Annotated in this window: 61 protein-coding genes and 2 tRNA genes; 26 read left to right on the forward strand and 37 right to left on the reverse strand. The window is 41.0% G+C overall.

Annotated elements, in window-relative coordinates; translation table 11 throughout:
* Positions 1-65 precede the first annotated feature (65 nt).
* The 4 genes from PL11201_RS17165 to PL11201_RS17180 are packed head-to-tail and all read right to left on the reverse strand — an operon-like array spanning position 66 to position 2,485.
* Positions 66-803, reverse strand: a complete 738-nt coding sequence (locus PL11201_RS17165; protein ID WP_079680125.1) for a response regulator transcription factor — start codon at positions 801-803, stop codon at positions 66-68.
* Positions 804-812: 9 nt separating this feature from the next.
* Positions 813-1,469, reverse strand: a complete 657-nt coding sequence (locus PL11201_RS17170) for a MarR family winged helix-turn-helix transcriptional regulator (protein WP_200816804.1) — start codon at positions 1,467-1,469, stop codon at positions 813-815.
* On the reverse strand, positions 1,460-1,987 hold the full coding sequence (locus PL11201_RS17175) for an HPP family protein (RefSeq protein WP_079680127.1): 528 nt from the start codon (positions 1,985-1,987) through the stop codon (positions 1,460-1,462). The genes PL11201_RS17170 and PL11201_RS17175 overlap by 10 nt, the downstream gene beginning before the upstream one ends.
* Before the next feature lie 54 nt (positions 1,988-2,041).
* Positions 2,042-2,485 carry a globin family protein gene (locus PL11201_RS17180; RefSeq protein WP_079680128.1) on the reverse strand — a complete coding sequence of 148 codons (444 nt, stop codon included), beginning with the start codon at positions 2,483-2,485 and terminating at the stop codon, positions 2,042-2,044.
* Positions 2,486-2,675: 190 nt separating this feature from the next.
* On the opposite strand from PL11201_RS17180, the gene PL11201_RS17185 reads away from it, so the two are divergent.
* Complete coding sequence (locus tag PL11201_RS17185) at positions 2,676-2,879, forward strand: DUF751 family protein (RefSeq protein ID WP_079680129.1); 204 nt, start codon at positions 2,676-2,678, stop codon at positions 2,877-2,879.
* A 54-nt stretch (positions 2,880-2,933) separates the two neighbouring features.
* Here the strand turns inward: PL11201_RS17185 and PL11201_RS17190 are convergent, their stop codons facing one another.
* Positions 2,934-3,479 carry a peroxiredoxin gene (locus PL11201_RS17190; protein ID WP_144017803.1) on the reverse strand — a complete coding sequence of 182 codons (546 nt, stop codon included), beginning with the start codon at positions 3,477-3,479 and terminating at the stop codon, positions 2,934-2,936.
* A gap of 179 nt (positions 3,480-3,658) precedes the next feature.
* Between PL11201_RS17190 and PL11201_RS17195 the strand changes: the two genes are divergently transcribed.
* The gene (locus PL11201_RS17195; protein WP_079680131.1) at positions 3,659-5,002 is read left to right on the forward strand and encodes a peptidylprolyl isomerase; all 1,344 of its coding nucleotides are present in this window, start codon (positions 3,659-3,661) and stop codon (positions 5,000-5,002) included.
* A gap of 93 nt (positions 5,003-5,095) precedes the next feature.
* Here PL11201_RS17195 and PL11201_RS26525 read toward each other — a convergent pair whose 3' ends face one another.
* From PL11201_RS26525 to PL11201_RS17220, 6 genes are all read right to left on the reverse strand, one after another.
* A complete protein-coding gene (locus tag PL11201_RS26525; protein WP_159451552.1) occupies positions 5,096-5,266 on the reverse strand; it encodes a hypothetical protein in 171 nt (56 codons plus the stop codon).
* Positions 5,267-5,336: 70 nt separating this feature from the next.
* A complete protein-coding gene (locus tag PL11201_RS17200) occupies positions 5,337-6,692 on the reverse strand; it encodes a DUF3370 domain-containing protein (protein ID WP_079680324.1) in 1,356 nt (451 codons plus the stop codon).
* Positions 6,693-6,828: 136 nt separating this feature from the next.
* Positions 6,829-6,900, reverse strand: a tRNA-Asn gene (locus tag PL11201_RS17205).
* 125 nt (positions 6,901-7,025) lie between these two features.
* On the reverse strand, positions 7,026-7,571 hold the full coding sequence (locus PL11201_RS17210; protein ID WP_079680132.1) for an NYN domain-containing protein: 546 nt from the start codon (positions 7,569-7,571) through the stop codon (positions 7,026-7,028).
* Between the two features lie 160 nt (positions 7,572-7,731).
* Entirely contained in the window at positions 7,732-9,267 is a 1,536-nt protein-coding gene (locus PL11201_RS17215; protein ID WP_079680133.1) for a carbohydrate porin, read from the reverse strand.
* A 144-nt stretch (positions 9,268-9,411) separates the two neighbouring features.
* Positions 9,412-11,124 (reverse strand): FAD-dependent oxidoreductase, encoded by a 1,713-nt coding sequence (locus PL11201_RS17220; RefSeq protein WP_079680134.1) that lies wholly within the window; start codon positions 11,122-11,124, stop codon positions 9,412-9,414.
* Between PL11201_RS17220 and PL11201_RS17225 the strand changes: the two genes are divergently transcribed.
* Positions 11,111-11,581: a zinc ribbon domain-containing protein gene (locus PL11201_RS17225; protein WP_200816805.1), complete on the forward strand. Its 471-nt coding sequence runs from the start codon at positions 11,111-11,113 to the stop codon at positions 11,579-11,581. The two genes, PL11201_RS17220 and PL11201_RS17225, sit on opposite strands and share 14 nt — an antisense overlap.
* A gap of 68 nt (positions 11,582-11,649) precedes the next feature.
* Here PL11201_RS17225 and PL11201_RS26530 read toward each other — a convergent pair whose 3' ends face one another.
* The 5 genes from PL11201_RS26530 to bchD all read right to left on the reverse strand — a co-directional run bounded on the left by PL11201_RS26530 (position 11,650) and on the right by bchD (position 15,466).
* Entirely contained in the window at positions 11,650-11,796 is a 147-nt protein-coding gene (locus PL11201_RS26530; RefSeq protein ID WP_159451553.1) for a hypothetical protein, read from the reverse strand.
* A 15-nt stretch (positions 11,797-11,811) separates the two neighbouring features.
* A complete protein-coding gene (locus PL11201_RS17230; RefSeq protein ID WP_079680135.1) occupies positions 11,812-12,021 on the reverse strand; it encodes a deaminase domain-containing protein in 210 nt (69 codons plus the stop codon).
* Positions 12,022-12,080: 59 nt separating this feature from the next.
* Positions 12,081-12,410, reverse strand: a complete 330-nt coding sequence (locus tag PL11201_RS17235) for a helix-turn-helix domain-containing protein (RefSeq protein WP_079680136.1) — start codon at positions 12,408-12,410, stop codon at positions 12,081-12,083.
* 429 nt (positions 12,411-12,839) lie between these two features.
* Positions 12,840-13,211 carry a type II toxin-antitoxin system RelE/ParE family toxin gene (locus tag PL11201_RS17240; protein WP_079680137.1) on the reverse strand — a complete coding sequence of 124 codons (372 nt, stop codon included), beginning with the start codon at positions 13,209-13,211 and terminating at the stop codon, positions 12,840-12,842.
* 281 nt (positions 13,212-13,492) lie between these two features.
* Positions 13,493-15,466, reverse strand: coding sequence for a magnesium chelatase ATPase subunit D (gene bchD, locus PL11201_RS17245; RefSeq protein WP_079680138.1), 1,974 nt, complete (start codon positions 15,464-15,466; stop codon positions 13,493-13,495).
* 76 nt (positions 15,467-15,542) lie between these two features.
* On the opposite strand from bchD, the gene PL11201_RS17250 reads away from it, so the two are divergent.
* Positions 15,543-16,091: a pentapeptide repeat-containing protein gene (locus PL11201_RS17250; protein ID WP_234996751.1), complete on the forward strand. Its 549-nt coding sequence runs from the start codon at positions 15,543-15,545 to the stop codon at positions 16,089-16,091.
* On the opposite strand, the gene PL11201_RS17255 is transcribed toward PL11201_RS17250, so the two are convergent.
* Positions 16,092-16,310, reverse strand: coding sequence for a hypothetical protein (locus tag PL11201_RS17255; RefSeq protein ID WP_079680139.1), 219 nt, complete (start codon positions 16,308-16,310; stop codon positions 16,092-16,094).
* Between the two features lie 231 nt (positions 16,311-16,541).
* Between PL11201_RS17255 and PL11201_RS17260 the strand changes: the two genes are divergently transcribed.
* Both PL11201_RS17260 and PL11201_RS17265 read left to right on the forward strand, forming a co-directional pair.
* The gene (locus tag PL11201_RS17260) at positions 16,542-16,727 is read left to right on the forward strand and encodes a DinB family protein (protein WP_200816806.1); all 186 of its coding nucleotides are present in this window, start codon (positions 16,542-16,544) and stop codon (positions 16,725-16,727) included.
* A 229-nt stretch (positions 16,728-16,956) separates the two neighbouring features.
* Positions 16,957-17,562: an SRPBCC family protein gene (locus tag PL11201_RS17265; RefSeq protein WP_079680140.1), complete on the forward strand. Its 606-nt coding sequence runs from the start codon at positions 16,957-16,959 to the stop codon at positions 17,560-17,562.
* A 29-nt stretch (positions 17,563-17,591) separates the two neighbouring features.
* Here PL11201_RS17265 and PL11201_RS17270 read toward each other — a convergent pair whose 3' ends face one another.
* Positions 17,592-18,761, reverse strand: a complete 1,170-nt coding sequence (locus PL11201_RS17270) for a type IV pilus twitching motility protein PilT (RefSeq protein WP_234996761.1) — start codon at positions 18,759-18,761, stop codon at positions 17,592-17,594.
* Positions 18,762-18,925: 164 nt separating this feature from the next.
* Between PL11201_RS17270 and PL11201_RS17275 the strand changes: the two genes are divergently transcribed.
* The 4 genes from PL11201_RS17275 to PL11201_RS17290 all read left to right on the forward strand — a co-directional run bounded on the left by PL11201_RS17275 (position 18,926) and on the right by PL11201_RS17290 (position 22,226).
* On the forward strand, positions 18,926-20,107 hold the full coding sequence (locus PL11201_RS17275; RefSeq protein ID WP_079680142.1) for a DUF58 domain-containing protein: 1,182 nt from the start codon (positions 18,926-18,928) through the stop codon (positions 20,105-20,107).
* Positions 20,108-20,235: 128 nt separating this feature from the next.
* Positions 20,236-20,598, forward strand: coding sequence for a ferredoxin-thioredoxin reductase catalytic domain-containing protein (locus tag PL11201_RS17280; RefSeq protein WP_079680143.1), 363 nt, complete (start codon positions 20,236-20,238; stop codon positions 20,596-20,598).
* Positions 20,599-20,701: 103 nt separating this feature from the next.
* Positions 20,702-21,127 carry a DUF309 domain-containing protein gene (locus PL11201_RS17285; RefSeq protein WP_079680144.1) on the forward strand — a complete coding sequence of 142 codons (426 nt, stop codon included), beginning with the start codon at positions 20,702-20,704 and terminating at the stop codon, positions 21,125-21,127.
* Between the two features lie 25 nt (positions 21,128-21,152).
* Complete coding sequence (locus PL11201_RS17290; RefSeq protein WP_079680326.1) at positions 21,153-22,226, forward strand: D-alanine--D-alanine ligase family protein; 1,074 nt, start codon at positions 21,153-21,155, stop codon at positions 22,224-22,226.
* Positions 22,227-22,350: 124 nt separating this feature from the next.
* Here PL11201_RS17290 and hpsU read toward each other — a convergent pair whose 3' ends face one another.
* The 5 genes from hpsU to PL11201_RS17315 all read right to left on the reverse strand — a co-directional run bounded on the left by hpsU (position 22,351) and on the right by PL11201_RS17315 (position 26,791).
* The gene (hpsU, locus tag PL11201_RS17295) at positions 22,351-22,917 is read right to left on the reverse strand and encodes a hormogonium polysaccharide biosynthesis acetyltransferase HpsU (RefSeq protein WP_079680145.1); all 567 of its coding nucleotides are present in this window, start codon (positions 22,915-22,917) and stop codon (positions 22,351-22,353) included.
* Positions 22,918-22,920: 3 nt separating this feature from the next.
* Entirely contained in the window at positions 22,921-23,847 is a 927-nt protein-coding gene (locus PL11201_RS17300; protein WP_079680146.1) for a glycosyltransferase family 2 protein, read from the reverse strand.
* A gap of 44 nt (positions 23,848-23,891) precedes the next feature.
* A complete protein-coding gene (locus tag PL11201_RS17305; protein ID WP_079680147.1) occupies positions 23,892-24,836 on the reverse strand; it encodes a glycosyltransferase family 2 protein in 945 nt (314 codons plus the stop codon).
* 61 nt (positions 24,837-24,897) lie between these two features.
* The gene (locus PL11201_RS17310) at positions 24,898-25,509 is read right to left on the reverse strand and encodes a DUF3611 family protein (protein WP_079680148.1); all 612 of its coding nucleotides are present in this window, start codon (positions 25,507-25,509) and stop codon (positions 24,898-24,900) included.
* Positions 25,510-25,753: 244 nt separating this feature from the next.
* The gene (locus PL11201_RS17315; protein ID WP_079680149.1) at positions 25,754-26,791 is read right to left on the reverse strand and encodes an AI-2E family transporter; all 1,038 of its coding nucleotides are present in this window, start codon (positions 26,789-26,791) and stop codon (positions 25,754-25,756) included.
* 18 nt (positions 26,792-26,809) lie between these two features.
* On the opposite strand from PL11201_RS17315, the gene PL11201_RS17320 reads away from it, so the two are divergent.
* Positions 26,810-27,745 (forward strand): WD40 repeat domain-containing protein, encoded by a 936-nt coding sequence (locus PL11201_RS17320; RefSeq protein ID WP_079680150.1) that lies wholly within the window; start codon positions 26,810-26,812, stop codon positions 27,743-27,745.
* A 255-nt stretch (positions 27,746-28,000) separates the two neighbouring features.
* Here PL11201_RS17320 and PL11201_RS17330 read toward each other — a convergent pair whose 3' ends face one another.
* The 5 genes from PL11201_RS17330 to PL11201_RS17350 all read right to left on the reverse strand — a co-directional run bounded on the left by PL11201_RS17330 (position 28,001) and on the right by PL11201_RS17350 (position 32,848).
* The gene (locus PL11201_RS17330) at positions 28,001-28,420 is read right to left on the reverse strand and encodes a hypothetical protein (protein WP_079680151.1); all 420 of its coding nucleotides are present in this window, start codon (positions 28,418-28,420) and stop codon (positions 28,001-28,003) included.
* Between the two features lie 277 nt (positions 28,421-28,697).
* Positions 28,698-30,338: a CTP synthase gene (locus PL11201_RS17335; RefSeq protein ID WP_079680152.1), complete on the reverse strand. Its 1,641-nt coding sequence runs from the start codon at positions 30,336-30,338 to the stop codon at positions 28,698-28,700.
* Positions 30,339-30,451: 113 nt separating this feature from the next.
* The gene (locus tag PL11201_RS17340; RefSeq protein WP_079680153.1) at positions 30,452-31,630 is read right to left on the reverse strand and encodes an LptF/LptG family permease; all 1,179 of its coding nucleotides are present in this window, start codon (positions 31,628-31,630) and stop codon (positions 30,452-30,454) included.
* On the reverse strand, positions 31,627-32,355 hold the full coding sequence (lptB, locus tag PL11201_RS17345) for an LPS export ABC transporter ATP-binding protein (RefSeq protein WP_079680154.1): 729 nt from the start codon (positions 32,353-32,355) through the stop codon (positions 31,627-31,629). Before lptB ends, PL11201_RS17340 begins: the two co-directional genes overlap by 4 nt.
* Positions 32,356-32,377: 22 nt before the next feature.
* A complete protein-coding gene (locus PL11201_RS17350) occupies positions 32,378-32,848 on the reverse strand; it encodes an LptA/OstA family protein (protein ID WP_369821846.1) in 471 nt (156 codons plus the stop codon).
* A 760-nt stretch (positions 32,849-33,608) separates the two neighbouring features.
* Here PL11201_RS17350 and PL11201_RS17355 point away from each other — a divergent pair.
* From PL11201_RS17355 to PL11201_RS17365, 3 genes are all read left to right on the forward strand, one after another.
* Positions 33,609-34,943, forward strand: a complete 1,335-nt coding sequence (locus PL11201_RS17355; protein WP_079676739.1) for an IS701 family transposase — start codon at positions 33,609-33,611, stop codon at positions 34,941-34,943.
* A 73-nt stretch (positions 34,944-35,016) separates the two neighbouring features.
* Complete coding sequence (locus PL11201_RS17360) at positions 35,017-35,346, forward strand: type II toxin-antitoxin system RelE/ParE family toxin (RefSeq protein WP_079680156.1); 330 nt, start codon at positions 35,017-35,019, stop codon at positions 35,344-35,346.
* Entirely contained in the window at positions 35,318-35,635 is a 318-nt protein-coding gene (locus PL11201_RS17365) for a helix-turn-helix domain-containing transcriptional regulator (protein WP_079680157.1), read from the forward strand. The genes PL11201_RS17360 and PL11201_RS17365 overlap by 29 nt, the downstream gene beginning before the upstream one ends.
* Before the next feature lie 147 nt (positions 35,636-35,782).
* Here the strand turns inward: PL11201_RS17365 and PL11201_RS26880 are convergent, their stop codons facing one another.
* Positions 35,783-35,932 carry a hypothetical protein gene (locus PL11201_RS26880; protein WP_200816807.1) on the reverse strand — a complete coding sequence of 50 codons (150 nt, stop codon included), beginning with the start codon at positions 35,930-35,932 and terminating at the stop codon, positions 35,783-35,785.
* A gap of 131 nt (positions 35,933-36,063) precedes the next feature.
* Positions 36,064-37,767 (reverse strand): transglutaminase-like domain-containing protein, encoded by a 1,704-nt coding sequence (locus PL11201_RS17370; RefSeq protein ID WP_234996752.1) that lies wholly within the window; start codon positions 37,765-37,767, stop codon positions 36,064-36,066.
* A gap of 208 nt (positions 37,768-37,975) precedes the next feature.
* Here PL11201_RS17370 and PL11201_RS17375 point away from each other — a divergent pair, with 208 nt between their 5' ends.
* Together PL11201_RS17375 and PL11201_RS17380 are read left to right on the forward strand one after the other, a co-directional pair.
* Positions 37,976-38,863, forward strand: a complete 888-nt coding sequence (locus PL11201_RS17375; RefSeq protein WP_079680158.1) for a DUF928 domain-containing protein — start codon at positions 37,976-37,978, stop codon at positions 38,861-38,863.
* 126 nt (positions 38,864-38,989) lie between these two features.
* The gene (locus tag PL11201_RS17380; protein ID WP_079680159.1) at positions 38,990-40,981 is read left to right on the forward strand and encodes a ShlB/FhaC/HecB family hemolysin secretion/activation protein; all 1,992 of its coding nucleotides are present in this window, start codon (positions 38,990-38,992) and stop codon (positions 40,979-40,981) included.
* Here PL11201_RS17380 and PL11201_RS17385 read toward each other — a convergent pair.
* Together PL11201_RS17385 and PL11201_RS17390 are read right to left on the reverse strand one after the other, a co-directional pair.
* Positions 40,978-41,133, reverse strand: a complete 156-nt coding sequence (locus PL11201_RS17385) for a type II toxin-antitoxin system HicB family antitoxin (protein WP_234996753.1) — start codon at positions 41,131-41,133, stop codon at positions 40,978-40,980. The two genes, PL11201_RS17380 and PL11201_RS17385, sit on opposite strands and share 4 nt — an antisense overlap.
* 455 nt (positions 41,134-41,588) lie before the next feature.
* Positions 41,589-42,062: a hypothetical protein gene (locus PL11201_RS17390; protein WP_079680160.1), complete on the reverse strand. Its 474-nt coding sequence runs from the start codon at positions 42,060-42,062 to the stop codon at positions 41,589-41,591.
* Positions 42,063-42,444: 382 nt separating this feature from the next.
* Here PL11201_RS17390 and PL11201_RS17395 point away from each other — a divergent pair, with 382 nt between their 5' ends.
* The 6 genes from PL11201_RS17395 (at position 42,445) to PL11201_RS17420 (ending at position 48,822) form a co-directional block, all read left to right on the forward strand.
* The gene (locus PL11201_RS17395; protein WP_079680161.1) at positions 42,445-43,827 is read left to right on the forward strand and encodes an NB-ARC domain-containing protein; all 1,383 of its coding nucleotides are present in this window, start codon (positions 42,445-42,447) and stop codon (positions 43,825-43,827) included.
* Positions 43,828-44,397: 570 nt separating this feature from the next.
* Positions 44,398-45,264, forward strand: a complete 867-nt coding sequence (gene bchL, locus PL11201_RS17400; protein WP_079680162.1) for a ferredoxin:protochlorophyllide reductase (ATP-dependent) iron-sulfur ATP-binding protein — start codon at positions 44,398-44,400, stop codon at positions 45,262-45,264.
* A 36-nt stretch (positions 45,265-45,300) separates the two neighbouring features.
* Positions 45,301-46,776: a DUF5331 domain-containing protein gene (locus PL11201_RS17405; RefSeq protein WP_079680163.1), complete on the forward strand. Its 1,476-nt coding sequence runs from the start codon at positions 45,301-45,303 to the stop codon at positions 46,774-46,776.
* Between the two features lie 119 nt (positions 46,777-46,895).
* Positions 46,896-48,302 carry a ferredoxin:protochlorophyllide reductase (ATP-dependent) subunit N gene (locus PL11201_RS17410; RefSeq protein ID WP_079680164.1) on the forward strand — a complete coding sequence of 469 codons (1,407 nt, stop codon included), beginning with the start codon at positions 46,896-46,898 and terminating at the stop codon, positions 48,300-48,302.
* Positions 48,303-48,385: 83 nt separating this feature from the next.
* The gene (locus PL11201_RS17415) at positions 48,386-48,601 is read left to right on the forward strand and encodes a type II toxin-antitoxin system HicB family antitoxin (protein ID WP_079680165.1); all 216 of its coding nucleotides are present in this window, start codon (positions 48,386-48,388) and stop codon (positions 48,599-48,601) included.
* Entirely contained in the window at positions 48,598-48,822 is a 225-nt protein-coding gene (locus PL11201_RS17420; protein ID WP_079680166.1) for a type II toxin-antitoxin system HicA family toxin, read from the forward strand. Before PL11201_RS17415 ends, PL11201_RS17420 begins: the two co-directional genes overlap by 4 nt.
* A 202-nt stretch (positions 48,823-49,024) precedes the next feature.
* Here the strand turns inward: PL11201_RS17420 and PL11201_RS17425 are convergent, their stop codons facing one another.
* A complete protein-coding gene (locus PL11201_RS17425; RefSeq protein WP_079680167.1) occupies positions 49,025-49,600 on the reverse strand; it encodes a Uma2 family endonuclease in 576 nt (191 codons plus the stop codon).
* Between the two features lie 64 nt (positions 49,601-49,664).
* Between PL11201_RS17425 and PL11201_RS17430 the strand changes: the two genes are divergently transcribed.
* The 4 genes from PL11201_RS17430 to PL11201_RS17445 all read left to right on the forward strand — a co-directional run bounded on the left by PL11201_RS17430 (position 49,665) and on the right by PL11201_RS17445 (position 55,145).
* Positions 49,665-51,104, forward strand: a complete 1,440-nt coding sequence (locus tag PL11201_RS17430) for a sensor histidine kinase (RefSeq protein WP_079680168.1) — start codon at positions 49,665-49,667, stop codon at positions 51,102-51,104.
* 144 nt (positions 51,105-51,248) lie between these two features.
* The gene (locus PL11201_RS17435; RefSeq protein ID WP_369821848.1) at positions 51,249-53,489 is read left to right on the forward strand and encodes a heavy metal translocating P-type ATPase; all 2,241 of its coding nucleotides are present in this window, start codon (positions 51,249-51,251) and stop codon (positions 53,487-53,489) included.
* 151 nt (positions 53,490-53,640) lie between these two features.
* A complete protein-coding gene (locus PL11201_RS17440) occupies positions 53,641-54,162 on the forward strand; it encodes a cupredoxin domain-containing protein (protein ID WP_079680170.1) in 522 nt (173 codons plus the stop codon).
* 23 nt (positions 54,163-54,185) lie between these two features.
* On the forward strand, positions 54,186-55,145 hold the full coding sequence (locus PL11201_RS17445; protein ID WP_079680171.1) for a F510_1955 family glycosylhydrolase: 960 nt from the start codon (positions 54,186-54,188) through the stop codon (positions 55,143-55,145).
* Between the two features lie 288 nt (positions 55,146-55,433).
* On the opposite strand, the gene PL11201_RS17450 is transcribed toward PL11201_RS17445, so the two are convergent.
* From PL11201_RS17450 to PL11201_RS17465, 4 genes are all read right to left on the reverse strand, one after another.
* Positions 55,434-55,507 (reverse strand) — tRNA-Pro (locus PL11201_RS17450).
* A 49-nt stretch (positions 55,508-55,556) separates the two neighbouring features.
* Positions 55,557-55,922 carry a DUF1818 family protein gene (locus tag PL11201_RS17455; RefSeq protein WP_079680172.1) on the reverse strand — a complete coding sequence of 122 codons (366 nt, stop codon included), beginning with the start codon at positions 55,920-55,922 and terminating at the stop codon, positions 55,557-55,559.
* Positions 55,923-55,932: 10 nt separating this feature from the next.
* Entirely contained in the window at positions 55,933-56,547 is a 615-nt protein-coding gene (locus PL11201_RS17460) for a hypothetical protein (RefSeq protein ID WP_144017805.1), read from the reverse strand.
* A gap of 83 nt (positions 56,548-56,630) precedes the next feature.
* On the reverse strand, positions 56,631-56,864 hold the full coding sequence (locus PL11201_RS17465) for a DNA-directed RNA polymerase subunit omega (protein ID WP_079680173.1): 234 nt from the start codon (positions 56,862-56,864) through the stop codon (positions 56,631-56,633).
* Positions 56,865-56,953: the final 89 nt, after the last annotated feature.

Raw genomic sequence — 56,953 nt, forward strand, 5'->3', positions numbered from 1 at the left:
CAATATTCCCTATTCCCTATTCCCTATTCCCTATTCCCTATTCCCTATTCCCTATTCCCTATTCCCTATTCCCTATTCCCTGTTCCCTGTTCCCTCATAACAGCATCTTCAAATTTATATCCCACCCCCGTCACCGTTTTAATAAAAGTGGGATGGGAGGGGTCAGGTTCAATTTTTTTCCGTAGTCTAGCAACATGGGTATCCACAACCCTTTCATCACCAAAAAAGTCATCTCCCCAAAGTTTATCAATTAGTTGGGTACGACTCCAAACCCGACCCGGATAACTCAGAAAAGTTGATAATAAATTAAATTCTAAAGTCGTTAAATCCAGGGTTTCTGTGTCCCCTGACTCTAATTGATAACTGGCTATTCTTTGGTCTAAATCGACTAAAAAATGCGGGGTTTGATACACTTGATTCGGTTGACCACCTTGGCGCAAACTGCGTCTTAATAAAGCTCTAACTCTAGCCACTAATTCTCTCGGACTAAAGGGTTTAACAAAATAATCATCCGCCCCGGTAGATAAACCAATAATCCGATCTAGTTCTTCCCCTTTAGCCGTTAACATTAAAATATAAGGGTCTTTTTGCCCGGGTTTTTGACGAATTCTCGCACAGACTTCTAACCCATCTAACCCAGGAATCATTAAATCTAAAATAATTAAATCCGGTTGTAATTCTTGAAATTTTTGTAAAGCGGCTAACCCATTATTAGAAATCTGGCAAGAAAATCCTTCCGCTTCTAAAGTATGCTGAATTAAACGAGCGATTTCGGGTTCATCCTCAACAATTAAAATATCCATAAATTAGAATTACATGGCAATTTGTTCAGGACATTCCAAATGTAAATTGCGATCACCAAAGGGAGCATCTACAAAATTACAATGATGGGGGCGATCGCTATTCGGATAACGATTAGCCTGAAAAAAACGACAGGTCATACACATTTTTGAGATCGGAATTTGACCCGCATCTTGTAACTTCAGAATCATTTTAATCAATCCTCGCAAGAAAACAGTCTGTTCCAGTTCAGAAAGTTCTCCCACCGCATCTAGGAATAAATCAGACCAACAAGAAGTTTCTGCCGCGGTGCTTTTGCCTTTCGGAGTGAGGGTAATGGCGATCGCCCGTCCATCTTCGGGAGATCGGATTTTTTGCACCAAACCTTTTTCGGACAACACCCGCACCGCATCACTGGCCGTTGCCGGGGTGACGGCTAAACCTTTTGCCACCGCAGACAAACGCATTCCTTCCGATCCGTTTGCTTCTAATAACGATAGAATTTGGGCTTGGGTGGGCGAGAGTCCCTGTTGTCCAGCATCTTGCCAAGATTGACTTTTCAGGGCAAGGCTGATCTTAGAAAGCCCGACCAGAATTCGTTGTTCGGTTGAGTCAGAACACAAATTCAAACCATTTTTAGATTCATCGGTATTCATATTAGCTGGTGGTTCACTGGTTTCTATAGCCAATGTCTGGGATAGGTGCGTCCGGGTGCTGTGTTATTAAATACAAAAGTCCAGAGAACAATAATAGCTGATCCGGCTAACACGGGAGTTAATAAAAAATGCCAAGATACCCCACTCATCACGCCGACAAGGGCCACGGCTCCCGATGGAGGATGAATGGTGCGCGTGAGTTTCATCAGCATAATGGTAGTAGCCACAGCTAAGGCCATCACCCAAGGCGCTGTACCCCATATCTGTACACAGAGAATGGAAACTAGAGCCCCCCAAAAATTGCCCCCGATGACATTGCGCGGTTGTGCTAAGGGACTATCGGGAACACCAAATACCAGAACCGCCGTTGCCCCCATCGGTGCGGCAATCAGGGGATAATGACTATAGGCAGAAAGATAGGCGAGGATACTAATTCCAACAAAACTACCCAGCCAAGAAAGCAACACTTGAGGATAGGAAAACTTAGGCTGATAGGATCGACCTCGATGACGGGAATGCCGAATATAAGCAATTAACCGTCGATGTTTCATCCTTCTAAACACCCTAGCCTTGTTCATCTGAAAACACCCAGAAAAATCGCCATCCTATTCCTCTTTTTCGGCTAGTTTTAAAACCTCTGGGGGATAATCTGCACCCTCTAACATGACGGTTGTAATCACGGTATAAGCATCAACCCATGCTTGTTTGACCTCGGGAGTCCACCCATCGCCCGCTAATCCGGCTAGAGTTTTGAGCAGGGAGTTCCCAACTAGGGGATAATGTTGTGGAAGCACGCCATATTCGACATGACGAGTCCCCAAGCCTTTGAGGGTTTGTTCCAAAAGTTCGGAGTTGCGAAGATTCTCGACCACGAACTTCAATGACCCAAACAGATGATCTCCTTGCTGATCCATCTGTGTATGGGCAAATAGGGGCTTGACTTCTGGATAATCACCTAAAAGATTGGTGTAGAAAGCCACCTTGAAATCTTGCTCTCGATCCTCTATCAGTTGGAAACTCGTCTGTAGAACCTCAACATTTAACGTCATGTCAGTCAATAGAATATTAGTTAGGAGTCCTAATTATTAGGATTCCTAACTAATATCATGGTCTCCCCAACCTGTCAACCGCTATTGGCATCTGGCAAGAAAGGGGTCTGATGTCCACTGAAACCCAGTACAGGACTTAATCTGTTAAACTGAGAAAACCTAAAATCTAAAGTTAATCCCAACCCCGACAATGCAAGAATTTTTTCAAAACGTTTCTCGCTATCCCCGTTATTTTATTACCTTTACCCTAGGAATTTTCTTTTTCCTATTTGAACGTCTCAAACCCCTCTTAAATCGCCCGGTAACTGCAACTGCATTAGTAATTTTACTATTCAGTGTTTTTGCCTTTACCTTTTTTACCTTAAAGGCAATGTTAGGATTAAACCCAGTTTAAAAAAAAGGGAGGGAAATTCAAACCTTCCCTTTTTATGTTTTGTTTAAATTTAAACTATGTTTCTTGCAATTCATCCAAACGGGCTAACACTTCCTGACTATGAATTGCAGGATTAACCCCGAGAAATATTTCCCTTAAAATCCCATCAGAATCGATAATAAAAGTATGACGCATGGATATAAAATTAATCCATGAACCATAGGATTTACTGACTTTTCCATCAACATCAGCTAGTAAGGGAAATTTTAACCCTTCCGAATCACAGAACTCAGCATGGGATTGAATATCATCGGCACTAATCCCTAAAATTTGGGTATTTTTCGCTAAATATTTTGGTAAATCCTGTTGAAAACGACGAGCTTCTAAAGTACATCCAGAGGTAAAATCTTTAGGATAAAAATAGAGAACAACCCATTGTCCTTGATAATCAGATAAAGAAATTTTTCCCTCTCCACTATTAGTGGGTAAGGTAAAATTAGGAGCGGGTTGATTCAATGGGGGCAGTTTTCCCCCTAACGCCCAAGCGGGTGAAGTTAGGTTGAAGCTGAACACAGCTAAACCCAAAGATAAGAGGAAACTTAGAAATAAACGACGGGACATGATTATTGAGAATAATTACAACTTTTGATCCAGTTTACCCAATCTTAGGAATAACAGGAACTTAAATTTGAGGTGGGGTGTCTGAATATTTGCAATATTTTATCCTAATTGTCATATTGATTGTAAAATATCAAGAGAAAATTAGGTTAATTTAAGACCATCTAACTCATTATTTTATTATGGCTGATCTACCTCAAATTAATAGTGCTGCTACCGTGATTATGGTGGTTGAAGGTTTACCAATAACCATTCAAGTTGATGGAGCAAATGCTCCGATAACGGCGGGAAATTTCGTTGATTTAGTTGAACGAAATGTTTATAATGACACCCTATTTCACCGCGTTGTTCTTGACCCCACGCCCTTTGTGGCTCAAGGAGGCGACCCCCAAAGTAAAGATCCTAATGTTCCTGCAAATTCGTTAGGAAGTGGGGGTTTTATTGATCCTGCTACGGGTGCAATCAGAAATATTCCCTTAGAAATTAAACCTCAAGGCGCCACAGAACCCCTTTATAGTCAAACTTTTAAACAAGCAGGAATTACCGTTCCTCCGGTGTTAAGTAATGTCGTCGGTTCGATTGCCATGGCGCGGTCTTCAGGAACCGATACCGCTTCCTCACAATTCTATTTTAATTTAGCGGATAATTCCACAAATTTAGACGGGAGTTATGCGGTTTTTGGTACGGTAACTCAAGGCTTGGAAATTGTTAATCAAATTCGAGTCGGGAATGTAATTTGGGATGCCGCCGTTGTCGATGGAATTATTCCCAGTCGGGTTTCTGGAATCATTTCAGATGCCAATATATTGAATGGATTTATTAATACCATCAATCGCGCTAGTCTGCCTTTAAGTTATGCCTATCCTCGTAATTTAGATGCAGATAATGTCATAACCATGACCCCTGATATTACCCAGAATAATCCTCGGGGACTATTAGCCGGAGGTGGAAATGATCGGGTTACAGGTTCCACAGGAAATGATGTCATTAATGGAAATCAAGGGAATGATTCTCTGGATGGAAATGACGGCAATGATTATATTTTGGGAGGAAAAGATAATGATAGCATTACCGGCGGACAGGGCAATGATATTTTAAATGGAAATCGGGAGAATGATACCATCTTTGGAGGAGCGGGTTCAGACTTTATTCGCGGTGGACAAGGTAATGATAGTTTAAATGGCAATAATGGTAATGATTTCCTCATCGGAGATTTAGGTACCGATACTTTAACCGGAGGTGGCGGGGCTGATATTTTCCTATTACGCGGGGATGAAGCCGCAACGGTTTCTGATATCAATTTCGCCGATATTATTACGGATTTTAAGATTTCAGAAGGCGATAAAATTCATATCATCGATACGATTCCTCTGGCTAATTTAAGTTTTACATCTTCCGGGAATGACACCATAATTAAGATTACAAATTCAGGAATTTTAGGAATTGTTAAAAACGTCCAACCCAGTGTTGTCCAAACCGCAACAGTCATCACATCACCTACGGATTTAGCCTTAACAATTGGTTAATCATGTTTAATTGTTGTTGTGCTTTAGTGCTTTTAATAGGGGTGCTAAAGCACAACAACGAAATTTTTTATAGGTGCAAATAATTATAACTACCTAATTATCCGATTCTGTTTGATCAAAACTAGGAGTTAATGGTCGGTTTTGACTGTCTCCCAATCCCGAAGCATTTCCTATAGCAATAATAAAAAAAAATAAAGCAATAATTAACCATCCTAACGTTCCCCAGTCTGGCGGTTTTGGTTTTGGTGCATCGCTTTGAGACATAAAATTAACCTAGAAAATTAGGATTTACAAATTCTTTGTATCTTTGGGGTTAAACAAAGACTAAAATCTATTATTTTAACGGTAATGTTTTCACCGTCAAAACTTGAGGAGCAGAGGCATCAGGAGGATAGAGAAAATCAACTTTGACGGGTCGAGTTTCTTGCGGTTTTATGGTTAATTGTACTAACGCTTCTCCCTGTTGTCCCCGTCTTTGAACTAAATGAATATAGCGAGTTTGGGATTTTCCTTGATCATCTTCATAACTGAACTTAACAGTCCCTCGGAAGAAAACTTGAGGAGCTGGAGGGTCAAAAAACCTTAATCCAGGTTGGGATAATTTGTCTTCTTTGATCGGAGTTTGTAAGGTTAAAATAACTTTTTGGGGTTGACTTTTTGGGTTGTAAAGCGGTAAAATTAGGTTATATTCTACCCCATAATTTCCGTGGGCTTGATAGGCAGTATCGGGATATCTAACCACTAAAGGAGCGCTTTGAATTTGATTAGTTCCTAACTGTCCTTTGGGTAGGGTTGCGATCGGATAAGAAAAGGCTTCTCCTGGTTCGGGAATCGTTAAAATAGAACGGTTTGGATCAACAATATTAGCATTCCAACGGGAACCTAATGCCACTCCCGCCACCCGCCCATAGATAATTTGCTCAGGATTAGTATTAGGAGGAGTGGGGGTACGATCTCTGGGTGTAACTAACATTCCTTGCTGTAATAATTGTTCCCATTCTGTGAGAGTCGGTGCAATTTCCGTCTTGTTTTTTTGCACCGTTGCATATTTAGCCAAACTCGCAATATAAACCTTGCCATCACTCTCTAAACGCATTAAAGTAGACCGACCATTTAAAGGAGGTTCTAAATTTTTAACTGGAATGGGAGCATTTAATAATAGGCGACTACTTTGGGGCGGAATTATAATTTTTTCCACAAATTCAGGTTGTCGTTTTCCGCGTAAAATATCATTCATCACCCGACTTCCTGGCCCAGCAAAAATATTACCTGCTGAATTATCTAAAACCGCATCCAGGGGAATAAAGGGCGCATCCGGTTGACTTAAATAACTAGCGGCTTCTAAAATATTAATAGTAACGGGTTGATTACCCGGATTATAGGCTAATATTCCTAAATAAAGGGTTCTTAAATCATTTTCTTGGGGTGGTTTAGCAACATGATGGGCAAAAATATCAAATTTGCCTTTGAAGGGAAAATTTAAGTGGGCTTCTGGCTGTTTTTTATTATTTTTTGGAAAGGTAGAAAGTAAAATTCCTTCGTTTAAAATCAGTTCAGGACTGTTACTATTAAATACCGGAATTTTATCCAATTTTCCTGGTAAGGGTCGCACCTGCTGCGGTTGTACAATTTCATTCACCGGAGGGGCGGCTTGAGCAAATAGGGTTAAACTCAGAAATAAGGGTAAGATCATCGATATCAGATTGAATGGTTTTGAGCCTATACAAAACAATATCCTACCTTTCTCATGGGAAATGCAGGATACTGGCTTCAAATTTCAGATTAGGTTATCATCTAACCTGAAATTCAAATAATATTTTGTTAAACTCCTCGGGTGGGATTCGAACCTACGACCAATCGGTTAACAGCCGACCGCTCTACCACTGAGCTACCGAGGAACGTTGTGTCTCTCTTTTAGCCACAGTTACTAATAGTAGCGCTAGATCCTAAATTTTTGCAAGCTTTTTTGAATAATTTTTTTTTGACTTTGGCTGCAAAAGCTGAAACCCTCTTGATGCAGTGATTATAACCCCATCCTCATGCGAGCCAAACGGTTTTGAGCCTCGGCGTCCAGGGAATTCGCCAAAAAACGGCTCGGAGATGGTTTTCGGGGTTGATGACGACGCTGACGACGCTGGGTAGTAGCTTCCACCGCTTCAGCCAACTGTTCGGCGGACATCCACTCCGCCCCATAGCCGGTGACAGTTAACTGTTGAGCGCGGTCTGAGGTCGCCACAATTAACCGACGTCGGGACAACCTAAGTTGACGTCCCAAGGAAGCACAGAGTTTTTCAATATAAGTATCTGCGGTTTGCCCAAAACCGGTATAATGAATCGACACATTGCGAGTAATAGTTTCACTAACGCCGGGGGTATTTTGATAGTGAGCATCAAAAACCAGTCGGGCATCAAGTCCCTCAAAGGCGCTATAGTCCACTAAAGTCTCAATCAAGTGTCTCCGCGCTGTTTCCATGTCGTCAACATCGCGTTTCTGTCGCAATAGAGGCCAGATTCCAATTATGTTATAGCCGTCTACAAATAAGACAGCTTTACTGAGGGAGCTACTCATGGTTCAATTTTAAATAAACTTGCCTGGATTGGACGACCCATCAAAAAGCGCCCATAACCCATTTTTGTTTACATATTATCACAGAACTTTAGGGTAATTTAAGGTAAGAGGACTTATGCAACGGGCGCAGCGATCGCCCTTGCCCCATGACTTTCTGTCCTTAAAACCGGATATTTGCTCGAAGTCCAGCAATAAAGGCATCATCGATAAAATTACGGGGAGGATCAATATATTGAAAATCAGCCGTGAGATAGAAGTAGGGAGTCACCCCATAACTGTAGTACACCTCGAATCCCTGTTCATCGCCAAACCGATTTTTTCGGGAATTTAGGGTGTCTTGCAGATCATTGCTTAAGTCATAGTAGTAATACCCTAAGCCAAAACTATCTAACTCCCGTCCCCGGAATAGTCCCATCCCTCCAATGCCCGCGATCAGAGACTTCTGGACATAATTCGGATTCCCGTCGGAGATAGCCCCCTTGAAAAATATGCCCCACCCCTGTCGGGGGTTACTCGGATTCAGATGCAATAGATGGGAGAATTGGAAGGCAACACTATAAGCTCCCTGCTTTGTCGAAGGTTCTATACCCGCCCTAAAACTCTCAGATATAGAACTAAAATCCGTTCCTGCTTTGGTGGTGTAGATGCCTGTAAGCGAAAAGCTGGTGGGACGTTGGGCAATTTGGGTGTTATAGGAGGTGGTGAGGGAAAAAGTTATCCCATTGCTAAACAGATCCCCCGGCCAGTAATCCCGAGTCCGATCATCAGGATCATAGACCCAAAACGACAGATTGACCGGATCAAGTCTGACATTGGCGATCGCACCGATGAACACCGGTGGCACTAACCCACTAGGCGGAGCCGCAAAGACGGCATTCATAAATCGGCGGTTGCCCCATCCCCCAAAAAAGAGATCGTTTTCTAGCAGATCGAGGGCATTGATTTTGCCGATCAGGAAGGAAGCGCGATCGCCCAAGCGTTGGGAAAAATAGAGAGATGTTGCTATTACAGTATTCGGGCTGGCTGAGGGAAACTCCATTGCCGTATTGGTCGGGAAAAAAGTATTCCCTAAAGCTCCAGGGAGATTGCCAAAGCGATACTCAATATGGGTATTCAGACTTCCTCCTTCCCAGAGTCCGAGTTTGGCGGTATCCAATTTTACAAAGCTATCCAGCCGACCGCCATATTCAAACGGTTGATCTCCGGCACCGGATACTAGGCCCTGGTAAAACTGGGTGAATTCTAAGTCAAATGTCATCCCGTGATCGGCAAGGGTGCTGCGGAAACCACCCCAATCCCCCGTCAGCTTGCCACTAAAAGGGTTTGCAGGTTGGGATTCTGGGGATTGAGGTTGATCTTCTGTCTCCGTTGGGTTGGCTTGAGCGGAAGGAGTCTCAAGGGTTGAATCTGTGCTATTTTCAACTAATAGATCTTTTGCCTGAGTAGAAAAGACAGGTATCTCTGATAATGAGAGAATGGCTTGGTTATCGGTGAATAATGTTGAATAGTCGGGTAATTGCTGAGGATTAGAATTGATTTCCTCTGGAGGGGTAGGGATCGGCGATCGCTCATTGGCTCTAACTGGGAAGGGTGCGATCGCGATTGATAACGTCAATAGACTACCAACCAAAAGTTTACTAGCATCATCGCCTCTAGCTCCAAAAAAGACTAGGGCATCGGATGGGATAGTGTTCATTTCTACCTTGATTTTTGATGAGGTCAAACCACATTTAAACACTATATTTCCAGGTTAGTATCTGGGGATATCAACCTGGTTTCTTAACAATAACTAGACCCGAAAGTATAGATGTTTCGGGTTGGGGTTTATTCAATCAAGATTTTAGTATAAAGTACCACCCACGGTTTCCTCCCTTAACATCACCGAATGTGACATCATTCCTCCCGATAGATTTCGGGCTTTAAATCCGTTTTGTACCAGAATCCGGGTTGCGTAGTAAGCACGCTGACCCGATCGGCAAAAGACGAGGATCTCTTGATCCCGGGGGAGTTCGCCCAAACGAGCGCGGAGTTCAGGTAAGGGAATATTGACCGCGCCGGGTACACTTTCTATTTCGAGTTCTTCTGGATTACGGACATCGAGAAGCAGGCCTGATTCTATATTATTCCAATGACTTAAAGGCATATCACCTCTGAGAACATCGGCTGCCACCATTCCCGCAAAGTTGACAGGAGCTTTAGCACTGCCAAACTGAGGTGCATAACAAAGCTCGGCTTCTTCTAAATCATAAATGGTCGCACCCATCTGAATCGCCATGGCAATTGCATCAATCCGCTTATCCACCCCGTCCAAACCGAGGGCTTGCGCTCCCAGTATCCGGCCATCGGATTTGCGGAAAATGACTTTCATCGCCAGCATTTTCGCACCGGGATAATATCCGGCGTGGGAGTTGGGATAGATATAGATTTTTTCAAAATCCGTATCACCGAGTCGGGTTAGGACTTTTTCACTAACACCCGTCCAAGCGATCGCACCCCCAAACAAGCCAATGATCGCAGTGCCTTGAGTTCCTCGGAAACGGGAGTTACGCCCAGCAATAACATCGGCGGCAATTCTACCCTGACGATTCGCTGGGCCAGCTAGAGCATAGAGAGACCATTGCCCGGTGACAAAATCTTTAACCTCGATCGCATCCCCAACGGCGAAAATATCCGGTTTGCTAGTCCGCATTTGGTCATCAACCCGGATGCCGCCTCGCTCGCCAATTTCTAGTCCCGCCTGTTTCGCCAGATCCGTTTCCGGTTTTACCCCAATTCCCAGGATGACAATATCTGCGGGATAAGTCTTACCGGATTGGGTGAGAACTTCCAAGGAGCCATTAGCAGCTTGTTGAAATCCGGTCAAACCGTCATTCAGGGAGATGCGAAGACCGTGTTTTTCTAGGTAGCGTTCGCCAAAACGAGCCATTTCCTGATCGATGGGAGTCAGGATTTGATTACCCCTCTGGATTAGGGTCACTTCCAGTCCCAGATGAATCAGGTTTTCGGCCATCTCCAGTCCGATAAAGCCACCACCGACGACCACCGCCCGCTTCGTCCGTTTAACCGTCTGAAATCCCGAATAGGTGTCCATTCCACATGGCTCCGTTGTACCCTGTTCAATCCAGGTGCGGATGGTGCGGGCATCAGGTACAGTCCTAACAGAAAAAATACCCGGAAGATCAATTCCGGGCACTGGGGGACGAATCGGAGCAGCCCCGGGTGACAGCACCAATTTGTCGTAGGATTCGGTGGTGACTTCACCGGTGGCAACATTGCGCAAATCTACGGTTTTATTTTCTGGTGAAATGGCGATCGCCTCGCAGCGTGTCCGCACATCAATGGCAAACTGGTTTCGGAATGTGCTTTCATCGGCGACTAATAGACTGGACTCTTTTTCAATCAATCCTCCGACATGGTAAGGGAGTCCACAATTGGCGTAGGAAACATAGGGGCCGCGTTCTACCATGATGATTTCCGCCGTTTCATCTAATCGGCGCAGACGAGCCGCACAGGATGCGCCACCGGCTACTCCACCTACAATGACGACTTTCATTGACTTATTCTCACTTAACTTAATTTTTACAACAACCATATTCTACATCCCACGTCTTTCAAGTCAAGCGTGGGATGTAGAATACCCGACTTTAGGAGGAGTGAAAGTCAATAAGTTAGCTCTGAAAGGATTGAAATTAATTAAAAGACCTGCACCATATACTTCTAAATCTTGTTCGACTTGTGGTGTGATTGGTAAAAGAAATCGGTACGATTTTAATTGCCCTGATGGTCACTACCATAATTCCGACCTTAATGCTGCACGAAATCTATCTCAATGGGATGGTTTCTCATGTCAGTTAGACCTAAAGAGAGATGCTTCTGTAATGGATTCATCCGGTTTAACTGATGGGGTGCTTGGCACACCCCCGAATTCGGTGAATACGGTTAAACAAGAGTACATTCAACTGTCTCTTTTTGACTGGGCTAGATACGAGAATCCCACCCCTTTAGCGTAGCGTAGGGGTGGGAGTGTCAACTATTGATTATCTCACTATTTTTGCACTAATAACCATTGAATTCCAATTTATTGGAGATTAGATTTCAAAAAATTGATGTACAGTTCTTGATAGCGATATTGCCAAACACTATAAATCAGATGACGCAAATGTTCAGGAACTTGTGCAGAATAACTCAGCTTAAATTCTGGATAAAGAGAAACTAAGCGTGTCATGAATGATTTCTCCTGTTAAGATGAGGGTGGATAAGGATGATCCCAAAACAAGGTAATTTCAAGATTGGGAAACCTTTGTGTAAACTGTCTAATCACCTCCTGGCAAATTTCACAGGGCTTTCTTTCACTATATAAATAAAGTTTTCCTTCAATTTGGGGATTATCAAACATTTCTAAAGTTTCTGCTAGGGCTGAAAGAGCTTTATATTCAGCATCCGTATCCATGAGATAACCGGAATAAGAATCAACAATCGGTTCAAATTGACCTCCTTTTTTGCATTATTTTAGATACTAACAACATTTATCCCTGTTTGGTTCGGCAATTTTTGTTTTTTCTTAACTACAATCTCAATATCACATCCTAACAGATTCAAAAATCGTAATAACCTTTCTATCGAAAAACCTGATAGTTTTCCTCGGATTAATGCTGATACTTTGGGCTGATCAATTCCTAATAGTTTGGCAGCTTCAACTTGGGTTAATTCCCGTTGATCAATGAGTTCACTAATCTGGCGTACCAGTTCAGCTTTCATTAGCATTTCCTCGGCGTTTGGAAAACCGATATCTTGAAAAATATTACCACTACTAGCTTGAATTTTGATATCGTTATTCATGGCTTTTCCTTTTTATTGCAGTGACATGGGCATAGCCCATCCTACTCATCCAATACTTTGTATAATGGTGGTTAATATCTAACACTGTTGCCATTTTAACTGAGTTAAATTGCCATTGACTAATAATTTTAATAATCTGGCTTACCTGTTGGGCTGTAAAAAAAAATTATCTGAGTTTTCAAAATTCAGATTTGTAAATAAACGAAAAACATTTAATTGGTAATTAGTGTTTTTATTCATGATGTTTTCCTGGTTTAATTTGTTTAAACTTGGCTTACAACAAATATTGTAAAGTAATTTTTTTCTAATTGAATCATCCCTTTTCATTTTAGATTATAGCGGTTCCCTGTCGGGTGAGGTACATCTTAAAGTTAAAAAGCCTAATCACCAAGGAATTCAGCGTACCTCACCACTGGAAAAACCGCTATATTACAACTGATTTCTTCTTAATTTATAGTCCTCCTCTGCTTGTTTTAATCTTTTTTGAATCAGTTGCATATCCTGTTGAGGAGTAGAAATTCCTTTCTTTGACTTCTTTTGGAAGACGTGTAATACATAGATAATATCTGAAAATTTGACTGTATAGACACCGCGATAAGTATTTCCATCATAATCATCAATGATTTCCAGAACTCCCGCACTCCCAAATCCTTTAAGCGGTTTAGCAGATTCGTGCTTACTTCCCATCTGAGCTAGATATAGTGCATAGCCTATAACATCCCTAACTTCTTCTGGGAATTCTCTGAGATCATCTTTAGAACTTCCGATCCATTGAACGGGTTTTGTTAATGGTTGTGTCATTTTGATTAAATTTGCAATGTTTCATATATCAATTTTTTATAAAGTTTTAACTTTGCTCCTCTTCCCAACTACTTTAGTAGTGTTTTGAGAGAACGAATTGCACTTGCTGGCATTCTTCTCATTATGCCAGATTTAGCATATTTTGTCAATGACTAATAGACTTGCTCTCATTTCTAGGTAGAACCTAGAAATGTTGATATTGTGCCAGAGCCACTAATATTACTAGAAGCTCCGCCTCAACAAAGCATTTCCCGCGAGACCCGGGGAACGAGTTAATACTATTAAGAACCGATCGCATCTCTTAACGCATTTTGGGTCATGGCGGCGATCGCTTGATCTGTCGCTTTCGGAAGGTGATAATATTTCCCTCCGGCTGTTTTTGCTAACTCCTTCGCAAACCCCGTAGAAATAAATTTACTTTCGGTATCAATCACTAACAATTGCATCTTTAACCCGCGAATTTTTGCAGCAATTTCTAATATTTCCTTCTTAATATCCGGTTTCTCCCCTTCAATTTGGGGTTCTCCCAAAGACCGAGATAAAGAAATATTCCCCCGTCCGTCGGTAATGGCCACAATTACCACTTGACCAATATCCCCCGACTGTTTAGCATTCACCCCGACTCTCACCGCCTGAGTTAACCCGTGAGCTAAGGGCGACCCACCCCCACAGGGTAAGCGTTCCAGCCGTTTTCTAGCCGCAGCAATCGAACGAGTGGGCGGTAACAACACCTCCGCCTGTTCCCCTCGGAAGGGAATTAACGACACCTGATCTCGACTTTGGTAAGCTTCGGTTAACAGTTGTAACACCGCCCCCTTTGCCGACTGCATCCGGTTCAGGGCCATGGAACCCGACGCATCTACTACAAATACCACCAACGCCCCAGATTTCCGGGCCAACCGTTTCGCCCGAATATCCCCCTGTTCCACAATCACTTTTCGCCCCGGTTCCCGCAGACGTCGGGCTTGTTGATAGGGGGCCGCTGCGCGTAACGTCGCATCAACGGCAATTCTTTGGACTTTCCCCTTGGGTAAAACGGGCTTAATGTACCGCCCCCTGTCATCGGAAAAAATCACGCTGCGACTGCCGGATTTCCCTTGACGGTTTGCCATTTGGGTAAAATACAAAACGCTATCATCCAGGATCACCCCTTCCGGGTCAAAAATAAATTCTTCGGGGATGGTGGCTTCTTCTTCTTCCGGCTGGTCTTCCTCGTCTTCCTCGTCCTCGTCTTCCTGCTCCTGATCTTCCGGGGACTGATCTTGAGGCGGTGGGGGTGGCGGGGGTTGCTGTTGCTGTTGCTCGGGAGGGGGAACAATTTTAGCCCGGGGGACAATCACTAATTCCACCGCCCGACGTAAATCATCGGCGTTGACGGTGGTACGTCCTTCCAAGGCGGCCGAGGCTTTGGCTACTCTTACCGCAAAGAGTTCCGCCCGATGACCCATGACACCACCCCGCACGGCTTCTTGCACTAAATATAAGATTTGTTCAGGGGTAATCACCACATCTTTTAACCATTCTCTGGCTAAAATAATCTGGGTTTTCAGATCATCTAATTCCTGATTATATTGTGTTAAAAAATCTTGGGGCGATCGCGCATAGTCCATGACTTGATCTACCGCTTGCACCCGTTCGTCTAAACTGAGAACTCCATCGGCGGATAGGGCGATCGCAATTCTATCGAGTAAATGATCCCGTAATGACCCTTCTTCGGGGTTAAAGGTGGCGATAAATAAAGGTCTACAGGGATGTTCAAAACTAATCCCTTCCCGTTCGATTACATTCCGGCTTTCGGTGAGAACTGTTAATAATAAATTAGCAATATTATCATCTAACAAATTAATTTCATCGACATATAAAACCCCTCGGTTAGCTGTAGCTAAAAGTCCGGGTTGAAATACGGTTTGACCCTGTTTAACCGACTGTTCTAAATCCACCGAACCCACTAATCGATCTTCGGTGATCCCTAACGGAATTTGAACAAAGGCGGTGGGGACAATTTCCGTCGGTTGCGTCTGATCAACGGGTTCAGCGTTAGCAATTGATCCTTTAACAACTTCTATCGGGGGTAATAAAGCGTGTAATGCCCGCGCCATCACAGATTTAGCCGTTCCTCGTCTTCCGGCAATCACCACACCCCCCAAACCCGGGTCAACCGCCGCCAGTAATAGAGCGAGCTTAATGGCACCTTGTCCAATCACCGCAGTGAGGGGAAAGGAGGTAATCACAGGGGCGCTAACGGGCGCAGACATAGCTTTAGAAATGACAGAACAATATCCTATAATAGCAAATAATGGTACTTTTGTTAATTGGTTTTCCTAAAAAGTTATGAAAATTATCAATTTCAGATTATTTCAACAGCTACAAAACTATACCAACACTTGTGGAATAAATCCCCAATTGCGATTAATTATTGTTACGGGTTTAATTAGTTTAGGGGTTGGATTTCCGGTTTTAGCAGAACGTCAGGGAGATGTAGAAAGATTAATCAGTACCAATCAATGTCAACAATGCGATTTAAGTCAGGCTAATTTGGCAGATGCAAAGTTAGAAGGAGCGGATTTATTAGGAGCAAATTTGCAAAAAGCCAACCTCAAAGGAGCTAATTTAAAAGGGGCGGATTTAAGTTCAGCTAATTTAATCGAAGCGGATTTATCTGGGGCAGATTTACGCGATACAAAGCTCCTGAGTACCACGTTAAGAAAAGCGAATTTAAAGGATGCTGACCTTTCTTGGTCTGATCTTTATCAAGCGTTTTTAGAAGATGCTCAATTTAATAATGCTAATTTATTAAATGCTAATCTCAATAATGCTAAATTACAAGGAACTAATTTTTGTGGTGCGACTATGCCCGATGGACAAAAAGGAAAATGTTAATTATCGTAAACTAGAGAGTTCATCCACAATTTTGATTTTTCCGCGAGAGACTCCTCGGAGTAATCGATCTACACAGCGTCTTTCTTCTTCTGAGAGGGATTCATCTAAAATCGCTGCGAGGAGTCCATACCGATCCGCAACGGTTAAATGACCTGTGGCGTTCACTTGAGCGAACAAATCACCCAGGGCAGATTGTAGGAGTTGAACTTTAGGAACCATAAATATTCAATGTTAACCCAATATTCTAATCTTTACAGATTTTTCATACAGTGAACGTGATTTTACATCAGCTTTACTTGTGATTTCTGGGAATATAATTTGTGATTGAGATAACTTAAAATTTGTGATCGGGTTAAAGTTCTATGGCGATCGCGGAACAATGTCAATGTGACCAAAATCACAATTATCAACCCTATTTTGGCTCTATTGAACTTTCAAATCCTTAATTTTATGATTCACCCTTTAATTGCTCATTTTCAACTTTTAGCTCGTTATAATACTTTAGCCAATCAGCGATTATATTCAGCCTGTGCAGAATTAACCGACGCAGAACGTAAACAAACTAGACCAGCTTTTTTTCAGAGTATTCATAACACATTAAATCATATTATGGCGGACAAATTCACGATATGTTAACCCAAACTATTGTTAAACCCCCCAGTTTAGATATGCACCGGATTCTTAGACCTTAGTTACACCTTTAAATCGGATCTCGTAGTGAGGGCTTCAGCCCTCAGAAAAGCCCTTCAGGGCTTACTAAATTTTAAAGAAAATGGTTTTATTGCGGTTTTTTCTGTTATAATAAACCCAACCTGTGGAAACGTAGAATTTTGCGTCTCTCCTAAATAACTAATTTAAAATACCAATGCCCTTTAATTCTACTCCCCACAAATCTAATCCAGTTTTGACAACATTCGTTTCCGTATTGGGTTTAGGTATAACCTTGCTCAATAGCCCTCTAGCGATGGGTGAAATGGTCAATCCTACTTTAATAGCAAGCCAACCTCAAGGGGCAACAGTAACGGGAAAAGATGGTCAATATGTAGCTAAAATTATTGTTAATAGTTCTGCGGATACCACTTGGAAAGTTTTAACAGATTATAATAATTTTTATCAATTTTTGCCGAATGTTATCAGTAGTAAAGTCTTAAAAACTCAAGGGAATCAAAAAATATTTGAACAAATTTATCAAGTTCAGGCCCTTATTTTTAAACAACAAACTAGGGTTCGGATTGCTAGTACAGAAACCTATCCCAAACAAATTGATTTTAAACTGGTTGATGGGGACTTAAAAGCTTTACAGGGAAGTTGGAAAATTGAACCGATTTCGGCTCAACAAGTTTTAATTGAGCATCAAGTTAAGGTTGACCCGGGTTTCACTCCTAGTCTATCTTTATTTTATAGTATCTATGAAAATAGCTTAAAACAAACCCTAGAGGCAATTAAAAAAGAAACTGAACACAGAAATTAGGGAAAATTTGACACTCAGACTTGAGGATTCTAACTAAAGGGGGATTTACCTTCTTTGAACTGGCGGGCGAGTCCCGCACTGTCGATCCCAGCAATACGGAAGCGACGGTCTAAATCCGTGGGGTCGGGAGAGGTTTTTTCGGCTTCTTCCATGGTGACCCGGGCGGCAATCACCTGTTCAAATAGGGCTTGGTTAATCAGTTGCATTCCTTCATAGGTATCGGATTCCATTAACTGTAGGGCGTTTTCCTCATCGCCTTTGAGCAGATAATCTCGCATAGCCGGGGTATTCACCAAAACATCGTGAACCGCCGTCCGTTTATTATCCACGGTGGGAACTAATAATTGAGCAATCACCGCCACTAAGGAATCACAAATCTGAATCCGCACCGTCGGTTGTTCATCCACATTAAACAGGTTTAACAGACGATTAATGGCATTTAAAGCATTGCGGGTATGAAGTGTCCCTAAAACTAAGTGACCCGTTTGGGCGGCTTGTAGGGCTGTATTAACGGTGATCCGATCGCGCATTTCCCCAATTAGAATCACGTCGGGATCTTCCCTCAGAACCGCCCGTAATGCGTTATTGAATTCTAAGGTATGTAACCCCACTTCCCGTTGACTAATCAAACACATCTTTGAGGGATGAACAAATTCAATCGGGTCTTCAATTGTGACAATATGCTTTTTAGCCGTTTCATTCAAGTGACGAATCATCGCCGCTAAGGTTGTGGATTTCCCCGAACCCGTTGGCCCGGTGATTAAGATTAAACCCTGGGGAGAACTAATAATATTTTTCAGAACTGGGGGTAACGCTAACTCATCAATGGAGGGAATTTGTAAATGAATTAAACGTAAAACCATCGCCCCTCCGGTCAGGGAATCAAAACAATTCACCCGACAGCGCACTAACCCCGGATAAAATACTGCCGTGTCTAATTCCTTCGTATCCGCAAACTGTTGGCGTTGATGGGGAGTCAGAATCTCATCCAAATAATGTTCAAATAGTTCAGGAGTGACTTTAGGCTGATCCTTGGCTCTGGCCATTTGACCCTGAATCCTAAATCGAGGCGTATGTCCGACCCGAATATGAATATCTGAGGCTTTTTTGCTGTAAGCATCCTTGACCATCATTTTGATCGAAGATCCAGAGTTGATAGCAACAGATGAAGGCTCCACCCCACTAGGGGGGGGAGGCATTTTGGGGACAGGCTTGGGGGAAGCGGAGTTCGTCATGGTTTTTTAGATGACTTCAACACAATTTGGCATTAATTAAATTATAAAGAATATATATCTCCCCCGTCGGCTTTGTAAAAATTTCGTAACCCAACCCCAATCTCCTTTGTCCTCAATTACTTTTTCCCATGAAAAAAAATCGGTTTAAATTGCAACGTTGGTTAGAATTTCATGCGGTAGCTCCTGCTTATAGCGGTGGATTACTAATGGGACTCTCTATCTTTTTCTTTGGCTCCGCTACTAACACAATGGCGGGATGGTTATATGTGATTAGTGGAATTAGTTTTGCTTTATTAGTGATCGCCGCAATTTTACCCCAACGTTCCCTATCAGCCCTAAAAATTAAACGAGAAACCATTCACCCCGTAAGTGTGGGAGATGATTTAACCCTGGAATTAACGATTGAAAATTCTACCCATCAAGCGAGAATGCTGATTCAAGTTCAGGATTTATTACCCCCCAGTTTAGGAAAATCTACCACAGTTATTGAATATTTACCTCCCCATGAATCTCGTCAATGGGTGACTTATATTCCCACCCAGAAACGCGGAATTTATCATTGGCTGGGAGTGCAATTCAGAACCGCCACACCCCTAGGATTATTTTGGTGTAGTCGAGAACGAGAAGCCCCGGCAACGGCGATTGTTTATCCGTTAGTTTTGCCCTTAACTACCTGTCCGATCATTGATGAAATGGGACAGGATTATAACCCGAATGTCTATGAAAATCGTCAGTTTCAAATGGCAACAGAAGGCATTACCCGCACTTTAAGACCCTATCGTTATGGTGATGCCACCCGTTTAATTCATTGGCGTTCTAGTGCGCGTTATGGAGAATTACGGGTCAGGGAATTGGAAACTTCTAACGGGGGTCAAGAAGTTATTATTAGTTTAGATAGTGCTTTTTTCTGGCAACCCGATGATTTTGAGCAAGCTGTAATTGCTGCGGCTTCTTTATATTTTTATGCGTCTCACAGTCAATTAAATGTGCAGTTATGGACGGCAAAAACCGGACTAGTTTCTGGCAATCGAGTGGTTCTTTATACCTTAGCAGATGTTCGGTTTGGGGAAGATAGAGTTGTAGAAAATCTCCCTAACTTCCCGATAATTTGGTTAACTCAAAATCCCGAATCTTTAAGAAAATTGCCCAGGGGAAGTCGTTGGTTGCTTTGGCCGAATTCTTCTTCCCCATTGTCTCATAAAAAAATTGATGACCCTAGCCAAAAGTTAGCTAATTTGGGATTAGAAATTATTCCCGATCAACCTCTAAAATCTCAACTGCAATCTTCCTTGAGAAAATCAAATTTTTAGTCTATTAATCAGGATAAATTAATTTTTTTGTCTGTAATTTTATCGATCCTGTCTGCTGTTTTTTTCAAAGTTGCCACCCCTTGCGGTACAATCGAAATAATATTGTTATACAAATTACACGCCGATCCATGACCCCAGAAACTAACGATAAATTATCCACTCAAAAGAGCTTAATGGCGATGAAGCAGTTCTCCGAACAGTACGCCAGACGCACGGGAACTTACTTCTGCGCCGAACCTTCGGTTACTGCTGTGGTAATTGAAGGTTTAGCTAAACATAAAGACGAGTTAGGAGCGCCTCTTTGTCCTTGTCGTCATTATGAGGATAAAGAGGCTGAAGTCAAAAATACTTTTTGGAATTGTCCCTGTGTTCCCATGCGAGAACGCAAGGAATGTCATTGTATGCTATTCCTAACCCCTGACAATGATTTTGCTGGAGATCAACAAAAAATTTCCCTAGAAGAAATTGAAGAAGTTCGCTCCACAATGTAATAATTATTGGGTATTGGTGTCGGTGTTAGGTGTTTAATTTTAGGAAAAGATAGAGTTAGTAAATTCTTACTCATATCTGGTTTTGGGTTAGGAGTTTAAATCCATGCAAGAGGAAATTCCCCAGGAGTTTTGGCAAGGAGTTGAAGAATTTAATCAACAACAATTCTATGCTTGTCACGACACTTTAGAGGCTTTGTGGATGGAAGCACCACAACCGGAGAAAAAATTCTATCAAGGGGTTTTACAAATCGCCGTCGGGTTGTACCATTTAAGCCAAAAAAATTGGAAAGGGGCTGTTATTTTGATGGGGGAAGGACTGGTAAAACTAGACTATTATTATCCTGATTATAGTGGGATTAATGTAGAACAGTTGATGGATGAAACCAGCCAGCTTTTAAAAGCCTTACAAATAGCCGGAGCCGAAAAGGTGGAGGAGTTTTTACCCTTGATGCAGCCTCAAGGTACTGTCCAAGGTTTAAAATTACCGAAAATTCAAATATTGACTCTGACACTGATAACTGATAACTGATAACTGATCACTGATTCCAATGGCTATGACTAAATTACGGGTGGGATTATTATTTGGTGGGTGTTCTGGGGAACATGAAGTTTCGATTAGTTCCGCTAGGGCGATCGCCAAAGCCTTAACCAGCGATGAAAATGCAACTCGATACGAACTGCTACCCGTCTATATTCAAAAAAATGGGGTTTGGAAAGATAGCGAAATTGCCCAACAGGTTTTAGCCTCGGGAAAACCCCTATTAACTAGCGATGAAGCTCAACCGGGCGATCGCATTCCTCAAAATATTAATTTATCAGAAATTGACCTTTGGTTTCCCATTTTACACGGGCCCAATGGCGAGGATGGAACCATTCAAGGGTTATTAACTTTAATGCAGGTTCCCTTTGTCGGTTCCGGGGTATTAGGTTCTGCCATTGGTATGGATAAAATTGCGATGAAAATGGCATTTGCGCAAGCGGGTTTACCCCAAGTTAAATATAAACTGGTGATGCGATCGCAAATTTATTCTAACCCCTGTATTTTCCCCAAATTATGTGACGAATTAGAAGTGGAATTAGGGTATCCCTGTTTTGTCAAACCCGCTAATTTAGGGTCATCCGTTGGCATTTCCAAAGTTAGAAACCGTCAAGAATTAGAAACTGCCCTAGATAACGCAGCCAGTTATGATCGACGGATTATCGTAGAAGCAGGAGTTATGGCTAGGGAAGTCGAATGTGCCGTATTAGGAACCGATAGACCCAAGGCTTCCGTAGTGGGAGAAATTACTTTTAATAGTGATTTCTACGATTATGAAACCAAATATACCGAGGGCAAAGCCGATCTATTTATCCCAGCAAAAATTAGCGATGAAATTGCTAATAAAATTAAAGAAATGGCGATTCAAGCCTTTTTAGCTGTCGATGCCGCCGGGTTGGGACGGGTTGACTTTTTCTATGTGGAAAAAACCGGAGAAATTTTAATTAATGAAATTAATACTCTCCCTGGTTTTACGGCTACGAGTATGTATCCCCAACTTTGGGCAGCAACGGGGGTTTCCTTCCCTGAATTGGTGCATCAACTCATTCAATTTGCCCTAGAAAGACATTCGGAAATTAAACGGGATTAAAACCAGGGGGAAAACAGATCTCGCTCTTTTTAAGGCGATTTAATCTATAGTGCTATCAATTAAGGTAGGACAATACTAAACTTTCTAACAAGGGTTATAACTTACTATTCCCTATTCCCTTAGATTAGTGCATGGGTCTGGGATAACAGGGACGACAAGGAGAACCGATACAAACTTGGCCAGGGGGCATACTTTTAAATACACTACTACGCGCCCCAATCACTGAATTTGCCCCAATTTTAACCCCTGGCCCAACAAAACAATCCATCCCCACCCAAACCCCATTTTCAATGTAAATGGGGGCTGTTTGTAATTCAAATTTAGGATCTTTAATATCGTGACCTCCGGTGCATAAATAGCTTTTTTGGGAAATAACGCAATGTTCACCGACAATAATTTCATCTAAACTATAAAATACAACATCATCCCCAATCCAACTGTAATCACCAATGGTAACTTTCCAAGGATAGGTAAATCGGGCGGTGGGACGCAGCACAACTCCTTGACCCACTTTAGCACCAAATAATCGTAGAATTTGACAGCGAATTCCATTAAAAGGATGTAAGCTGAGGGGAAATGCGATCGCTTGCACTAACCACCATAACAACACAAACCAACCCGGTTTTCCCCGATCAAAATTAGATTGATCATATTGGCGTAAATCCACAAAAGTTGTTTTTTCTTGCAACATAAATTAATGGGGAATGGGGGGTTTAGCAGGTTTTGGGGTAACATTTAATTGCCCGCCAAATGTACGCAATTCAAATAATTTAACCCCGATTTGATATTCATATTGGCTCAAAAGACGGCCATAAATATATCCGGCTTTACCATCTAAGAATCCCAAGCGGATGATATAAAATATAATAAATCTTAGCAAGGGTTTAAAGGGTAATCTCACCCAAATTTTCTTTAAAAATCGTTTGCGTTGAACCGAATCCCCAAATAGATCAGCACCAATAGTTTTGCTATCATCCGTCCCCATCAAAGTATTATAATAAACCCGAGCTTCCCAATTAGAATAACGATTATGACGCTCAATCCAGTGGAATAAATCTCGAAAATCTTCATGGAGCATATCATTTTTCAGATATCCCACTTGACCGGAAGACATGACAACGTGTTCATGAACTTCATTATCCCCAGTATTGGGAACATCTTCCGTATTTAAGTTTTCATAACGGCCTAATTTATGCTTAAATAAACGCAAATTCCAGTCGGGATATTTGCCCCCATGACGCACCCATGTTCCCAAAAAGAAGACCCGACGATTAATATAATATCCTGTATATTCTGGGTTTTTGATTACTTCAGCAATTTCATCCCAAGACTCGGGGGTAATCCGTTCATCGCAATCTACAATTAACACCCATTCATTTTTAAAGGGTAAGGTTTCTAATGACCAATTTTTCTTTTTCGGCCATCCCCCTTTAAAATAAAATTGAACCACCTTAGCCCCATAATCTTCGGCAATTTCCACACTGCGATCGCTACTTTGGGAATCAACTACAAAAATCTCATCAGCCCGGGCTACACTCGCTAAACAGGCGGGTAAATTCGATTGTTCATTTCTGGCTGGAATCAAAACAGAAACGGGAAGTTTGGAGGGGTTAGAATTCATAGTTAAACTTAACAATAGATAAAATGATTGACCACGATTGCAATTTATTTTTGAGAATTCTCTGGTTTAGATTCAGAATGAACTAAGCCAGAAATTGCAGCACCCAAATAACCGATTTGACCATAAGCATACACGAAATTATCAAATCGTAAGGCAGGATTATCAAAATATTTAATGGTTTTGTATAACCCTCGGATAATGCGTTCCCCACCTCGTCCCAGTTGCACAATTCCATCCCGCCCTGCTAACTGTTCCCGATAACATTCGCTAATGCCTTGCCACCATCCCCGCTCCATAAACCAAGCTCGGTTGACGCGTTCCGGTGCAACATGGTGGGCAACTAACGCTTCAGGAATATAAGCGACTTGCCAACCTTGTTTAAGGGCGAGTTCAGTCATCTGTAATTCTTCGTTAGATAATAACCGTTTTCCCACCCGACCTAAATTGACATCAAAACCGCCAATTTTCTCTAAGAAACTGCTACGGATGGAATAATTTAACCCTCTGGGTGTCAAACCAGGATTTTGAATTTCAACCCACTGGTCTCCCAAATTGTATGCACCCAAATTTCCGGCTAAATTATCAGACAACCAAGGTGGGGGAGTGATTCCCTCTGGCCAAATCAATGTGACTTTCCCTCCAGCGATCGCCAGTTTCGGATGATTTTCATAAGCTGAATATAACACTCTTAACCATTGAGGCGTGGCAATGGCATCGTCATCTAAATAGGCAATAATCGGGCTTTGGGAGTTTTTTGCCCCTGTATTACGAGCCACGGATAACCCCGTTACGGGTTCATAAATATATCGGAGTTTAGGATGGGGAAGACGAGCTTCAACGACTTGACGGGTTCCATCCGTTGAAGCATTATCAACAACAATAATTTCAAAATCAGTAAAATCTTGTTGCAGTAAACTATCAATTGCTAAACCCAAATATTGTTCTCGATTGTGGGTACAAATAATCGCCGAAATCAGAGATTGTGACATGACTTAGACTCCATTCTGGTGCATAAGAACAACGGGAAATAAATTGATAAATACAGAGTGTCTATTTGAGATTAGACTGATGGGAACTGACACGAGTTAATAACCACAAACTCACGGCAATTCCGATTACTTCCGCAGCCATGGCACTTAGCATAGCCTGAATTGCAATTAGATTGAACGGGGTGACAATAGAACCTGGATTCAAAACCGTTGTCCCCGGAGTTGGAGTCAGAATTTTAGACCCTCCCGGGGGTAAGGTCAGCATCCGATACAATAAGGTTCCCACAATTAAGAAACCCACTAAAATTACACAGATCATACCAATCAGATTAATCACAATTCCAATCCATAGGGCATGAACTACTTCTACTTTCGGGGGGCGCTCATTCGGATCTTCTAATTTACTGCCAATTTGAGTGTATCGGAAACACCAATAAATTGTAAAAATTAAAGCAAATAAACATCCATATCCTAAAACTATAACCAAGGCTGAATTGTTAGTATTAGAAGGGGAAGCCGGTCTTAAAAACAAGACAAAAATTAAAAGCAATATCGGAATAATTGCCAAGATAGATTGTACCCAAAACCCGACATAACCCAAACGACGGAAATCTTGGGCAATTTCATGAACATTAGGAGAATTCGAGTCATAATTCGTATAGGGATCAACCATTTTTTTCCTTTGGTAATTATAAAAAGAGGCAATAGGGAATAGGGAATAGGGAATAGGCAATAGGCAATAGGTAATGGGTAATAGGTAATGGGTAATGGGTAATAGGTAATGGGTAATGGGTAATGGGTAATGGGTAATGGGTGATATTCAGCGAGCGAGGACGCTCGCACTGCTTCTTCTCCCCCTGCTCCCCTGCTCCCCCTGCTCCCCTGCTCCCCCTGCTCCCCTGCTCCCCCTACTCCCCCTACTCCCCTAACTCCCATTGATCTAATAAATCATTAAGTAAAAGTTCTTGAATCCAAGTTTTACTAACTACGGTTAAGGGTAAAGCTAAAATTAAGCCTAACACGCCGAAAAAGGTGGCAAAAAAGATTTGGGCTGTTAAGGTAATCGCGGGTAACAGATCAACCTGTTTTTGCATGATTAGGGGACTTAACCAATAGCTTTCTAAGTTTTGAATAATAACGTATAAGATAATCACTGCCAAGGCTTTCCAAGGGGTATCTAATAAGGCAACCGCAACGGGAAAAATGACGCTGGCTGTTGGGCCAATATTAGGAACAAAGTTAAAGATTCCCGCTAATAGGGCATGGGCAAAAACAAAGGGAACCCCCAAAATTAATAGACCAATACCACTCAAGACTGCAACAAAAGTGGAAGTAATCACAATACCCCCCATCCATTGCAACAAGACTATTTCACATTGAGATAGAATATAATCTGCCCGATGGCGGTAAAATGAGGGAAATAGACGCACAAATCCTTGACGATAGGACAAAGGATCTGCTAATAACATCAAAGTAAATATTAATACCAATACAAACTGTAAAAAATTGCCAATTGAGTTAGAAAAGAACGCAAAGAAATTTCCTAATAGTTTTTGAGCTAGAGGCCCAACCTGTTGTGCTATTTGAGTAACATTCGGCAGTTTAATATTCAGATTCGGAAGCCAAATTGGAGGATTTTTAATTAAATGGTTTAGCCAAATCAGAAATTTATCGTATCCGATGGGAACCAGTTTAATTAGTTCTTGAAACTGACCCCAAAACGGAGGTAAAACCATACTAATTAACACCGCACCCATGACCACAATTAAAGTTAGGGACAGGAGAACAGCCCACCCTCGTCGCAGTCCAAACCGTTGTATCCGACGCACTAAACTGTTAATCGCAATTGAGAAAACAACCGAGGTAAACACCAGCAGTAAGATCTGCCTAAACTGCCATAGAATAATTAAAGCAATAATTAAACAAAGAAACCCGATCCAGTCTGCTAGTTTCAAGAGATTAACTCCTTCAATATGCTACAGCCTCAACTTTTAAATTGGGAATGTTGTGATACCCTTCCTATCCATTCCGATGCAGTACGAGTGGTTGCGATTAGTTGTGATGGCCAACTTCTTGCCAGTCGCAGTGATGACACCACTTTGCAAATCTATAACTTGAAAACCCCCTGCCAGCCTATCATTTTAGCGGACAATTTAGACCGAGAATATCCGGGCTATGGGTTAGCATTCAGTCCGAATTCTCCCATACTAGCGATTGAATCTGACAAAAATGTTCATCTTTGGAATACAATTACCCGTCAACATCAAGTATTGGACTTAGGACTATCGGTTCCAATTTGTTCTTTGGCCTTTAGTCCCAATGGTCAACTCTTGGCCGCGGGCAGTTTTGATGGTATGATTGGGTTTTGGGATTTAACCTCTAATCAACCTCTCCCCCATTTAAAAGCCCATTCCTTTCCGATTTGGTCATTAGCTTTTAGTCCCGATAATTTGTTCTTGGCTAGTGGGAGTGGAGATGGCACAGTAGGATTATGGAGTTTAGATCACCGACATTCCGATGCTCTTTTAGTCGGTCATTCCTTCCCCATTTGGTCAGTGGCTTTTAGTCCCGATGGTTTAACCGTGGCCACGGGGAGTGAGGACAAAACCATTAAACTCTGGTGGCTGGAAATTGGTCAGGAGTTAGTAACTTTCCTTGGTCATACGGGTGCTGTGCAATCCCTGGCCTTTTCTCCAAACGGTAGAATTTTAGTGAGTGGAAGTCAGGATAAAACCTTAAAGCTATGGCAAATTAGCCCAAATTTACAGGTCGGAAACCAATCAGACCCGATTCAGACCTTCACTGGTCATACAGATGGGGTTGGGACGGTGGCTTATAGTCCTTCTGAAGATTTAATTGTTAGTGGAAGTACGGATGGAACAATTAAACTTTGGCGACAAAGGGGTTGAGGGGTTGAGGGGAGCAGGGGAGGCAGGGGAGGCAGGGGAGGCAGGGGAGGCAGGGGGAGCAGGGGAGGCAGGGGAGGCAGGGGAGGTAATGCTATCAACCCATGACCCATGACCCATTCCCTAATATCCTACCAAGTCGGATCACTATAAATATTAATAGTCATTTCACTTTTCCCAGGGGGAACAGCAGAAATACAAGCACAGATAAAATTATCTGTGTCTATTTCTACTNGTAATTCGTAATTCGTAATTTCGTTATGGCAGAGAATGCCCGGTTTTGTTATGAATAAAATCTAAAATTTTAGAATAGGCTTCAGCATTGGTTTGAGGGTTAATAATAACGGGTTCTTTACCATCGGGAAGCCAAAACGTAATGCGTTGGCTCGAATCAATTACAAAGGTATTAAGACGATTCAAGTCAATAATATATTCATGACGATCATAAACAATTCTAACCCAATAGTTAGTTGGGCAATGGGTTGTAATTCTTTGAATATATCCTAAAATATCCTCATAGGTTTTGGGATTAATTTGATGGTTAATAATCATTTGTTTGCCATTAGCTGGCAACCAAAAGGCAATCCGTTTATTAAATCCAGATGCAAACGCACTTACACTATCGAGATCAACGAGATAGGTTTCTCGCTCATAATTCATTTTGATCCAGTACGCCACAGAACCTCCTCAGACCTGTGAATCCTTCCCGGGACTCAACTCGCTTGTAAATCGGATCAACAGACCAGAGGACAATGATCGCTTACCCATTCTGTATCATTATAGAATAATTACCGATTAGATAGGATCAAAATCTCCCCTGAAATTAGAAATTGATGCCCCTGCTCTTTCTTTCTGACTGAATTAACAATTCTAGGATAATTCAGTCTAAGAATTAAACAGGGAATTGGAATACAACCCGGTCTGGTCTAATTGTCCATGGGTAGGGTGCTGTCCTTTAGGTTGGGCTGAGTTCTAATAAATTGGTTGCTGCGGCTACAAATCCCTGAAATAGCGGGTGCGGACTATTCGGTCGGGATTGGAATTCGGGGTGAAATTGGGTAGCCACGAAAAAGGGATGGTTGGATAATTCAATGATTTCTACTAAACGGCCATCGGGAGAGGTTCCACTAATCAGATATCCAGATTCTAAGAATAGTGTTCGGTAGGCATTATTGAATTCATAACGATGACGATGGCGTTCATAAACAACTTCCTGTTGATACAGTTTAAATGCTAAAGTATCCGGCTGTAAGCGGCAGGGATATAACCCTAAACGCATGGTTCCCCCCAAGTCCACTACATCCTGTTGTTCGGGTAATAAATGAATTACAGGATTAGGGGTTTGGGGATCAAATTCAGCACTATGCGCCCGCTCTAGTTTGGCAATATGACGTGCCCATTCAATCACAGAACATTGCATTCCTAAACATAACCCCAGGAAGGGTATTTTATGTTCTCGGGCATATTCAATTGCCATAATTTTACCATCGGTTCCTCGTTGTCCAAACCCGCCGGGAACCACAATTCCTTGCACATTTTTGAGATAGTTCTCAGGATTATTCCCCTCAATATCTTCGGAGTTAATCCACTCTAAATGTAATTCTGCCCCCTCCTGAATAGCCGCATGACGCAGGGATTCTACCACTGATAAATAGGCATCGGTTAACTGGATATATTTGCCGACAATGGCGATTTTGATTTGAGGATGGGGGAGAGGACATTTTGTATTTAGATCCCGATGATAAAGCCGATCAACTAATGTTTGCCATGCGGTTAAATTCGGTTGTCGTTGTTCTAATTGTAACAGTTTTAAACTCTGTTCGGCAAGTCCTTCTTTCTCTAAAAGTAAGGGGACTTCATAAATACTATCTGCATCGGGGGAGGTAATAACACAATCAGCTTCTACATCACAAAAACCAGCAATTTTTTCTTTGATTCCTAGGGGAATTTGGCGTTCACAACGACACACTAAAATATCCGGTTGAATCCCAATTGATCGTAATTCTTTAACCGAATGTTGGGTCGGTTTGGTTTTCATTTCCCCCGCCACACCAATCCAAGGAATTAACGTAACGTGCAGATAAATTACATTTTTCCGACCCACATCTTTCCTAAATTGACGAATTGCTTCTAAAAAAGGTAGGGATTCAATATCACCAACGGTTCCCCCAACTTCCGTAATCACCACATCAGGATTCGTGTTTTTTGCCACTCGATGAATCCGTTCTTTACATTCATTGGTAATATGAGGAATCACTTGAACCGTGCCTCCTTGATAGTCTCCCCGACGTTCTTTATTAATCACCGCTTGATAAATAGCCCCGGCCGTGACACTATTAAGACGGGACATGGAGGTATCAGTGAAACGTTCATAATGTCCTAAGTCCAAGTCCGTCTCCGCCCCATCTTCGGTCACAAAGACCTCCCCATGTTGAAATGGACTCATGGTTCCAGGGTCAACATTAATATAGGGATCGAGTTTAAGAATAGATACGGAGTAGTTCCGCGATTTGAGCAGACGTCCTAAACTGGCTGCAACAATTCCTTTTCCAATACTCGATACCACCCCACCCGTTATAAAAACAAACTTAGTCATAAAACAATACCTGAGCCTTTCTATTCATTTATTAATTGTGCCATAACTACTTACATAAATTTGAAAACGACTGATAAATTTAAAGGTTACCAAGTTGTGATTCCTTAATGGCATTACTTAGAAGAACGAACTAATAAAAAACTCGCAATTCCAATTCCCAAAAATGTCGGTAACCAAGCTGCAAAAAAAGGAGTCATAATTTCTTTTTGACCCAATGCCCCGGTAATAAAAGAAAGTAAATAATATCCGAAAATCACAATTACACTAATCCCAAAACTGGTTGCTCGACTGGTACTTTGGGGTCTACTTCCTAATGCAACACCCAATAAAGCAAAGACAACACAGGAAAAAGGGAGAGCATATTTTTGTTGAATTCTAACTTTGGTTTTAATAATTTTTTGTTGATCTCCACTCAATTTCATTAACTTTAAATAATCTCGAGCTTGAGCAATATTCATCTCATCAAACCCCCGTTTCCGTGACGCTAAATCTAGGGGAGTACGGGAGAGTTTAATCTGTTTATGATCAAAACGAACAATATTCCGATAAGATCCATCGGGATTTACAATATAAACCGTGCCATTAAAGAAATCCCAAGTATTAGCAGAAAAATTCCAATTGGCAGATTTTGAAGAAATAATTTGAGTTAATTCCGGTTGGGAAAGATCTAAGATTGTCACTTCTAACATTTGACCTTTGTCAAATCTTTGGGCATAAAATAACCGGATTAAGCGACTAAACTTTTTGTCAGTACCCTCTATTTTAATTTTCTCATATTCGGGATAAAAAATATTATCTTCTTGAACGGGAAGGTTGCCTTCATTTAATGCCTGTTCATAGGTGACAGATGCTTTATAATTAGCCGCCGGAACAATCACCTCATTAAACCAAAAGGTTAACCCCGTGATCATTAAACTGAAAATTAATGTGGGTACTAATAGCCGATATAAACTAATTCCACAACTTTTCAGGGCAATTAATTCACTATCACTAGATAAACGACCATAGACCATTAAGGTACTTAAAATCATCGCCATAGGAAAAGCTAAAACGATGAATTCCGGCATTTTTAAGAGAAAAACCTCAACCGCGATTGCCACGGCCAAACCCGACTCCGCCACCTGTCGAACTAAGTCAAAAACCGTTCCTACGGTTAACGCAACCGAACTAAATAATCCCACCCCAAACACAAAGGGTGGAACTAATTCTTGGATTAAATATCGATCTAAAATTGAAAGATAGGGCGGGAGAAATTTACCAGAAATAAAAGACTTATCAAGAGTAATTTTCATAGTTGAAAACTGTCACCTAAATAATACTGCCGCACTAGAGGATTATTATAGAGTTCTTCAGCAGTTCCCGATGCAAAAATTTGTCCATCTCGCATAATATAAGCTCGGTCTGTAATAGCTAAAGTTTCCCTAACATTATGATCCGTAATCAAAATTCCCATATTCCGAGTGCGTAACTGAGCCACAATTTCTTGAATTTCGGAAACTGCAATCGGGTCAACACCAGCAAAGGGTTCATCTAAGAGCAAAAACTGAGGTAATTCCAACCCCGTCGCTAAAGCCCGGGCTAGTTCCGTCCGTCTTCGTTCTCCCCCAGAAACCTGATAACCTAAAGTCGAGGCTACTTTTTCTAAGCGAAATTCCCTGAGTAAAGTATGCAGACGTTTTTGCCACAAATGACGCGGAACATGGGTTTGTTGTAACACCAATAAAATGTTATCCCTGACACTCAGATGTCGAAAAATACTCGGCTGTTGCGTTAGATAACCAATTCCTAAACGGGCACGTTGATGAATCGGTAAATGGGTAATATCAATTTCATTCAGATAAACGTTCCCTTGGGTCGGTTTTTCTAATCCCGTGGCAATATAGAAAGTTGTGGTTTTACCTGCACCATTAGGCCCCAATAATCCCACAATTTCCCCCTGGGAAACTGATAAATTGACTCGACTAACAACTATGCGTTTACGGTAGGATTTGTGAATATTCTCCAGCACTATTTTCATAACCAAATTTGTTATAAATAATTTAAGGATTACGCGGTGCTGAAGGTGCGCTTAATGGGGTTTTAAAAGCAGGTTTAGGATTAAAAGGTTCAACGGTGGCGTTTTTCGGGCTGGCACTTTCATCGGGGACTAAATACATGGATTCTACCTGTCCTCCCCCTTGCGGTAGGGCAATAAACCGTCCTTCATCAATTAAATAGGTGACGGTTTCCCCGCGAATGGTATTCCCTTCTTGTAAAACAAATACATTTCCACTGAGAATGATTCGACGTTCTCGACTGAAATATTGGGCCTGGGCTGCGGTAGCCTGAATACTACGGGCGGGATAGTTAATTTGAACGTTCCCCCTGGCGGTGACAATTCCCGTTTGAGCATCGGCTTCTTGAATATCGGAACGCACGGTCATCGCCCGCCCGACGGCATTTTTCGCGGGGGGTGCGGTTTGGGCATAACTGACTACACTATCCGTGACAAAACCACCGACTAGAGCCATGGGTAACAGCAGGATGAACCCTAGGGGGAGAGTGATTGAATTGAACAGTTTGGCAATCGGCATTATGACGCTAGAAACTCTAAAAGGGTGACTGGGTGGTGCAATTAAGTAGTGGACGCTGAAATTGACCCACCATAAGTCTGTGTGCCCATTGTACTCTATCCCTAACCCTCAAGGCGGGCATCGGTTATTACTAATTGATTTCGGATTACTCAAGCTATTGGAAAGGCGAATAGATAAATATATAGCAAAAGATAGGTCGGGCGGGTTTATTTAGATTATTGGTGGGTAACATAATTTATCAGGTCGGGCGGGTTTATTTAGATTATTGGTGGGTAACATAATTTTATCAGTGAACCCGCCCCTACCAAATTTATTAAATATCACACTGAAATTACAAATAATCCCTGTAGGGGCGGGTTCGCCTGAATATTTGAAACCCATCAACAAATTATCAAAACCCGCCCCAACCCCACCGACAAATTAACAATTAATTCAATATCGCCCTCAAACCAACTCTACATCACACAAACCGTTAAGGTTGAATCTACCAGTTAATCCACCATCAAGACCAAAACCTGTGAAATTTGCAATAGAATTTAAGTCACGACTACCACTTCTAGCTGAAACCCTCACGGACTGACTTGATGTAAAACAGTCCCCAAAAGCGTTTGGCTTGTTTAGTATCCCTCTTCTGTCAGTCTCCTAGAAGTAAAATTAGAAAATAAACCACATGGGTAGCTAGAAGGGGGATAGGGTAATGGATGTAGAATTACAGATTATCAAACATTTAGCCAGAGATGCACAACCAACAGTTTCAGTGATTGATGAATATTGTCAAGGTTATAAAGACCTATTCCCTGAAGTTAGAAGTTACGAATGTTTTAAATACTTACATCTAGGAATCATCTCACCAATTCCGAGAAAATCTTTACCGGAAATTGCTAAAATAGTAGGAATTAGGTCGCCGCAATCACTCCATCATTTTTTAGCCAATTCGCCTTGGTCAGCAAGGGAATTAAAGGAAAGAAGATTAGCTCGAACTCTAAAAGCATTGAAAGAAGAGAAGATTATAGTAATAATTGATGAAACAGGAGATAGGAGAAAGGGTAAAAAAACCGACTATGTAGCCCGACAATACTTGGGAAGTGTGGGCAAAATAGATCGGGGAATAGTATCAGTTAATGCTTACGGTGTTTATAAAAATATAACTTTTCCTTTAGTGTTTAGAGTATTTAAACCCAAAGGAACATTAAAAGAAGGAGATGTCTACAAAACTAAGATTGAAATCGCATCAGAAATCCTAACAGAGTTGGTTGAACTGGGATTTCAAATTGAATTGGTATTAGCAGATAGCCTTTATGGTGAAAGTAGTTCGTTTATCAGTACATTAGATAAATTTGGATTACCTTGGGTGCTGGCAATAAGAAGTAATCATGGAGTCTGGATGTCAAGCGAGGAGAAAGTTAGAGCAAACAAATGGTGTAAATTTGAGAGAGTTTTTAGCAATGGAGAATCAGAAACCCGATATATTAGAGAAATTATATTTGGAAAAAGAAGTCCGAGAACCTATTGGGAAATCACCACAGATCCAGAAACAATGCCAGAAGCCTCAACTTCATTTGTCATGACAAATTTAACAGAAAATAGGAACCAGATAAAAAAGACATTAGGTAATTTATACGGGTTAAGAACATGGGTGGAATATGGATTTCGACAATGTAAACAAGAACTGGGTTGGACTGACTATCGGTTGACGGATTTTCAAGATATAGAAAAATGGTGGGAAATCATTTTCTGTGTGTATTTAATGATTAGTTTCAACTCCGAAGTTTTCCGGTCTTTAAGTCAAGGAAGTCCCAGAGAATCGGAGAGCAAAAAAAACACCACAGATTGCTCGAATCACCAACAATGGAATCATAAAGAGGGATGGAAAAATGTTTTAAATAATTTGCGTTTAATAATTCAGCCTACTATTATATTGTGGTTGATTGCCCCGTGGTTAGATGTTTTTCCTGATCGTTATTTATTGCTTGGGTTTCATAAATTAATTCAGAATATTAATCAATTTCAATCTTATTTTCCCAATGGATAACTCTACTTTTTATTACTTGTTGGTTTCGGAGACTGACAGAAGAGGGATATCATAGATAAAATACTTCTTTGAGTTGTATTCAAAATTCCCGATCAAATTTCCAGGGACAAGTCCTTTTGAAGAATGGCTTGATTCCCTTCAAGATAGTAAAACTGTATCTAAAATCAAGAAGCGACTGAGGCGAGTTGAGCTTGGAAATCTCGGAGATTATCGGTCAGTAGGAGCCGGAGTTTATGAAATTAAAATTGATTATGGCCCTGGCTATCGGGTTTATTTTGGACAAATCGGGTTAACAATTGTGTTGCTGCTATGTGGCGGTGATAAAAGCACTCAAGAGCAAGATATTAGCCAAGCTAAAAAATACTGGAGAGATTATGAAAGGGCTCAAAGTGCCAACAAGTAGAAGCTACCATGAATACTTGATTTCTTCTCTGAAAACCCCCGAAAGTGCTGCTAGCTATATCGAGGTTATGTTGGAATTGGAGTCAGGAGGCCCAGAACCTGAATTGCTAAGAGCAGGATTTAAAGATGTGGTGGATGCTTATTTACAGATGAATAAGTTATCAGTGGAAGCTAATCTTATTTATGAGAAACTGGATTTGATGTTGTCTGAGAGTGGAGGTGAGGAAATTTATGCTTTGATAACCCTACTAAATGAATTGGGGTTGCAGTTAGCTATCACAGTAAAATAGGTAATTAATAATCGCAGTTATCGGTTGGGTCGGGCGGGTTTATTAAGGTTATCGGTGGGTGACATAATTGATCGGTGAACCCGCCCCTACAAATTTTATTCAATAGAGATCGCCCATTACCCATTCGTAATTCGTAATTACCCATTATTACCGTTGACGTTTTTCATCTTCTCGACGTCTGCGATCACGCCATTCTGCTACGGTTAAATATAGGACACCCCCAGTAAAAATGATCAACATGGAAAAAGCCACCAATACCAAAATTTCAATCAGAGTTAACTCTTGTAAAAATTCCATAGGTCAATTAAAAATCCAGTTTTTATCTATTTTAATTCAAACGGTAGGGCGCGTGAAATTAATTTATTAATTATCACTCACCCTACAAAAATTTGGCAAAAGTATCAATCCATCAACCAGGTTTCCAAGGTTTAAACCGCAGGTAACTCATCCAAAATGGTAAACCGAACATGATTAATAGCTAAGGTTCCCAAAGAGACTTTTTCCCTGTCAACATCAACCCCTTCACTGGTCAATCGTTGAAAACGAATACCCTTGCCAATTTCAATATGATACCAAGCTAATCCCATAAAAAATCGCAGAGGATAGGGCCCACCTTCTTGAATATCATCGGGGTTAGATTCCATGGGAACCCAACCGAAACCAGGGATATAAAATTCTAACCAAACATGATTATATTCCGGTTGTAAAGGCACTCCTCGACGGTCAGCAAATTGCGGGCATTTATAACGGCCAATAGTTCGACAGGCGATGCCATTTAATCTGGCTAAAGCTAATAAAACCCCCACATATTCCCCACAGGAACCTATGCCTCGCTCCAGAACTACATCAGGATTTTCAATCTTAGAAGTCAGACTATAGGATAACTGATCATAGACATAATTACGAATACTTAAAAGTTTTCGCAGGAAATTAGTTTCATTGCGAATTGCTTCCTTGGCTGCGGCTTGGACAACTGCCGTATTCATAGCTAAATGATCATCATCTACAAAATATTTCTCAGGCATATCTGGGGGAATTTCAGGTAAATTTTCCACTTGACGGGGATCAATTTGATATTTAATACTCCGAACTTCTAATAAGGCTTTCCAACCAAAAATTAAACGCTCCGTCGAGGTCAAAGGATTAAATTGAAATACCGCAACTTTTTCCCCATCTTCCACTTCCTCTCGAAAAGGAATTCCAATGGCTGAAACCTCTAAAACCTTCTGGCGATTTGTATTAGAAGGTAAAGCAATTCGCCATTCTAAATTTTCAATATGAACCGCATCTAAGGGTTCTAATTCCTCCACATAGGACATTTCAATCAAATATCCATTAGAGGTGGCATAGTTTTCCTGGGAATTAAAATGAAAAGAGAGGGGATGGATAAAGGTGCGATCGCGTTTTGCTAATTCAAACTGATCATAAGAACTGGGATTATCTCGGATATAAAGTTCACTTCCAGCATAGGCTACATAGAGAACTTCTTCACCCGTTTCTGGATCGGTATAAAAGGTTAAACCACTGGGGGATTCAAAGGGAGTTAAGACACTAAATCGAGTTTCTCCCGTTGCCTTTTCTAAACAATAAACCGTTTGTTCTTCCCGATCACAAACCCATAATTCTTCATTTCTAATTGTTAAATTTTCTACCCCAATTCCTGGGGCAGAAAAGCGGGTAATTTCTCGTTTGGTATTTTGACTATAAACCAGAACAGAAGCAATGCGATCGCAAGCCAAGTAAAGAGTAGATTCATAAACCGCAATTCCAGTAGCTACATCCGGTAATTGCATGAACAATTGAGGCTCAAGATTAATAATAGAATTATCCTGAACAACCCGGGGACAAAAATAGACTTCATTTCCGCGAGTAAACCAAAGATTGTCCCCCCAAATTGCTAAACCTGTAACATCTCTAAAAGCCAAAGTTAAATCAGGATTAACCACCTTGGCATTATCAGTTTTAGGGTCAATTTGCAGTAAAAATCCTCGGGAGGTATCAATCGCTAATAGGGTATTTCCTAGCCCCGTTAAGCCATATAAAGCCGAAACCCCAATCGGTCGAATTGTTCGAGGTTTAAAACTGCTATTTTTCCCAACAGTCAATGAGTTAAGATTCATAGAAATTGTCATTATAGATGAAATCAGGATATTTATTGATCGAATCAGGTCAAAGTTCAGACTTAGGATAGGCGACAACACCTAAATTTTCCTAAAATCTGATTCAGACTCAAACATTTAAGATTAAGCACAGATTTTGACAAATTTTGCAGGAACATTAGATACAATAGTGATGTCGATAAATGCTACTCTCTATGCCCATCGGTAAGCGTGATTAATTATGGCTATGCCAATGTTTTTCCTCCACCGTGCAACCCTTGGACTAACGTTATTGTTGCAAATCGTGGTTGCTAATAGTTTGATTGTGACTGCCGCCCATTCAGCCTCTTTACCTCAAAATCGGGGAAATGAAGATAATCGGGTTGATTTTGGGAATGGGGAACGGGTTCAGCAACCTGAACAACCCAGCCCAAGTAGTGATTCACCGTTCACCAACTGGAATGCCTTTACACCACCCCAACGGGGAGTACCCGGGCGTCGAGAAGGGGGCGGCACTCGGGGTATCGGTTGTCCCAGTTCAATGACTGCGTTAATTCCAGAGTCTACAATGGGTCGCACCGCATCAGGTCAACCCGCATTTTTTCTTTATATTCCAGGGACAGTCGATCAAAAGACATTAGAATTTGAGATTGCAGATGAAGGGGATAAAACCCTTTACAAAACCACATTTCCCCTCAGCACCGATCGCCCTGGAATAGTAGGAATTCAATGGTCTGAGAACTCTAAATTCGCAACTTTACAAAACAATAAAAACTATCGTTGGTATATAGCACTAAAATGTAACAGTAGTGATTCTTCTAATGATATTCTCGTTAGTGGCTGGATTAATTCCGTTGCTTTAAGTCCTAATCAAAAACTTCAATTAGGACAAACGACCGATCCCTTAGAACGTTTAAAAATATATGCTAAACAAGGACTTTGGTATGAAACACTATCAACTTTAGCAACCTTGAAATTGAAGGATTCTGAAAATTTATCCATTGAAAATAAGTGGAACGATCTATTAAAATCTATTGGCTTTGATCCGGCTCAAAAACAAACTCAGATTGAAAGAGAAAAAGCTCAATCTATCCTCGATGCTCCTATTCTGAAAATTCAAACCAATTAGTAATCCCCGTCAACGGAAGTAGACAGTCATTGTAAACAAAAAGTTTGATTTTATTGTTTCCATGATTGACTGATTACTGATTACTGATTACTGTTAACTGATAACTGATAAAAAAATAGGCATTCTATGGGCAGGAGTGAAAATTTTACAAAATTTCGTCGCGGTGGGGTGATAGTTACCAGTACCCTATTGCTGCTTTTGTCCCTATTTTCTCGTCAAGGTCTTTCCCAAAACTCTCCAACCCTGATCTCCTCTGGAACAGAAACCCCGGAACCCCTGACCCCCGATGAGGAGATTCCAGTTGTCAAATCAATCCCATTCCTTTCCCCGACCGCTATAACACCCTCGGAACTCGCTGATATTCCTCCAATTCCTCCTCTACAAACCCTGAACTTGGCGGATTTCTCAGGACAAGGGGTTTCAGGAGAATCTTGTGATTTCGGGAATTGTCCCACTTTAGCCCAAGCCTCACCGATTAATATTCCCCCCCAGGTTCCCCAACCCGATCCGAATCGCGATCGCTTTTTACCCCGACCTCCGATTCCCCCCAAACCTGAACCCCCGCCAACTCCTGAATTAACCCCGACTCCGACCCCCGCCCCTACCCCATCAACGGATGAAACCCCGATTCCAGTTCAACAGATTAAGGTGACGGGTAGCACCATTCTCACCTTGGGGGAAATTCAAACCCTAGTTACCCCTCTGGAAAATCGTTCCGTTACTCTCACCCAACTACGGGAACTGGCCGATAAAATTACAGCTATTTATTTAGAACGGGGTTACATTACCTCCAGGGCGATTGTCCCTGAACAAACCATTAATAATGGCATTGTCGAGATTCAGGTGATTGAAGGAACCCTAGAAAATATTGAGGTGGAAGGAATCAAACGTCTCCATCCCTCCTATATCACCCGAAGGATTCGTTTAGGGGCCGCTAAACCCCTGAGTACGGCTGCCTTAGAAGATCAATTACGACTATTAAGAATTAACCCCCTATTTGAAACCGTAGAAGCCAGTTTAAGGGCGGGAACCCAAGAAGGCCAGAGTATTTTAATTGTGCGGGTTGTAGAAGCACCACCCTTTGGGGTTAGTTTGAATGTGGATAACTATTCGCCCCCGAGTATTGGTTCTGAACGCATGGGGATTAGTGTGCGTCATCTTAACCTCACAGGTCGCGGGGACTTCCTGGGACTGTCTTATAATACCACTCGCCTGATTGCCAATGGGGATTCAGATATTATTGATGCTTTGTATAGTATTCCGATTAACCCCATGAACGGAACTATACAACTGCGAGTTCAACCTTACCAAAATCGGATTACTCAAGAGCCATTCAACGCGCTGAATATTGAAGGGAAATCTCAACGGTATGAAATTAGCTATCGTCAACCAATTATCCGTAACCCAATCTCTGAATTAGCCCTCTCTTTTGGCTTTGCTTACCAAGACAGTCAAACCTTTTTAGATAATAACGGAGAACCCTTTGCCTCCGGGCCAGATAGTAAGGGGTATACTCGCACCAGTGTTCTGAAATTTGGACAGGATTATCTGATTCGGGATACGGAAGGAGCTTGGGCTTTGCGATCGCAATTTAGCCTCGGTTTAGATATCCTCGGTGCGACGGACGTCAGTACCCCCAACGCGGCGTTTTTAAGTTGGTTAGGTCAAGTCCAACGGGTACAACGTTTAGGGGAAAATAATCTACTAATTGCCCAGGGAGATATTCAATTATCGGCTGATCCCCTATTTCCCTCGCAACAATTTGTAATTGGTGGCGCGTTATCCCTCCGAGGATATCGTCAAAACGTGCGGGCTGGGGATAATGGCTTTCGGATTTCCTTTGAAGATCGGATTACCCTTGATCGCAATAAAGACTCCGAACCGGTGTTTCAACTGGCTCCATTTCTTGATTTTGGTGGGGTGTGGAACCATGACCGCAACCCTAACCAAATTATCGGCAAAACCTTTTTAGCAGGTGCAGGACTAGGATTAATTTGGCAACCTGTTAACGGGTTAAATCTTCGCCTAGACTATGGGATTCCCTTAATTAGTATTAGCGATCGGGGTAATAATATTCAAGATGATGGGATTTATTTTAGTGTGACTTATACACCTTAATCAGTATCTTCTGGTAATGTCTCTCCTCTGTCTTGATATTCTTCCTGAATCATCTCAAAAACATAAACTAATTCAGATAAAGCTGCTTCTGAACTTTTTCCCCAAGCATGACAACCCGAAATTGCACCGAACGTAAGCGACAAATGTTCCATTATCATCAGGACGGGTAACAATCGTATACTCTTGTAAAATCTTCATGGCTATCTAATCACGCACATAATATCCAGAATTAGTTAATTCAATCCTATCTAAATCTAGGTATTTTGGCTACCATTAACCCCAAAAACCCGGTTTCTTCAAGAAACCGGGTTTTTAATCCCCAATGTGCCTGATCCAGTCTAATCAACTAGAGGGAAATTTTTGCATCCGTAGATACGTTACCACGAAAATTAGCATTCCAATGCTCTGCATTGGAACGAGGGAAGTATTACTCTTGTTGATTAATTTGAGATCCAAATTGAGGACAAAAATGTTTAGTAGCTAAGAAAAAACGAAAACTGACAAGGCGAAGATTAGCTCTATATGTTGCTGAACCTTCCTCTTGTTGAGACGGTTTTTTAGATTCAGATTTAATAATATCTTGGTAAGATTGACCTGATTGAAAAGTTCAGTTATAACGTGAGGTAGGTTGCAATTCAGGACATAATACTTTGCTTATAGATCGTCCTTTCTCTATCCACTCAACACTGAGAATATCAGATGGAATATTTTTTAAAACCATATACTCAGAGACAACAGAACTCGCTTTCGTACCTGCTTCTCTATTAGTTAGTCCTTGCGCTCTTGCTTCACAATAATTATCTGCATATAGAGTTGCAGTTTGATCAAAAGCTTTTGCTAATTCCTCTTGAGTTAAAGTTTTATTTGAATTGGTACTAGCAGATTGAGGTTGAGGTATACAAATTCTATCTAAATTAATAACTCGCTCTGCATGATCAACAATAAAACAACCAGGATTTTCCTGTGCTATAGCAACATTTTGCTGATCAGAAGTTACTAAAATAGAAGTTGCTGATACACCCAGAAGTGAAATCAAACTAATTCCTGCAACTTTATTGAAACCGTTAAATTGATTAAGCATACGTTCTCCTTGTGTTTGAAATTTAGCTAGATAGAAACCCGAACATTTTCAATGTCTATAGTTTCTATCTAGCTAAGTTCAAACTTGTGTTAAAATTAGCTAGTTTGAATTAAAACTATTCAGATATTGGATAGCGGGGTTAAATCAAAACTTAAAACTATTTATTTGGGCTAATTCGCTCAGATAAATAATTATAACTCATCATTTTAACTAGGTATTATTATAGGATAATTTGTGATTCTGTACAGTCGGAAAAAGTCGGATTAAGTCGGGAATTTTATAATTTCTTTTTCTGTTAAAAAGTCGGAAAAAGTCGGAGAAAGTGGTTGAGGTCGGAAAAAGTCGGGTACAATAGAGACAAAACTAACATCTAACACAGGGTATGGACGTGCAAGAAGTCCTCAGACTAGCGGATCACTTGGTTTTTACCAAGACGGGAAAGCGCCTAGATGATCTTCAAGAAGCGATATTAAGGGGGAGTTTAGAGAGCGAAAAATACTCAAAAGTGGCGGATGCGTTTCACTGTTCTGAGGGTCATGTCAAGGATATTGCTTCTGATTTATGGAAAATTCTCTCCGATGCTTTAGGGGAAGAAGTGAGAAAATATAATTTACGTTCGACTCTGAATCGGCAAAAATATTCTAATTTCCTAAATTTTGCTAAAGATTCTGTACAAATTAATCATATTAATGTTTGTAATGAACCTCCTTTATCCTCAGATGATTCTGTTACGCCTAAAAATAATAAAAATCAACCTTTATTAAGAGTTAATTTAGATGATGCACCGGATATTTATGAATTTTTTGGACGAATAGAAGAACTGGAAACTTTAACAGATTGGATACTCGAACAACGCTGTCGAGTGGTGATGCTTTTGGGGATGAGTGGGATCGGAAAAACCGCATTAGCGGTTAAATTAGTTCAAGAGATTCAACAACATTTTGATCTGGTAATCTGGCAAAGTTTGGAGACTGCACCCGCTTTAAATGAATTATTAATAAATTTACTGCAATTTTTATTAGATAAACCAGCAAATCAACTTCCGATCAATTTGAATGAACAATTGAGTGAATTAATGAAGGGATTGCGATCGCAACGTTGCTTAATTATTTTAGATGATTTTCAAACTCTATTTAATTCAGGTCAATTAGCTGGAAATTATCGACCAAATTTTGAGAATTATCGGTTATTTATTAAAAAAATTAGTCAATTCAATCACCAAAGCTGTATTATACTAAATAGTTGGGAATTACCAAAAGATTTAATTGAATTAAGAGGGAAAAATACAGCGATACATTATTTATTGCTTTCTGGTTTAGGAGAATCAGCAAAAGATTTGTTAAAAGCTCAGGGATTATCAGATATTGAAAATTGGAATACTTTACTTGATTATTATGGGGGAAATCCATATTTTCTAAATAGTATTTCTACAGTTATTAAAAATTTATTTGGGGGTAAAGTTTCTGAATTTTTAGACTATGAAACTTTATTTCTAGGAGAGGATTTAACGGAAAGTTTGACCCAACAGTTTAATCGGTTATCGGAATTAGAGCAAAAAATTATTATTCATTTAGGACAAATTCCTAATGGGATTATGCTATCAGAGTTTCAATCTAATCTAAAAATATCTCATTCAGATGTATTAAAAGCCTTAGCTTCTTTAGGACAAAGGTGTTGGATTGAAAGATTAGAATTAGATAATAAAACCTATTTTACCCTTCAACCGATGCTGAAATATTATATAGCGAGTCTAAATGAATTGTAAAAAATAGGGATCAAGATATTTTGAAGATATCATTTGTCCTGGAGGTACGCCCCAAAAACCCGGTTTCTTCAAGAAACGGGTTTTTGATCTGAAATTTTGCAAAAATTAACATTTAACCGGGTTAGTTTTGATCCAGGAATTTTTAGGGTGAATAATCAGTAAAATTGCTTAGTCCCGTGAGCCGAAAATTCCTGAATTACGATGGGATACCAGAGTCAATGATCAGTCTTTAACTGATGACTGATTAGGGTCAGGGGTGATGATCACGATAAATTTTGAAAAGCTGTATCTAGTCCTATTTTATTTTTTTTGCTTATTGTAACTATTTTTATAAAAAAAATAATATAAAAAATTAAAATAATGTTAATTTAGGGCTTAAAATAGCTTTTAAAGATATAAAATTGAAATTAACTTTTTAATCAACCCTCAAACTTTAATTTAAAGCCCGATCTATTAAAATCACCCCTTTCCTTTCTGGGGCAGTTAGACAATAATGGCTGTATCGAATCAAGAAAAGCACTGCTATGGCAGTCAAGAGTCTTTAACAAAAACCGATAAGGAGAAAAAATCGTGAAATTAGCAGTCTACGGTAAAGGCGGAATCGGTAAATCAACCACAAGCTGTAATATTTCTGCCGCTTTAGCCAAACGGGGTAAAAAAGTCCTGCAAATTGGCTGCGATCCCAAACACGACAGCACCTTTACCCTCACGGGGTTTTTAATTCCCACGATTATTGATACCTTGCAGGAAAAAGACTTTCATTACGAAGATATTTGGCCAGAAGATGTGATTTACAAAGGCTATGCCGGGGTCGATTGCGTGGAAGCGGGGGGCCCTCCGGCGGGGGCTGGATGTGGCGGTTACGTCGTGGGAGAAACCGTCAAACTCCTGAAAGAACTCAACGCCTTTGACGAATACGATGTCATCTTATTTGATGTTTTAGGAGACGTGGTTTGTGGTGGTTTTGCCGCCCCCCTCAACTATGCCGACTATTGTGTGATTGTCACCGATAACGGTTTTGATGCCCTGTTTGCCGCCAACCGCATCGCCGCCTCAGTCCGAGAAAAAGCCCGCACTCACCCCCTACGGTTAGCTGGTTTAATTGGCAACCGCACCTCGAAACGGGATTTGATTGAAAAATACATTGAAACCGTCCCCATGCCCGTGTTAGAAGTGTTGCCATTAATCGAAGATATTCGGGTTTCTCGGGTCAAAGGAAAAACCCTATTTGAGATGGCCGAAACCGATCCCTCCCTCAACTATGTCTGTGACTACTACCTGAATATTGCCGACCAACTATTATCCCAACCCGAAGGAGTCGTCCCCCAAGACACCCCGGATCGGGAATTGTTCTCATTGTTATCAGATTTTTATCTAAATCCGAGTCAACCCCTTGTTCAAAGTCACGATCCTGAGCTAGACCTGATGATGGTTTAATATGTCTAGCTATCTCAGGATGAGGATATAGAGGTTATGGCTTTCTTCAAAGACTTTTCCGTCGCACTTAAAGATAAGTGGTTGCAATATTACCAGGCCAATCGGGATTGGCTGGTGCTGCAAATGGATTTGAATTCAATCCCGACCCCAGATGGCGGTCGAAGACCTGCCTCATCCCTCATTTTGGGAACGATCAACGCCCTTGACCCCGAGGCAGCCCAATTGATGTTGCCATTTTCGAGGCTCAATCCCGATCCCGAAAAACTGATTGAGGTATTAGGGCTAAATTTTGACCCGGATTTGGCGTTGGGTGGTAGGTCTACATCGGAACAGCCTGCAACTGTTGTGGTTCAAGCCCCAACTTCTGTTCCCGTTGCCCCAGGTTACTCTCCCTCAACAGAAATACCTACTTCCGTAGCTCAGGCTGTCCCTGGATATCATCCTCCGGCACCTCCAGAAACAGCGAGTTTAGAGGGGGACATCACCCCGGCACAAAAACTCAATGTTGCGGGTGCTGTGGCGGTTGCGGCGGGCGCTGCTGCGGTTGTGGGTGGGGCTGCGGTGATGGAGGAAACCCTTGATGACTTCGATCTCGAAGAAGAAGAAATCACCATCGATGATGATTTGGACATGGGGGATCTGGATACGGATGTCGGTGAGGATCTGGATTTAGATATCGACGCAGAGACAGCTACCGCAGCCGAGGAAGACTTTGATTTTGGGTTGGGGGATGAATCAGAATCTCTGGAGACTGATGACCTAGATATGGACTTGGAGTCTGATGAACTTGAATCCGATGATTTGGATATGAGTTTGGAATCCGATGAACTTGAATCCGATGATTTGGATATGAGTTTGGAGTCCGATGAACTTGAATCCGATGATTTGGATATGAGTTTGGAGTCTGATGAACTTGAATCCGATGATTTGGATATGAGTTTGGAGTCTGATGATTTGGATATGAGTTTAGAGTCCGATGAACTTGAATCCGATGATTTGGATATGAGTTTGGAGTCCGATGAACTTGAATCCGATGATTTGGATTTTGGGCTAGAGTCGGAAACAACATCGGCGGAATTGGACATCAATACCGACTCGGATGTCTGGGGAGATGAGGTTCAGACGGAACTGGGAGAAGATGATGGTTCGACTAATGAGCTCGATCTGAGTTTAGACTCCTCCGATGAGATTGGTTTAGGGGGAATGGATGATTTTGGGTTAGAAGCGGACGACCTCGGTTCAGACGAGATCGGCGAGTTGGAATTAGGAGATACGGATTCCGGTCTGGATGATGATCTCGGTGATTTCGGGTTAGAAGATAGTTCCTCCGATGGCTTAGGCTTCGATACTGGAGGCAATTTAGATGATTTGGGATTAGGAGATGATGATTTAGGGGAGTTTAATCTCGATGATATGGGGGATTTAACCACGGGAGATATGGATGATATCGATATCGAAGGGTTAACTGGTTCTTCCGATGATGATGAAATTTCCCTGTCGGATTTTAAATAATTTCCCGACTTAGTTTCCTAATCCTTAATCGGGTTTGGACTTTGGATCGTGCCGATTCAAAGTCATAGATATTCTTGTCAAATTTTGAGTACAAAACATCCGATTAAGAGGAGAACATTATGACCGTTGCTCAACCACAACCGGAAGGTTTAAGCTTTGAGTGTGAAACCGGAAATTATCACACCTTTTGTCCAATTAGTTGTGTCGCTTGGTTATACCAAAAAATTGAAGATAGTTTCTTTTTAGTAATTGGGACAAAAACCTGCGGCTATTTTCTGCAAAATGCCATGGGGGTGATGATTTTTGCTGAACCCCGTTATGCCATGGCAGAATTAGAAGAAGGGGATATTTCCGCTAAACTCAATGATTATGATGAATTAAAGCGGTTGTGTTTACAAATTAAACGCGATCGCAACCCCAGTGTGATTGTTTGGATAGGTACTTGCACCACTGAAATTATTAAAACGGATTTGGAAGGGTTAGCGCCGAAATTAGAATCTGAACTGGGAATTCCGATTGTGGTTGCCCGGGCTAATGGGTTAGATTATGCCTTTACTCAAGGGGAAGATACGGTATTAGCAGCCATGGCCGCCCGTTGTCCCGATAAAGCTCCGGTGGCAGAAACGGAGAAAAATGAACGGAATGCCATTCAAAAATTAATGAATTTTGGCAGACAAAAAGAAGATGTGGCTCAAGAAGAATCGGAATATGCGAATCATCCGCCGTTAGTTTTATTTGGTTCTTTACCCGATCCAGTTGTTACTAATTTAACCTTAGAATTGAAGAAACAGGGGATTAAAGTTTCCGGGTGGTTACCTGCAAAACGTTATACAGAATTACCTGTATTAGAAGAAGGGTATTATGTAGCAGGAGTTAATCCGTTTTTATCTCGAACTGCCACAACATTAATGCGGCGTCGTAAGTGTAAATTAATTGGTGCGCCGTTCCCCATTGGCCCCGATGGAACTCGGGCTTGGATTGAAAAAATCTGTTCTGTTTTTAATATTGAACCCCAGGGTTTAGATGAACGGGAAGCGCAAATTTGGGCGAGTATGGAAGATTATCTTCAAATTGTTCGGGGAAAATCGGTGTTTTTCATGGGGGATAATTTATTGGAGGTTTCCTTAGCCCGGTTTTTAATTCGGTGTGGGATGACTTGCCCAGAAATTGGGATTCCTTATATGGATAAACGCTATCAAGATGCGGAGTTAAAACTATTAGAAAAAACCTGTCATGAGATGGGTGTTCCTCTGCCAAGAATTATGGAAAAACCGGATAATTACAATCAAATTCAACGAATTTATGAGTTAAAACCGGATTTAGTGATTACCGGAATGGCTCACGCTAACCCCTTAGAAGCCCGGGGTATTAATACTAAATGGTCGGTGGAATTCACCTTTGCCCAAATGCACGGGTTCACCAATGCACGGGATATTCTGGAGTTAGTGACTCGGCCGTTACGTCGGAATAACAGTCTCAAGGATTTAGGTTGGGATAAGTTAGTTAAGGAAGATGCAAAGGTTTAATTGATAAAATTAGCTAAAATCCATCTATGATTATAGGGGCAAGACAAGACTTGCTCCTATTTTGGTTTACTAGAGGTTAGAAAATGATTAAAGAATTTAATGTACTGATTGAGAAAGATTCTGATGGTTATTTTGTGGCATCAGTTCCTAGTTTGAAAGGTTGTCATACACAAGCAAAATCCCTTGATGAGCTTATAGAACGGATTCAAGAGGCGATAGAACTTTGCCTAGAATTTGAAAATTCTGAAAATGAATCATTAGAGTTTATTGGTATTCAGAAAGTTTCAGTGCAAGTATGAGTAAGATACCTAGTTTGACAGGAACTAAAGTAATCAAAACTTTACAAAAAATAGGTTTTGTTATTGCTAGGGTGAAAGGTAGTCATCATATTCTGATTCATCCTGATGGTAGACGTACTGTTGTACCTGTGCACTCAGGTGAAACGATAGGAACTGGATTGCTTTCTCAGATTTTGCGTGATTGTCAGTTAACAAAAGACGAATTTAATAATTTATTATAATTTAATTTTGGCTTATTATTATGTTATTTAACGATGATGAACTAACAATTTTAGAGTTTTTAGATCCTGATTCTATTAGTGTTTAAACTCGACCACTGTTAACTAATTTCAAAGAATTTTCAATAGAAGAAACCTTAGAATTAAAAAGTTTAGAATTTTTAAATTAGCCCACATTGTAAGCAAGTTTAGATTAGATTTAGAATTAAAACTCAACTTTATCATAAATATCAGCAACGGCAATTTCAAAAGATATCGAGTTAAATACTAAGGTTTCATTGCTATTATTATACTCCATAAATATCCAGTGTTTCTGATCGGTTTTATAATAATGTTCTATCTGAATATTATATTGATCAATCAAAATATATTCTTGAAAAGTGGGAAGGGTGCGATAGGCGGCAAATTTTTCGTCTTTGTCGTAGTTTCTGGTTGATGCGGATAATACCTCTACAAGAATTAACGGATTTGTAATAGTATCTTTTCTCCCTTCTTGGAGTTGAATATCACCCTGAATTACCATAATATCAGGATAAGTATAGAGGCATTTTTCAGGAATCCAAAGACGTTGATCAGTAACAAATACGCGATAGGGTTGACGCTTGAGAGCAAAATTCAGCGTCGCGTAGAGATTACCAGTAATTTGATTATGATTGGGAGTTCCACCAGTCATGAGTCTAATTTCACCGTTAATATATTCGTGGCGTTCTGAAGAATTAACTTCAAAATCGAGGTATTCTTCCAGAGTAGAAACCTTTTTTTCTTCAACTTGTGAAATCATTGTATTTTTCCTATCCTACAATAGAATTGTAACCTATTTATAGAGTAGCAAATTTTTTTAACTTATGTTTCAAGCCACCCGACGACGGTTAGCGATTTGGTATACCGCAGTTACCGCTATTTTATTGTTACTATTCGCCAGTGGATTTTATTTCTATGTGAGAAATACCTTAATTGAACGGATTGATGATACCTTAAATCATGTTGTGGAGGTGGTGGAACGTTCTTTAGTGATTGAACCCGTAACGACTCCTCCAGCCATGTCTCCGGCGGTTTTAGGAGGTCAATTTCAAGTGAATGTTGAAGCCAGTTTTAGAAATAATTTGAACACCGTTGAAGATGATCATATTGATATTGAATGGTTTAGTCAAACAGGGGAATTATTATGGTCTACTTTTTCTCAACCTTTAGATATTTCGCTTCATCCGAACCGCAGTGGGGAAACCGTACATATTTCTGAAGATAATAATGTTTCAGAAATGATTTTAAGACAAGTTACAGATCGGGTGGAAATCGGACGACAAGTATTAGGCTATTTGCGAGTGAGTCATCCTTGGTTTGAAGTTACAAAACCCATTCAACAGTTAATTTTTGATTTGGTTTTAGGCACAATTTTAATGTTAATTGGTGTGGCTACTATTGGCTGGTTTTTATCGGGTTTAGCCATAGAACCGGTGCGGGATTCTTACCAACGGTTAAAACAATTTACCGCCGATGCGTCCCATGAATTAAGAAGTCCGATTGCGATGATTCAAACCAATGTACAAGTGGCTTTAGCTGAACCTAATTTATCCAGTTCAGAACAACAACAATTACAAGTAATTGAACGAATTACCCGCCGTTTAGGTCGGTTGGTAGATGATTTATTGTTTTTGGCAAGACAGGATAGCGGAATTGTTCAACCTCAATTTGTTTCTCTCCCCTTGGATGGGTTATTAATGGAAGTAGTTGAAGAACAAACGGCGATCGCAACTCAAGAAGGAATCCAAATTTCCTTAGATTTTATTCAGGATATTGAGGATAGTATTGTTAATTCAGATAGTCATTATTCCCAGGAAAATGAACCCTTTACTTTAGAAGGAGATTGGGATCAATTGGTGCGATTATTTACGAATTTAGTCAGTAATTCGGTACAGTATACTCCTGCTGGGGGTGAAATTAAAATTGAATTAAAATATATAACTAAACCTAAGCGACAAGCTACATTAGGAAAGGTGACAGAATCCTGGGAAAAATCAAATTCTCTCTTGAAATTTGAAGGATTACAAGTTATAATAAAAGACACAGGAATTGGGATTCCAACTGAAGCATTACCTAATATTTTTGATCGGTTTTATCGGGTTGATCCCTCTCGTACCCATCGCAATAGTGGGGGGTCTGGTTTGGGTTTGGCGATCGCTCAAGCTATCGTGGAAAACCATCACGGTCAAATTTATTTAGACAGCCAAATTAACCAAGGGACAACCGCTACAGTCCTTTTACCCCTGCATTCTAGCGGGTTATAGGTGATGGGGAAATTAATTTTCCATTCCCCCTTGACACTCCAGTGGAGAGGAGACTTTAGAATAAAAGTCAAGAACATTGCACCACTCAACTGAACTCAAAAAGGAGTTTCAACCGTGAAAATAAGCTATTTACGATTAAAAGGAATGGGGTGCGCCTCCTGCGCTAATACCATAGAAACAGCGATTCAAAATGTGGCTGGGGTGGGGATTTGTCACGTTAATTTTGGGGCGGAACAAGCAACAGTTGAATTTGATTCAACTCAAACAAGTATTGAGCAAATTCAACAGGCGGTTACGGATGCGGGATATACGGCTCAACCCATAGAAGATACAACATCTGATCTTGAAAATAGTGAAAAAGATAATAGAGAAATTGAGAAAAAGTTAACCCAAAAAGTTTTAATTAGTGCCATTATCAGTGTGTTTTTAGTCATCGGAGGATTACCGATGATGACGGGTTTAAATTTACCCTTTATTCCCCCCTGGATGCACAACCCTTGGTTACAATTAATCCTCACTACGCCGATTTTATTTTGGTCGGGTCAATCTTTTTTTCTCGGAGCTTGGAAAGGGTTAAAACGTCATCAGGCGGATATGAATACCTTGATTGCCGTAGGAACAGGGGCAGCTTATTTGTACTCTGTTTTTGTTACCTTTTATCCGCAATTTTTCCTGAATCAAGGGTTATCGGCGGATGTTTATTATGAATCGGCGGTTGTCATTATTACCTTAATTTTACTGGGGCAATTATTGGAACATCGCGCCCGGGGAAAAACTTCCGATGCGATTAAAAAATTAATGGGATTACAAGCTAAAACTGCCCGGGTAATTCGGTCTGGAGTAGAAATTGATCTCCCCATTGAAACTGTTAATTTGGGTGATATTATTCGGGTACGTCCCGGGGAAAAAATCCCCGTTGATGGGGAAGTCATTGAAGGTAATTCTACGGTAGATGAAGGGATGGTGACGGGGGAAAGTATTCCCGTTGAAAAATATCCTGGGGATGAAGTGATTGGAGCTACAATTAATAAAATGGGAAGTTTTATATTTCGAGCTTCACGGGTGGGAAAAGATACGGTATTAGCCCAAATTGTGCAGTTAGTTCAACAGGCCCAGGGTTCAAAAGCGCCGATTCAAAAATTAGCAGATCAGGTTACAGGTTGGTTTGTTCCGGTTGTAATTGCGATCGCGATCACAACTTTTATTCTCTGGTTTAATTTAACGGGAAATCTAACTTTAGCTATTACCACAACCGTTGGGGTTTTAATTATTGCTTGCCCCTGTGCATTGGGATTAGCCACACCGACTTCTGTGATGGTTGGAACGGGTTTAGGGGCAGAACATGGGATTTTAATTAAAGGAGCCGATAGTTTGGAATTAGCCCATAAAATTCAAACGATTGTATTAGATAAAACCGGAACCATTACCGCCGGAAAACCTACCGTAACCCACTATATAACAATTGGAGGAACAAACAACGATCATGAATTAAAATTATTACAATTAGCCGCAGCGATTGAACAGCAATCGGAACATCCCTTAGCAGAAGCAATTGTTGAATATGCTAAAACTCAGGGGGTTGATTTTCCCTTACCGGAAATTAACAATTTTCAAGCCTTAGCTGGAATGGGAGTTCAAGGTTATAGTTCGGATCAGTTAGTACAAATTGGAACCTCTCGCTGGATGGAAGAATTAGGAATAAATACGGAACTTTTACAACAGTATCAATCAAGTTGGGAGTCGGAAGGAAAAACCACGACTTGGATAGCAATTAATGGGAAAATAGAAGGATTATTTGCTATTTCAGATGCACTAAAACCGACTTCAAAGCCTGCAATTCAAGCCTTACAAAAAATGGGGTTAGAGGTAGTAATGTTAACGGGAGATAATCAAAAAACAGCCCAAGCGATCGCCTCGGAAGTGGGAATTAAACGGATCTTTGCAGAAGTTCGTCCCGACCAAAAAGCTAATATCATTAAATCCCTGCAAACTGAACGGAAAGGGCAAAAAAAACAGTATCAAATTGTGGCAATGGTGGGGGATGGAATTAATGATGCTCCCGCTTTAGCTCAAGCGGATGTGGGAATGGCGATTGGAACTGGGACAGATGTGGCGATCGCGGCGAGTGATATTACCTTAATTTCAGGGGATTTAATGGGGATAGTTACGGCGATTAAACTGAGTAAAGCTACCTTAAATAATATTCGCCAAAATCTGTTTTTTGCCTTTATCTATAACTCGGCGGGAATCCCAATTGCAGCAGGAATTTTGTATCCTTTAACCGGTTGGTTACTCAATCCCATTATTGCCGGAGGAGCCATGGCATTAAGTTCAATTTCTGTTGTTACGAATGCGTTAAGATTACGTCAGTTTAAACTGAATTAATTTCTAAAAAAAGAACGGGAAATAGGTAATGGGTAATGGGTTTTGGACTAATAACTGGTAAGGGCGGGTTCATCGAGATGTGCGGTGATTAACAAAGATCTAAAAGAACCCGCCCCTACAAATGGGTTTGATATAATCAGGAGAGGAAATCATGAACAAAAAACTAAAAATCGGATTACAATTGAGCGGAATTTTCCTATCGATTTTAATGGGAAATTCTGCCCCAGTGCGGTCAATGGAATCCCATACAGAACCCGCTAATAATCAATTGCGGACTATTGAACAGCCGTTATCAACTAAAATGGCGGTTACTGCGGGGGGATTAGCCTTAATTGGATTAGAACTTTGGTGGTTTTTATTGAGTAAACCTAAAGCCAAAAAAGCAATAATTAATCAAGATACTCAAGAATTAGATATTTTAGTGGATGGAGGTTATCAACCTAACCGTATTACCGTTCAATTGGGTAAAAAAGTCCGTCTGAACTTTATTCGCAAAGATCCCAGTCATTGCTTAGATAAAGTGCTGTTTCCTGACTTTAACATTGCTCAAGATTTACCCCTGAATCAAACGACAACTATTGAGTTTATACCGGAAGAATCGGGAGAATATACCTTTAGTTGTGGGATGAATATGATTCGAGGAATCTTAGAAGTTCAGCATCAGTTACCTTAACCTTATTATCATCAGCAAAAATCATGAAAACCTTACAAAATTTGGGACTTTTGATCCTTGCGTTATCTCTAATCAGTTGCTCGTCTCCCCAGTCTAAAGTTGAAACTCAACCCAATTCTGCTGTAACTTCAACCCCTAAAATTTCTACAACAAAACCGCCCACAGTGACCTTAACTCCAGCAACAGATTGGCAAAGGGAGAATCATATTCATGGGATAGCAATTGATCCGAATAATCCTAATATTTTATATATTGGAACCCATCATGGATTAATCCAATATTCTCAAGATAAAAAATGGTCTTGGGTTGGTAAAGATCGTTCCGATTATATGGGATTTGCTGCCCATCCCACGGATAGTAACCGTCTCTATTCTAGCGGACATCCCCACACCGGAGGAAATTTAGGATTTCGAGTCACAGAAGATTACGGGGAAACTTGGCAAGTTTTGTCTAAATCCGGGGTTGATTTTCATGCTTTAGCGATTTCTAGTAGTAATCCTAATCTGATTTATGGTTGGGCAACATCGGGAGATAAGGGATTTTTAGTTTCAAAAGATGGCGGTAAAAATTGGGAGTCGATTACCCCAGTTGGTTTGGATCATGGGGTCTTTAGTTTAACCGTTAACCCGCAAAATTCCGATCATATTTTCGCTACTACTCAAGAAGGTTTATATGAAAGTAAAAATGGGGGTAAAAATTGGGAATTAATTCCCGGGACGGATACCAGTTTAATTGTTGGTTTAGCTTTGATTCCAGACAATAATAAAATGGTGATGATTGGATATCGGTTATTAGAATCTGACCCTGGAATTTATCAAAGTTCCGATAGTGGCAAAACTTGGGAAAAATTGGGAACTGGAACCGAAGGTGTTATTTTATATTTGGCAACTAATCCTAAAAATCCCCAGATTATTTATGGGGTAAATCAGCAAAATGCTGTTTTTCATTCTTCTGATGGGGGAAAAATTTGGCATTCCCTTTAAACCAAACCCAGAAACCGAGCTTCTATAGTGCTACGCATTACAGTTAGGACGCTTCTAAATCCTGAAACTCTCCCTATTCGTAATTCGTAATTTCTCAATGCGTAGCGCTATAGAAAATTAATTACTTAAATGATTGCTGGCGTAAGCATCCAGACTAACAATTGTAATAAATCTAAAGCAAAAAAAGCAACCATCAATCAGGATATTCCAGAACAAAAAACCACTCCTGAGTATTGATTGTCTCAAGAGTGGAATTTTTGACTATTTAATATAGTTACTGACTTAGAATCGGAGCGACAGGATTTGAACCTGCGACCCCTACCACCCCAAGGTAGTGCGCTACCAAGCTGCGCTACGCCCCGACACAATTAACTAATGTAGCATAGTAAACAGAAACTTGTCAAGGCTATTTCAAAAGATTTTTAAGGTTTTTGTGGCTTGTACCAATTCCGCCACCACTTCCACGGGCCAAGCACCCTCCACCCGGCGTCCGGTATTCAAAATCAACTGCACCGTATAAGCATTAGCATAGCCTTCTACCTGCATCCACAACCGATCGCTTTCCGCTTCACAGGCTATTTTTTCTTCATCCATCAACTCAAGGCTCATTTGGGTCATGGTATCGGCTAGTTCACCCAACAACCGACAAAAATCATCAAACTCCGCCTGAGTCAATTCCACCGCCCAGCTATCGCCCCCGACTAACCCTTGAAATTCCGTGGCTTGGGGGTTCCAACCTAAACGCCATCCGCTTCCCGTTTTTAGAATTCTTTCCATATTCCCCAGGTTATTTTAGGCCTTGGGCACCTCCCGACTCGGGGGAATTACCGGAGGGGGTTGGCGGTTTAGGGGTGGGTGCAGAAGGAATCGGGTCAATACTAGCCGGATTAGGATTAAATAAACCCGCCAGTGTATTAACTAACGCATCACGTTCAACTCGATTTAACTGTTGAATGGCTTTTTGATCCCCGATTAAAGGATTTTCTTTTAATACTTCCTGACCGGGATAACTTAACACTAACATCGGTTCATTGACCCCGAGATAATCGGCTAAGGTGAGTTTCCAATCAAAACGATATTGAGTTGGTCGAGCTTTCACATAAATATGATAACGAATTAACCGACTAATCAAGGTATTATCTTCGGCGACTTTCCCCGTTTCCTTGGAAAGATATTGATTTTCCTGGGGTAAATTTGGTAACTGTTCATAGACTTTTTTCCACACCTCTGAGACCCTCACTCGTCCCGATGGGGAGGATATTTCTGATGGAGGAGTTTGGGCGAGTCCCTGAATTTCCAGACCCTCAACAAACCCACCTAAAACAATGAATAGGGTAATCGTAACGGCGAGTAATAAAAAACTTAAAATAACTGGTTTTTGGGGTTTTCGAGATTTCAACATAAACCTATGATTAAGACATCCTGGAGTCTTTATCACCTCGGTGAATGAGGTTTTAAAGACACCCAATACCGCAATTTATCAATCTAACGATCCGCGATAATTTGCGGTTGATTTAGTTCATCGGACATTTCAATAATTGCGCGTAAAACAGGTTTGATGGTGTTCTCATCCCCATTATCAAAATCTTCATACCGACACCGTTTAGCCCGATTTGCGACCTGTACTGTAATCCGATAGCGATTAGTGGCGGCACTGACGAGATCGGCAGCCCGGCGAGTAATTTCTGTTGAGTCTATTTGATGGGAACGCTTGTGCATGAAGTTCACGATTTCCTAACCCTAGAGTTGTGTTTATATCTTATCAAAACTCCAGGAAGTAGGGAATGGACAATGGGCAATACGGTGGA

The organism is Planktothrix sp. PCC 11201 (assembly GCF_900009135.1).
Taxonomy (GTDB): domain Bacteria; phylum Cyanobacteriota; class Cyanobacteriia; order Cyanobacteriales; family Microcoleaceae; genus Planktothrix.

Coding starts and splice junctions, on each gene's coding strand:
- PL11201_RS17165 (WP_079680125.1), bottom strand. CDS start 803: ATGGATATTTTAATTGTTGAGGATGAACCCGAAATCGCTCGTTTAATT.
- PL11201_RS17175 (WP_079680127.1), bottom strand. CDS start 1,987: ATGAAACATCGACGGTTAATTGCTTATATTCGGCATTCCCGTCATCGA.
- PL11201_RS17180 (WP_079680128.1), bottom strand. CDS start 2,485: ATGACGTTAAATGTTGAGGTTCTACAGACGAGTTTCCAACTGATAGAG.
- PL11201_RS17185 (WP_079680129.1), top strand. CDS start 2,676: ATGCAAGAATTTTTTCAAAACGTTTCTCGCTATCCCCGTTATTTTATT.
- PL11201_RS17190 (WP_144017803.1), bottom strand. CDS start 3,479: ATGTCCCGTCGTTTATTTCTAAGTTTCCTCTTATCTTTGGGTTTAGCT.
- PL11201_RS17195 (WP_079680131.1), top strand. CDS start 3,659: ATGGCTGATCTACCTCAAATTAATAGTGCTGCTACCGTGATTATGGTG.
- PL11201_RS26525 (WP_159451552.1), bottom strand. CDS start 5,266: ATGTCTCAAAGCGATGCACCAAAACCAAAACCGCCAGACTGGGGAACG.
- PL11201_RS17210 (WP_079680132.1), bottom strand. CDS start 7,571: ATGAGTAGCTCCCTCAGTAAAGCTGTCTTATTTGTAGACGGCTATAAC.
- PL11201_RS17215 (WP_079680133.1), bottom strand. CDS start 9,267: ATGAACACTATCCCATCCGATGCCCTAGTCTTTTTTGGAGCTAGAGGC.
- PL11201_RS17225 (WP_200816805.1), top strand. CDS start 11,111: ATGACGACTTTCATTGACTTATTCTCACTTAACTTAATTTTTACAACA.
- PL11201_RS17220 (WP_079680134.1), bottom strand. CDS start 11,124: ATGAAAGTCGTCATTGTAGGTGGAGTAGCCGGTGGCGCATCCTGTGCG.
- PL11201_RS26530 (WP_159451553.1), bottom strand. CDS start 11,796: ATGACACGCTTAGTTTCTCTTTATCCAGAATTTAAGCTGAGTTATTCT.
- PL11201_RS17230 (WP_079680135.1), bottom strand. CDS start 12,021: ATGGATACGGATGCTGAATATAAAGCTCTTTCAGCCCTAGCAGAAACT.
- PL11201_RS17235 (WP_079680136.1), bottom strand. CDS start 12,410: ATGAATAACGATATCAAAATTCAAGCTAGTAGTGGTAATATTTTTCAA.
- PL11201_RS17240 (WP_079680137.1), bottom strand. CDS start 13,211: ATGACACAACCATTAACAAAACCCGTTCAATGGATCGGAAGTTCTAAA.
- bchD (WP_079680138.1), bottom strand. CDS start 15,466: ATGTCTGCGCCCGTTAGCGCCCCTGTGATTACCTCCTTTCCCCTCACT.
- PL11201_RS17250 (WP_234996751.1), top strand. CDS start 15,543: ATGAAAATTATCAATTTCAGATTATTTCAACAGCTACAAAACTATACC.
- PL11201_RS17255 (WP_079680139.1), bottom strand. CDS start 16,310: ATGGTTCCTAAAGTTCAACTCCTACAATCTGCCCTGGGTGATTTGTTC.
- PL11201_RS17260 (WP_200816806.1), top strand. CDS start 16,542: ATGATTCACCCTTTAATTGCTCATTTTCAACTTTTAGCTCGTTATAAT.
- PL11201_RS17265 (WP_079680140.1), top strand. CDS start 16,957: ATGCCCTTTAATTCTACTCCCCACAAATCTAATCCAGTTTTGACAACA.
- PL11201_RS17270 (WP_234996761.1), bottom strand. CDS start 18,761: ATGCCTCCCCCCCCTAGTGGGGTGGAGCCTTCATCTGTTGCTATCAAC.
- PL11201_RS17275 (WP_079680142.1), top strand. CDS start 18,926: ATGAAAAAAAATCGGTTTAAATTGCAACGTTGGTTAGAATTTCATGCG.
- PL11201_RS17280 (WP_079680143.1), top strand. CDS start 20,236: ATGACCCCAGAAACTAACGATAAATTATCCACTCAAAAGAGCTTAATG.
- PL11201_RS17285 (WP_079680144.1), top strand. CDS start 20,702: ATGCAAGAGGAAATTCCCCAGGAGTTTTGGCAAGGAGTTGAAGAATTT.
- PL11201_RS17290 (WP_079680326.1), top strand. CDS start 21,153: ATGACTAAATTACGGGTGGGATTATTATTTGGTGGGTGTTCTGGGGAA.
- hpsU (WP_079680145.1), bottom strand. CDS start 22,917: ATGTTGCAAGAAAAAACAACTTTTGTGGATTTACGCCAATATGATCAA.
- PL11201_RS17300 (WP_079680146.1), bottom strand. CDS start 23,847: ATGAATTCTAACCCCTCCAAACTTCCCGTTTCTGTTTTGATTCCAGCC.
- PL11201_RS17305 (WP_079680147.1), bottom strand. CDS start 24,836: ATGTCACAATCTCTGATTTCGGCGATTATTTGTACCCACAATCGAGAA.
- PL11201_RS17310 (WP_079680148.1), bottom strand. CDS start 25,509: ATGGTTGATCCCTATACGAATTATGACTCGAATTCTCCTAATGTTCAT.
- PL11201_RS17320 (WP_079680150.1), top strand. CDS start 26,810: ATGCTACAGCCTCAACTTTTAAATTGGGAATGTTGTGATACCCTTCCT.
- PL11201_RS17335 (WP_079680152.1), bottom strand. CDS start 30,338: ATGACTAAGTTTGTTTTTATAACGGGTGGGGTGGTATCGAGTATTGGA.
- PL11201_RS17340 (WP_079680153.1), bottom strand. CDS start 31,630: ATGAAAATTACTCTTGATAAGTCTTTTATTTCTGGTAAATTTCTCCCG.
- lptB (WP_079680154.1), bottom strand. CDS start 32,355: ATGAAAATAGTGCTGGAGAATATTCACAAATCCTACCGTAAACGCATA.
- PL11201_RS17350 (WP_369821846.1), bottom strand. CDS start 32,848: ATGGCTCTAGTCGGTGGTTTTGTCACGGATAGTGTAGTCAGTTATGCC.
- PL11201_RS17355 (WP_079676739.1), top strand. CDS start 33,609: ATGGATGTAGAATTACAGATTATCAAACATTTAGCCAGAGATGCACAA.
- PL11201_RS17365 (WP_079680157.1), top strand. CDS start 35,318: ATGAAAGGGCTCAAAGTGCCAACAAGTAGAAGCTACCATGAATACTTG.
- PL11201_RS26880 (WP_200816807.1), bottom strand. CDS start 35,932: ATGGAATTTTTACAAGAGTTAACTCTGATTGAAATTTTGGTATTGGTG.
- PL11201_RS17370 (WP_234996752.1), bottom strand. CDS start 37,767: ATGACAATTTCTATGAATCTTAACTCATTGACTGTTGGGAAAAATAGC.
- PL11201_RS17375 (WP_079680158.1), top strand. CDS start 37,976: ATGGCTATGCCAATGTTTTTCCTCCACCGTGCAACCCTTGGACTAACG.
- PL11201_RS17380 (WP_079680159.1), top strand. CDS start 38,990: ATGGGCAGGAGTGAAAATTTTACAAAATTTCGTCGCGGTGGGGTGATA.
- PL11201_RS17385 (WP_234996753.1), bottom strand. CDS start 41,133: ATGGAACATTTGTCGCTTACGTTCGGTGCAATTTCGGGTTGTCATGCT.
- PL11201_RS17390 (WP_079680160.1), bottom strand. CDS start 42,062: ATGCTTAATCAATTTAACGGTTTCAATAAAGTTGCAGGAATTAGTTTG.
- PL11201_RS17395 (WP_079680161.1), top strand. CDS start 42,445: ATGGACGTGCAAGAAGTCCTCAGACTAGCGGATCACTTGGTTTTTACC.
- PL11201_RS17405 (WP_079680163.1), top strand. CDS start 45,301: ATGGCTTTCTTCAAAGACTTTTCCGTCGCACTTAAAGATAAGTGGTTG.
- PL11201_RS17410 (WP_079680164.1), top strand. CDS start 46,896: ATGACCGTTGCTCAACCACAACCGGAAGGTTTAAGCTTTGAGTGTGAA.
- PL11201_RS17415 (WP_079680165.1), top strand. CDS start 48,386: ATGATTAAAGAATTTAATGTACTGATTGAGAAAGATTCTGATGGTTAT.
- PL11201_RS17420 (WP_079680166.1), top strand. CDS start 48,598: ATGAGTAAGATACCTAGTTTGACAGGAACTAAAGTAATCAAAACTTTA.
- PL11201_RS17425 (WP_079680167.1), bottom strand. CDS start 49,600: ATGATTTCACAAGTTGAAGAAAAAAAGGTTTCTACTCTGGAAGAATAC.
- PL11201_RS17430 (WP_079680168.1), top strand. CDS start 49,665: ATGTTTCAAGCCACCCGACGACGGTTAGCGATTTGGTATACCGCAGTT.
- PL11201_RS17435 (WP_369821848.1), top strand. CDS start 51,249: ATGGGGTGCGCCTCCTGCGCTAATACCATAGAAACAGCGATTCAAAAT.
- PL11201_RS17440 (WP_079680170.1), top strand. CDS start 53,641: ATGAACAAAAAACTAAAAATCGGATTACAATTGAGCGGAATTTTCCTA.
- PL11201_RS17445 (WP_079680171.1), top strand. CDS start 54,186: ATGAAAACCTTACAAAATTTGGGACTTTTGATCCTTGCGTTATCTCTA.
- PL11201_RS17455 (WP_079680172.1), bottom strand. CDS start 55,922: ATGGAAAGAATTCTAAAAACGGGAAGCGGATGGCGTTTAGGTTGGAAC.
- PL11201_RS17460 (WP_144017805.1), bottom strand. CDS start 56,547: ATGTTGAAATCTCGAAAACCCCAAAAACCAGTTATTTTAAGTTTTTTA.
- PL11201_RS17465 (WP_079680173.1), bottom strand. CDS start 56,864: ATGCACAAGCGTTCCCATCAAATAGACTCAACAGAAATTACTCGCCGG.